Consider the following 57,671-nt stretch of genomic DNA (forward strand, 5'->3'; position numbering starts at 1 on the left):
ACCAAGCGCACAGGGCGTGCATCTGTGAAAGTGTTATGGCAAGGATGGCTTAAGTTACAAGCCATCCTGGAAGGCTACGATTTAGCAAAATCTCTTGAGTCAGACTTGTGATCAAGAGACAGCTAAAATAGCGGCTTTTTTATGTTTGTTAAACTTTAAAGGTTAGTAATAAATCATTCACTCTACGTGAGCCTTCAAGAAGCTCAGCTGCACCTTTTGCCACATTAAAGCTTAAACTTAAGTTGTTATCGCCAAAATCTTTAATTTGCGAAACATTATTACTAATGTCGTTACTAACCATTTGTTGCTCTTCTGCAGCGGATGATATTTGTATTGCCAAGTGAGATATTTCACTGATTTTGATAAAAATATCCTCTAATTCAACTTGGGTTTTATCGGTTGTCAAAACACAGTTATCGGCTTGTGCTTTAGTGCTTTGCATTACTTTGGACCAGCTAAATAAAGTGTCTTGTATTTCTTTAATAGAACTATGGATTTGTGTCGTAGCATTTTGAGTGCGTGACGAAAGAGTCCTTACCTCATCGGCGACTACAGCAAAGCCTCGACCATGTTCTCCCGCTCTAGCTGCTTCAATCGCTGCATTAAGAGCAAGTAAGTTAGTTTGATCGGCAATTCCTTCTATTTCACTCATTACCTTACCAATTTTATCTGCTTCAGAGGCTAAGCTGGTGGCTGTATTTGCAGCTTGTTCTACTTGAGAAGCTAAGTCAGATACCATTTTACTATTATCAGCAATGTGGTCTTTTATCTCTGAGCAACTTTGATGGGTGTTATTCACTTTATCCGCTGTTTGAGCGGTATTTACTGATATTTCACCAATGGTAGAACTCATTTGAGTCATCGCTGATGCAATTTGTTCTAAACGCTCACCTTGAGAAGAAATCCCTTTTTCGGTGAGTGTTGATTGTTTGTCTAAATCAGTCGCGATGCCATTAAAGCTTAATGTTGAGTCTTTCATACGGCCAAGGACGGTGCGCAATTTTGCACTTAGCATTTGCTCTCTATAATCACTTACACTGTGCGGTGTATGGCCGCTGTAAATATAACGAGAGATTGAATCGGCTTTTGCTTTTTGTTCGCGTAATATTTTAGGGGTAACAATGAGTTCGTCATAATTTAGCACAATAACTAAAGCACAAATAAATAGGCTAATTGCAGCAATGGTGATTGATGCCGCAACAGCAATAAAAATCAGCCAAAATAATAGGCTTATAAAAGTAAGGCTTTGTCTTATTGTGGTGTGTTCTCGTAGTTTAAATAATGACTTGTTGGTATTTATTTTGTTGTAAAGTGTTTGTGCACGTTGCTTAAGTTGAGAGTTTGCTTTGGTTCTTACAGATTGATAACCAACAAGTCGGCCATGTTCAAAAATGGGGGTTACAAAGGCATCTACCCAGTAATAGCGGCCATCTTTACAGCGGTTTTTAACCATACCGCGCCACGAGTGTTCTTGTTCTAATGTTGCCCACATTTCTTTAAAGGCTGCTTTTGGCATATCAGGGTGGCGAACAATATTATGATGCTGACCGATAAGCTCTTGTGCGCTATATCCTGCTACAGCACAAAACGCTTGATTGACGTATGTTATTACACCTTTAAGATCAGTAGTGGAAACCAGCTCTTGTGATTCATCAAAGTATACTTCTTCATTTTTTAAGCTTTTATCATTGTGCATTGTATTTATTATCATCCTTTATTGTTGCAGTCATTATATTGCTTACACTCTACAAAGCAAAAAATAGCGTCCTTCCTTCTATGCTCATAAGACTAATAATTGTATTTATTGATCTAGATCAAGTTTAAATACCGGACAGCTAAAGCGAACTGATTTTGCATAAGTTCCGGTCTATTACTTTAAGCTGATATTTTACTTATTTGATTTATAGTTAAATACGTATTTAAAGCATTTGTATAATGCACATAGCAATGGCAATATTACGACTTAATATAATGATGTTGGTCATATTAAGCGCATGTATAAAGTGGGGAAATAATTATTAAATTTGAAAAGTTATATAGTTCTTAGCAATTTATACCAGTTGCATTAAATAAGTGATCTATTATAGCGCTAAGAAAATAGCACAATAGCAAGGCGAAAATTATGGCATATAGTTGTTCTATATGAATAATTTTTAACGCAGTGAGTGCGCTATTTAATGCGATACAATGATCATATTTTCAATAAAAATTGGTATTAATCTTGAGTCTAAGTAATTAGTCCCCATAACCTTATGATTAAGCCACGTGGCCCGAGGAAAGATTTTTTGACAACACATGATTTAGCTAACGCACTCGAAGCGTTATCAGTAAATGAGCACCAACATGCAGTTAAAGGCATTAAACGTGGCATAGAGCGAGAGTCGCTGAGAATACAAGAGAATGGTGCTATATCACCTAAAGGCCACCCAGAAGGGGTGGGCAGTGCATTAACTAATGGCCATATCACAACTGATTTTTCTGAATCTTTACTTGAATTTATTACTCCAGTTAGTGAGTCGTCAACGCAAACTCTTAAGCAATTAAAAGATCTTCAAAAGTTCACTCTAGAAAAGATGGACGATGAACTGCTTTGGCCTATTAGTATGCCATGCTTTATTGAACACCAAGATGATATTGTTTTAGCTCAATTTGGTAGTTCAAATACTGGTCAAATGAAAACACTATACCGTGAAGGATTAAAAAATCGTTACGGAAGTATGATGCAAGCAATTGCAGGTGTTCACTTTAATATTTCATTCCCAGATACGCTTTGGCAATCGCTTCATTCGTTACAAAAAAGCAATGCAAGCCTTCAAGATTTTATTTCAGAAGGTTATTTAGCGCTTATTCGTAACTTTAAACGCGAACTATGGCTAATAAGTTACATGTTTGGTGCATCGCCAGCATTGTGTAACTCATTTTTACAAGGTCGAAAAACCGATTTACCATTTAAAAAACTAGGTAAAGGTACACTTTACTTAGAAGTTGGTACGGCACTGCGTTTAGGCAATTTAGGTTATACGAATAGCGCTCAGTCGTCACTACGCGTAATGTATAACTCGTTAGATGAATATGTAGCAGGCCTTAAAAAAGCAATCAATACACCATCAGAAATTTATGGTGATCTTGATGACTATAAGAGTGAAAACCCTAAGCAGTTAAATAAAAATATTCTGCAGATTGAAAACGAATTTTACTCGCCAATTCGTCCTAAGCGTAATGCTAAAAGTGGCGAAACGCCAACGGATGCACTGCTTCGAGCAGGCATTGAATACGTAGAAATTCGCGCATTAGACGTTAATCCGTTTAGCGAAGTTGGTATTGATATTGAGCAAATTCACTTTTTAGATGTGTTTTTAACGTATTGTTTATTAAAAGATTCAGCTCCAATGGATTGGAAAGAACAAGCACGCAGTACTGAAAACCTCGACACAGTAGTCAATCAAGGTCGAGAAGAAGGGCTAATGCTTAACTTTAATAACACACAGCGTAGTCTTCAGTCGTGGGGCGATGAAATATTTGCACAGCTCACTGATGTCGCTAAATGGATGGATAATGCTTATGGTGTTAATTATTACTCCGATACTATAAAGCGCATGGCAACGTGGGTGCATAATCCAGAGCTTACTTGTTCTGGACGTTACGTGTCGCAATTAAAAGAGTCTGGTTTAGACAACGGTCACTTTGCACTAGCACTGGCTAATAAATACAAACAAAGCCACGCAGACACTGATTACAGTGAGTTTTTAAAGCCTTGGCTGGAACAACAGGTTGTAGAGTCTAACGAAGCACAAACTGCAATTGAGCAAGCAGATACCCAGTCATTTACCGCCTTTTTAGATGCGTATTTTGGCGGTAAATAATCTTAATACTTAGTAAAATTTAAGCAAAAAAAAACGCAGCCTAAGTAGGCTGCGTAAATATATATTCAGGGATGAACTAATGCCGTACTGCTGCATTCATTGAGTCAGACCCACACTTTTTAGAAAAGTTCTGTGAGATCTTAGAAAAATGAAAAAAAATGCAATTATTTTATCTCTTGCCATTACTTTAGCTGGTTGTGCTACAGCCCCTCCAAAACAACCTAACGATCTATGTAAAATCTTTGAAGAAAAACCTGATTGGTATTTTGACGCAAAAGATGCGCAAGAAAAATGGGGTTCTCCTAAGCATGTACTCATGAGTATGATGTACCAGGAAAGCTCATTTAAGCATGATGCTGCTCCGCCTATGGAGTACTTCTTATGGATAATTCCAACCGGTCGCGCAAGTGATGCTTATGGTTACTCACAGGCTAAAACACCAACATGGTCAGATTATATTCGTGAAACAGGCAACAATGGTGCTGATAGAGACGACTTTGACGATGCAATCGACTTTATGGCGTGGTTTGTTTATAAAACGCATAAAGTAAATAAAATCTCTAAATGGGATGCTTACGCACAATACCTTAATTATCATGAAGGTTGGGGTGGCTATAAGCGTGGCACATATAAAAAGAAAAAGTGGTTAATGGGTGTAGCAAATAAAGTTAAACACAGAGCGAGCCGTTATGGTGCGCAATTAAAGCGCTGTGAAGACGAGCTTGATAAAGGTTGGTTTGAACGTCTTATATTTGGCTAGAGAGTTATTAATGGATGTATAAAAGGAGCCAATCGGCTCCTTTTTTTACTTAGCGAGAACGCTTATTAGGCTGAATCTTCACCTGTTTTATCATATTCTCTTTTACTTCAAGTACTTCAATAGGGTAGCCCGCAATACGTAGACTAATATTTGCATCGGGAATATCTTCTAAGTATTCAACAATTAAACCACTCAAAGTTTTTGGGCCGTCTAGTGGGAAATCCCAACCCATCTCTTTATTTAAATCGCGTACGTTAGCGCCGCCATCTACAATACAAGAGCCATCAGTTTGTGTTTCTACTTCTTCGCTTGGCGTACGAGTTTGTGTAGTTGTAAAATCGCCAACAACTTCTTCTAAAATATCTTCAAGCGTTACTAAACCTTGAATATCGCCATACTCGTCTACTACTAAGCCAATACGCTCTTTAGACTGCTGAAACTTTAACAGCTGAGTGTTAAGTGATGTTCCCTCTGGGATAAAGTAAATTTCGCGTACAGCACGCAGCAAAGATGGTTTATCAAATTGCTCTTTTGTAAGTAGACGAAGTGCATCTCGAGAGTGAATAAAGCCTACTGCGTCATCTATACTGTCGCGATACAACAACACGCGAGTATGTTGTGCATGGGTAAGCTGGCGACTAATTAGTTTCCAATCATCATTAATATCAATAGCCACAATTTCGTTACGTGGGATCATGATATCTTCAACGGTTACTTGCTCTAAATCTAAAATTGAGGTCAGCATACTTTGATGGCGAGCAGGGATAAGTGCGCCAGACTCATTGAGCACTGTTTTTAATTCTTCTTTGCTCATGCTGTGCTCGTCGATTTGAGCGGCACTAATACCAAATAATCGCAATATCCCGTTGGTCATCCAGTTAACGATAACAACAAAAGGAAAAAGAATTTTTAGTAACCCTTTAAGTATTATTGAGCTTGGAAAAGCAACTTTTTCAGGATAAAGGGCAGCAAGAGTTTTAGGTGTTACTTCGGCAAATATAAGCACGACTAAAGTTAACACACCCGTAGCGATAGCAATACCAAGGTCACCGTAAAGGCGAATACCTATAATGGTAGCAACTTGAGCTGCAGCTATATTGACAAGATTATTGCCAATTAAGATTAAACCGATGAGCCTATCTGGACGGCTAAGTAATTTACTGACTCGTTTAGCTGCACGATGATCCTCTTTAGCGAGGTGTCGCAGGCGTATACGATTGATTGACATAATTCCGGTTTCTGAACCAGAAAAATAAGCAGAAAAAAGCACCAAAAAACCTAAAATGATAAATAGGGTACTTGTCGATATGTCGTCCAACGATGGATCCTTTTCTTATAAATCAATGCGTATTAAGCTAGAGTGAGCAAGCAGAGTCAAGTTAAAACTTATTTAGTATCACTTCTTGTATGAAACGGCTGCCAAAATATGCGAGTGTGAGGACAAATGCAGCGACCATGATCGTAATAACCACAGGTTTACCGCGCCAACCCTTTTTCATATGCCCGATGGCTACAATGGCAAAAATAGCCCACGCAACTAACGACAATATCGTTTTATGAATGAACTCTTTAGCAAACATCCCATCAAGAAATACAAACCCCGAGAGTAATGCGAACGTGAGTAATATGGTGCCTAAATTAAGGAGTTGGTAAAGCTGGCGCTCAACAACCATCAAAGGCGGAAGGTGACTATGCACAATTGCTAAATCTTTACGTTTTAAACGTTTATCAATAAAGTAGAACTGTACACCATATAAAGTAGCAATAATTAAAATACAGTAGGCCAATAGGGATAAGGAAATGTGTGTTACTAAGCCAACCTCAATATTAATGCTTTGCAGTAAAATATGATGAGGAATAAATAAACTGGCAATTGTAAGTAAAGCACCAAAACCATAAACAACGGGCAATAATAAAGTGGCAGGGAACTTTAGCGACACAGCTGTTACTGAAACTACAATAACCCAGCATGTTAAAAGGGAGACGTTTACAATACTTAAGTCTTGACCGTCGGATCTAAAAACAGAGTTAACTAACAGCAGCATATGCGCCACTATAGCAACCGTGCTCAATATGACGGTTACCTTTTGGCTAGGGCCTTGTTGATGAAACAGGCGTGAGAGCACGTGAGACGTTGCTAACACATAAAATAAACTGGCAATAATAGTTAAACTAATAATCAGCATTGTGCTTGGGCCACTTAATTTGAGACAAAATAATCCTTGTTGTTATATAGCCATTGTATTTTATAGCAAAGCAAATGCATAGACCTTAAAAAAAGAAACTCAACAAGGTGCACTTGAACACTGTATTGTAAGACGCCATATACGGTATACTACTTTTAATTGAAACTTAATAAGTCAATCCTGGTTAATTGAAAATCAAACTAACCGTAAAATTTTAATGGATTGATATAAACGTCTTATCGGAACCGTTACATGTTTGAGAACCTCCAAGAACGATTAGGTAAAACCTTAAAAAATATCAGTGGCCGTGGCCGTCTGACTGAAGACAACATAAAAGACACACTTCGCGAAGTGCGTATGGCATTTTTAGAAGCCGATGTGGCACTGCCTGTTGTTCGCGAGTTTGTAAAACAAGTTAAAGAACGTGCAGTTGGGGTTGAAGTTACAAAAAGCTTAAGCCCAGGCCAAGTATTTATAAAAATAGTGCGTGAAGAACTAGAAAAAGCAATGGGTGAGGCCAATGAAGAGCTAAGCCTAAATGCACAACCGCCAGCCGTTGTTATGGTAGCGGGTCTGCAAGGTGCGGGTAAAACCACCAGTGTAGCTAAGCTTGCTAAGTTTTTAAAAGAACGCAAAAAGAAATCAGTGCTTGTAGTAAGTGCCGATGTTTATCGCCCTGCTGCGATTAAACAGCTAGAAACGCTTGCTACAGAAGTTGACGTTGATTTCTTTCCAAGTGATATTTCGCAAAAGCCAGTGGATATTGCAAACGCTGCAATTTCTCATGCTAAAAAGAAATTTATAGATGTAGTACTTGTTGATACCGCAGGTCGTTTACATGTTGACAGCAACATGATGGACGAGATTAAAGATCTTCACAAAGCAATCAACCCAATTGAAACTTTATTCGTTGTTGATGCAATGACGGGTCAAGATGCGGCAAATACAGCTAAAGCATTTGACGAAGCCCTGCCACTAACCGGTGTAATATTAACAAAAACCGATGGTGATGCACGTGGTGGTGCTGCTTTATCTATTCGTCATATCACAGGCAAACCAATTAAATTTATGGGTGTGGGTGAGCGTACTGACGCACTAGAGCCTTTTCATCCAGACCGTATAGCGTCGCGTATTTTAGGTATGGGTGATGTACTTTCATTAATCGAAGAAGTCGAAATGAAAGTAGATAAAGAGCAAGCTGCCAAAGTTGCTGAAAAAGTATTTAAAGGTGCCGGTTTTACCCTTGACGACTTTGCTGATCAATTAAAGCAAATGAAAAATATGGGTGGCATGATGTCGATGCTTGATAAGCTCCCTGGTATGTCTAACTTACCAGATGCTGTTAAAGGCCAAATGGGTGACAAAACATTTATCCAAATGGAAGCTATTATTAGCTCAATGACTAAAAAAGAGCGCGCACGTCCAGAAATCATCAAAGGTTCGCGTAAAAAACGCATAGCTGCTGGCTCTGGTACACAAGTACAAGAGATTAATAAGTTGCTTAAGCAGTTTACGCAAATGCAAAAAATGATGAAAAAGATGAAAGGTAAAGGCGGCATGACTAAAATGATGCGTGGTATGAAAGGCATGTTACCACCTGGGATGATGGGTGGCGGTGGTCCTAAGTTTTAAAAAATACTTTTGAGTTATTTTTTAAAATAATAGCGAATCATATTTAAAGGAGCAAATAGCTCCTTTTTTGTTGAATAAATTATGCATGTAATACACCTTTAACCCTAATTTGTCGTTGAGATCACGGTTTAACCTACTAAACTGTCTTTTTGCTTCACTTCTTGCTTGCGTTATTGCCAAAAACTCGTACAATTCCCCAGCTCCCCATTCTGGGGAGTAAATCTTATTAATGAAAACAGTCAATCTTTATAGAGGACGGTATGGTAACTATTCGTTTGCAACGTGGTGGCGCTAAAAAACGCCCTTTCTATCAAATTGTGGTTGCGGATAGCCGTTTCTCGCGTGACGGTCGCTTCATCGAGAAAGTAGGCTTTTTTAACCCAATTGCTTCAGGTCAAGAAGAAAAAATTCGTTTAGATTTACCACGTGTTGAACACTGGGTAGGTCAGGGCGCATCTCTTTCAGATCGCGTAGCTAAGTTAGTAAAAGACGCTCGTAAAGCGGCTTAATAGGCGTAAGTGTAACCATGAGTCAAGAGAACACCTCATCAATAATTGTCGTAGGAAAGCTCGGTGCCCCATATGGTATAAAGGGCTGGCTTAAGGTACATTCATTTACTGATGATCCCGTAGGGATCTTCGATTTCAGCCCGTGGTTGATAGGGCAGCAAGGTAAATGGCAGTCCTTAGAAGTGGTCGACTGGCGTCGCCACAACAAAGGCTTTATCGCTAAATTTGCGCAGATAAACGACCGAGACGAAGCAATGGCTTATACCCATGCTGAAATCTCAATGGATGCAGCGCATTTACCAGAACTTCCGCAAGGTGAGTTCTATTGGCGAGATCTCATTGGCATGTCTGTTGTAACCGATAAAGGTTATAGCTTAGGCATTGTTGATGACCTTATGGAGACAGGGTCAAATGACGTACTAGTTGTGAAAGCAAACAGTAAAGACGCATTTGGTCAAGCTGAACGTTTGATTCCCTTTTTAACTGATTCAGTTATTAAAGAAGTTAAATACGACGCAAAAGAAATTACCGTAGATTGGGACCCAGGGTTTTAATGACGCAAACTAGTTCATTATGGGTAGGGGTGATAAGCCTTTTTCCAGACATGTTTGACGCTATTACAGACCAAGGTGTTACCGGTCGCGCAGTAAAAAATGGTTTAATTGATTTTAACTGTTGGAATCCGCGAGACTACGCTTTAGATAAGCATAGAACCGTAGATGACCGTCCTTACGGGGGCGGACCAGGTATGTTAATGATGGTTGAGCCATTAAAAAAAGCGATTGCCGAAGCTAAAAAAGCAGCTGGTGATGGCGCTAAAGTAATTTATATGTCCCCGCAAGGGCGCAAACTTGATCAGCAGGGCGCTAGCGAACTCGCTAACTCTAATAAACTGATTTTGATTGCCGGTCGCTATGAAGGTATAGATGAGAGAATAATAGAATCATATGTTGACGAAGAATGGTCAATTGGTGATTTTATTTTGAGTGGTGGTGAACTACCTGCCATGACATTAATTGACGCAGTAGCGCGATTAGTGCCAGGTGTGTTAGGTCATAACCAGTCAGCAGAACAAGATTCGTTTTCGGATGGCTTGTTAGATTGTCCACACTATACACGACCAGAAACATTGGACGACAAACAGGTTCCTGCTGTATTACTCAGTGGAAACCACCAAGAGATAGCAAAGTGGCGGCTTAAGCAGTCATTAGGTAGAACTTGGTTACGACGTCCTGACTTGTTGCATAACCTAGCTCTGACTGAGGAGCAAGCGGTATTACTCGCAGAATTTCAGCAAGAGTACCAAAAAGCTTGTGGCTAGAAGACAGTTACACCTAGGAAAGTGAGAAACATAATGGCAAAAGTAAACCAAAATATTATTAAAGCGCTTGAAGATGAGCAGCTTAAAACAGACGTACCTGCATTTGGCCCTGGTGATACAGTGGTTGTACAGGTAAAAGTAAAAGAAGGTGCTAAAGAGCGTCTACAGGCCTTTGAAGGTGTTGTAATCGCTAAGCGTAATCGTGGTCTTCACTCAGCATTCACAGTTCGTAAAATTTCGAACGGTGAAGGTGTTGAGCGTGTATTCCAAACGCACAGCCCTCTTATTGATAGCGTAGCAGTTAAGCGTCGCGGTGCAGTTCGCCGTGCTAAGCTTTACTACCTACGTGAGCGTTCTGGTAAATCTGCACGTATTAGAGAAAAACTTAACTAATACGCGCTGTTTATCAACGCAAAAAAACGGGTTGCATCCTTCGGGTTGCAACCCGTTTTGGTTTTAGAATATTATTATCTCAATTCTCAATTCTCAATTCTCAATTCTTATTTCCTTATTAGTAAAATTTAAGCTTTAGCCTTTTATCAATTAGCTGATCCTGTTAGTATTTATCGTATTGATTAGTTTACTTTTATGTAAATTTATATTTACGTTATTTGTTTTTTAAGGTGGTATGAACGTGGCTGACATAAGTGATTTAGCACAGCTGAGAGAAGGTATAGATGAATGCGACGCACAACTTGTTGCCTTACTTGCTAAACGTAATGGTATTACGCAAAAAATTGGTGAGATAAAACAACAAACAGGCGCGCCTTTACATGCACCTAATCGTGAAGCAGAGCTATTAGCGGCAAGAAGACAAGAAGCAATAAACCAAAATGTAAGCCCCGATCTCGTTGAAGATATACTAAGACGCATGATGCGAGAAGCCTATCAAAACCAACAAGCAAAACTTGCATGTGCAGCGCCAGAGCTTTCGCCAATTGTTATTGTAGGTGGTCAAGGTGCTATGGGGCAGCTATTTGCTCAGCAGTTTATTCGCTCAGGTTACGAAGTTAAAGTTTTAGATAAAGATCAGCAAAACGATGCGCAAAATATTTTAAAAGGTGCCAAGCTGGTAATGATTAGCGTACCAATTAATGCATTGGACGCAGTAGTTGCTAAGTTACCTAAACTAGATGATGACTGTTTACTAGTTGATATTACATCGGTAAAGCAATCGCCTATTAAAGCACTAAAAGCTGCGCACAGTGGCCCTGTGGTTGGTTTGCATCCTATGTTTGGCCCTGACATATCACATTGGGTAAAACAAACGGTCGTTGTATGTGAAGGGCGAGAGCACCAAGCGGCAAAAGGTTTGTTACAGCAGTTACAAGTATGGGGTTGTCAGCTTGTTGAGCTTGATGCTAAAAAGCACGACGAAGCAATGCAAATTATTCAGGTAATGCGCCATTTAACAACATTTGTGTACGGACAGTTTTTAGCAAAACAAAGTCATACACTAGAAGAGTTACGTAGTTGCTCGTCACCTATTTATCAATTAGAGCTGATGATGGTAGGGCGTTTATTTGCGCAGTCGCCGGAGTTGTACTCAGATATTATGTTAGCGCAATTCGATGATGTAGAGAGCCTGCTCGCACAGTACCAAGACACTTTTGCAAGTACATTGGAAAAATTAAAAGCAGGAGATAAAGCAGCGCTTATTGATTCTTTTGCACAGGCGAAAGTTTACTTTTCTGACTCAACAGAGCACTTTTTAACACAAAGCCGAAGCTTATTAAATAAAGCGAATGATTCAAAAGTTTTAGACTAATACTTGTCACTTTTTACTAAAAAGGGCCGATATCGGCCCTTTTTAATTATGAAAGTGTGTATTAGGTATTAACGCTTACTGCCTGTAATGACTCGCTTTGATAGCAGCCTAAAATACGCACATATTGGGTGTGTTCTTTAAGCTCTTCTAGCGCTTCTTTTACTTGGCTATCAGCTAAGTTTGCTTCAAGATCTACATAAAATACTTCTTCCCACGGATTGCCCGGAGTTGGGCGCGACTCAAGTTTTACTAAATTAATCTTATGCTGTTTAAAAATCATCAACGCATCGGCTAGTGAGCCCGCTTGCTGTTTTGTCGACATGATTAAACTAGTTTTAGTTGGAATTTGGTTAGACACTTGCAGAGGTTTACGCGCAACAACAATAAAGCGGCTATGGTTTTCGCTTTGATTAGCTAGGTTGGATTTGATGACTTCAAGGCCGACATTTTTTCCTGCTTGTGCAGAGCCAATTGCAGCACTATTTGGTGTGTTTAGAGCTGATTGTAATGCGCTTGATGTAGAGTCACAAGTTTCATGTTGTAAATCACCTAAGCCCTGTAAAAAACGGCTGCACTGTGCAAATGGTTGTGGATGTGCAAATACTTTTGTTAGTTGGCTAAGTTCAGTATCAGGGTTTGCGAGTAAGCAATGCTCTACACTGTGAGTGACTTCTCCAACAATAGAGACTTGTGCGTGCTGTAATAAGTCAAATACTTCGTTAATGCTACCAGAGCTTGTGTTTTCAATCGGTAATAAACCAAAATCAGCTTGGCCGTTTTCTACTTTACCTGTTATTTCGTCAAACGATGTACAGCCAATTTCAATTAATTTACCAGGGCGGCGACTAAAGTATTTATGACATGCAAGCTGGCTATAAGAACCCTGACCACCTAAGTAAGTTACACGGTGTGTTTCACTCAGTGCGTCTGGATTAAGGTTTTTTTGTAACATTGCTTGTTGGTGTAAAACTGAATCTTCCAAAATAGTTTGAAACACATTATTTACGTAGTAAGCATCTAAACCCAGTGACTTACCATAACCAATTAATTTTTCTAGAAGCGCGAGTTCACGTGCTTCATCGCGAATTGGCTTGTTGTTGGCGATTTTATATTCAACCACACCGTGGCTAATGCGACGGCGTTTAGCTAATAACACGAGTAAGTCGGAGTCTATTTCATTTATATCGTGTCTTAGTGCATTTAATACATCATTTGTCATTTTGGTATCCTCATTCCAAAAGTAGGCTGTTATTACACAGCAAAAACAAAAAAGCCTCCCGGTTGGGAGGCTTTACTATTCGATTGATTTTATCTCACAAACAGGGAAGCCTCTTCTATATAAAGAAGCTAAAAAACGAAAAAAAAGTGCGAGAGATAAATATGTTCATACGGTTAATGTATGGAGAGTTGCCAACAATGTCAATAAAGATCTAAATAAGCTTAGGGTACTATTTATTTACCTTAGCTGGTTATTATAGAAACTTTACAAATAATTTATAAATATGAATGCGGATCTGGTATATTTCGTTAACTGGTTCAAATAATAACAATTATTAATAATTAAGGTTGACCCGTGGTTTACAGACGGCCTCCATCTCGTTTTGGATTGAATTCTTTAAGTGTAAAACTTTCACTGCTTATATCTGCTATTTGTTTAATAGCAGGGGTATGTGCGGCTGCCTTAATGCTTAAATCTGAAGAGAAACAACTTGTTTTTGAAGAACATGAGGTGTTAAAAAGCTCTACAGATTTATTAGTGAAGCAGTTTAATGAGCGTATTAAAACAAAAATAAATATTGCTCAGCAAGCTAATAACGTAGTGACAGAGCAGCTTTTTCAATCTAATTCACCAATTAATTTAGGTAATAAATCACAGTTACAGTTTAATAGCGATGGTACGATTCGAAGTGCCTCGGCTGACGGATTATCAGCAGCATTTTTACCACAGCAAAATTACTCTCCTTTTTATAAACGCCTATTTAATGATTCTGAAATGTTATGGCGTATAATTTCTCCGACTCTGGTACACGACTTTTTTAACTTTTATTTAATTACCGATGACGATTTCATTCGTGTTTCTCCTCCAAACTGGGCATTAAATGCACCAGCCGAGTTTAGAGTTACGCAAGGTACAACGTATAAATATATTAAAAGTATGTTGGGGTCAGAGCGAGAGCCTGCATGGTCAAAAGTTTATTACGATACAGTATGGCGAAAGTGGGTTATTAGCTTACTAGTGCCGGTGTATGTTGATAACGAGTTTTTAGGTGTAACTGGAAGCGATATTTCCCTTAATAAACTTATTTCATTTTTACCTGTTGGCGATAAAGAAAAACACTTACTTGTATTTGATAGTAAAGGGCAATTGTTAGCCCATCCCAATCTAAACCCTGCATTATTAGCTGACTACGGTAGTGACAATAAAGCACTCTCTACTAACGAATTTGTAAACCCAGAACTGCAGTCAATTATTGACGATGCAATTGCGGTGAAGTTACCAGAATACGCCAATTCATTTGAACAAAATGATGAAGCTCACATTATTAATATCCGTAAAATTGATGATTTAGATTGGTACATAGGGGTTTATAAAAAACGTTCATCAACGTTATCTGCGTTACAAGATTTAAAACTGAAGTTTTTTGGACTCTTTATTTTATACGCAATATTAGTTGCCTTATTGCTGCATCAGGCGCTTTATCAACTAGTGCTTCGGCGTTTACATACTTTAGTTTATGCAGTAACAAGCTTTGGTAAAGGTCAGCTAACAACAGAGTTTCCGCCAGAAAACAAAGATGAGATTGGTACCCTTAATGGCTCATTTAGAGACATGACGGTAGAAATCCGCAAACTTATTGATGGTTTAAACCAAAGAATTACAGAAAAAGAAATTGCTGAAAAAGCAGCTAATCGTTTATCTAAAGCGGTCGCGTTCTCGGGCACTGGGGTTGTGATCACCGATGAAAATTTTGTCATTGAGTACGTAAACCCCAAAATGCTCGAAATGACAGGCTATCCAGAAAGCCATTTTAATAGAGCACCATTACTTAATATTATTGCCTCAGAAATGTCTATTTTAATTGAAGATATAGACATAGATTTACGCAGCCGTAATTACTGGCGCGGGGACACATTAATAGCTGGTTTAAACAAAGAGCCAATTTGGGTGTCTTTAAGTGTTTCGCCAATTCGTGAAGAGGGCGGTGAAATAACCAGTTATGTAGCATCAGCACAAGATATTTCGTTTGTAAAAGAAAGCCAGCGTAAAATGGAACAATTGGCTTACTTTGACACCCTTACGGGACTTGCCAACAGAACATTTTTTAGAATGCAATTGCGTAAATCAATGGCATTAGCAGAGCGCGGGCATTATGCATTTGCTTTGTTTTACTTTGATTTAGACGAATTTAAGCGTATTAACGACACATTAGGCCACGATGCTGGCGATCAATTATTAATTGAAGTGGCAAACAGACTTAAAAAACGTTTACGAGCCGAGGACACCATAGCGCGCTTAGGTGGTGATGAATTTGCAGTGTTGCTCAGTGGTATAGAAAGCCAAACTCACGCGGCTGATGTTGCCAATACAATTCAAAAAACACTGAATGTGCCTATAAAACTAGGTAGCAATGAAGTTATTGTCAGTGCAAGTATTGGTATAACTATGGCTCCTTACGATAGCTTAGAGGAAGATCAGTTACTCAAACATGCTGATTTGGCAATGTATGAGGCAAAAGCAAAAGGACGTAATACCTTCCACTTTTATAGCCAAGAATTAAATGCGGCCGCAAATGAGCGTTTATTTATTGAAAATGAGTTACGTATAGGGCTCAAAGAAAAGCAATTTGTAGTTTACTACCAACCTCAAGTTGATAGCCGTACTCATCAGGTCGTTGGTTATGAAGCGTTATTAAGATGGTTCCACCCAACTGAAGGCGCAATCCCTCCAGATAAATTTATTCCTATTGCAGAAGCGACAGGCCTTATAGTTGAATTAGGTGAATGGGTGCTTCAAGAGTCTTGTGATTTTGCCGTAAGATTGGCAGAACAAGGTCTAGAAAATAATATATCGATAAACTTATCGGCCCGCCAGTTTAAAGACTCAAGCTTAGTTACAACACTGAGCAAAATGATAATTAAGTCGGGTGTTTCAGCAAAGCGCCTTCATTTAGAGCTGACCGAAAGCATGCTAATGGGTAATGTAGAGGCAGCCATTACGCAATTGCACGAGCTTAAAGCATTAGGTATATCTATTTCTATTGATGACTTTGGTACAGGTTATTCGTCGCTCAGTTACTTAAAACGATTCCCGGTTGATATATTGAAAATTGACCGTTCATTTGTAAAAGATATCCCAGAGGATACAAATGATATGGAAATCACTGCAGCTATTATTGCCATGGCGCAAAAGTTAAAGCTAGACGTGGTCGCAGAAGGGGTTGAGACAATAGAGCAGATGCAGTTTTTACAAAATAATAATTGCTTCATTGTGCAAGGCTATTATTTTAGTAAGCCAATTGCTGAGCACGAACTACCGAATTTGTATGAAAGGTTAAATGAACTCGCAAATAGCGAAGTAACTAGTTAATAAAATTGCGGGTTAACCACCCGCAATTTTAACTTTAAATTTTAACGCTTCTAAAATGCCTTTTAGTTTATCTCGGTCATCACCTTGTACTTCAATAATGCCTTCTTTTACTGCGCCGCCTTGGCCCATTTTGCTTTTTATAGTTTTAGCTAACTTTTTTAAATCGTGATCTTTTGGATCAATGCCAACAACTAGCATTACGCCTTTGCCTTTACGCCCTTTTGTTTGACGCTCAATGCGAATAAAACCATCTTTAAAAAGTTTAGCGTGCAACTCTTTTTCTGGTTTCGGCTGGTCAATGCGACCCGTACTAGTTGAATATACTAAGTGACTATCACTCATACCTTACCTTTGTGGATAAAAATGAATTAAATACTGGTGTAAATGATAGCAAATTTGAAGTTGTGTGTTTTTCTTTTTGCTAAATACTTTTAACAGGTTATATTTAGTTCAAAGGAAATATTATTGGAGTTTAATATGAGTTTAACTAAGAATGAATCAGTCGATGGCACTACATTAACAATACAAATTAAAGGTAAGTTTGATTTTAATTTAGTGCAATCGTTTCGCCAAGCTTATGCTCAAATGAGCGAAAAAACAGTAAAGGTTATTATCGATTTAAGAGAGACTGATTATATGGATAGTTCAGCACTTGGCATGTTACTTAACATGAAAAAAACCATTGATAGCCAAGTAAAAACCATCGAAATAAGTAATTGCCAGCCTCAGCTTAGAAAAATCCTACAAATTTCACGTTTTGATAAAAAGTTTGATATTAGCTAATGATACATGTGTTGATTGTTGACGATCAGGCGCTCAATCGCATTTTACTAAGTAAAATGCTTGAGCAGGAAGGTTACAAAATTTCAGTGGCTTACAATGGGCTAGATGCACTTAATGTACTTAAAAGACAGCAAATAGACATTGTTTTACTCGATGTATTAATGCCCGTAATGGATGGTTTTGAAGCAGCTGAAAAAATAAAGCAGCAGTATAGTGAAGTTTACTTACCGATTATTTTTATAACCTCCTTAGAAGATCAAGCAAGTTTTGAGCGGTGCCTCGCGGTAGGTGGCGATGACTTTATTCATAAACCATTTGAAAAAGTTATTTTGCATGCAAAAATTAAAGCACATAGCCGCACCAGAGAGCTAAGTAAAAAATCAAATCAACAAAAAAAACTGCTTGAATATCATCACAATCAAATTGAACGTGAACACGAAATAATTGAGCATATTTTTAATAACTCATTAGAGAACCAAGGCAAGTTTAAAGAGTACCTCGATTTTAATTTATCGCCGGCGTCTATGTTTAACGGCGATATGTTTTTAGTGGCGCAAAGTCCAATAGGCAATCTGTATTGCATGTTGGGAGACTTTACAGGGCACGGCTTAGCGGCAGCTATTGGTGCATTACCTATCTCTCGTGTTTTTTATACTATGGTACAAAAAGGCATGGCGATTAATGACATTGCCTGTGAGCTAAATACACTGCTTTACAATCTCCTACCTGGACACATGTTTTGTGCTGCAACCATTATAGAGCTTAGTGCATCCGGTAAAAGTATTTCTGCATGGATGGGCGGCCTGCCAGATGCGTACCTAATAGATAAAGACGGTAATGTAAAACAAACATTAGAGTCGCAACATATGGCGCTGGGGATTTTAGACGATCAAGAATTTGAATATGAAGTTATTCACTTTGAAACAAATAGTAATACACGCCTAGTATTAGCAACCGACGGTATTATAGAAACAGCAAACAAAGAAGATACATTTTTTGGGGAAGAGCGTTTTTTACAAACCTTAAAAAGTAAATCGATGATTAGTAGCGAAGATATAGTGGCTGACGTTACTGAGTTTGCAGATGGCACTAAACAGCAAGACGATTTAAGCATTGTTTTACTAAATTGCCTGCCTTTAGTTCCTGAGGAGCAAGAGCGAGAAGCATTCTCAACTTTAGCGTTTAATTTATCTTTGAGTTTAAACTCAGAACAAATAAAAAAAACAGACCCCGTTTACGACGTTGTTAATATTTTAAGCAGTGTTGAGGGGTTAAATGATCATCGTTCTAATATATTTTTACTGCTGTCTGAGGCTTATAACAATGCGCTTGATCATGGCGTACTAGGACTTAACTCAGAGATTAAAAAACAAGAAGACGGCTTTTTTCGATATTACGAACTAAGAGAGGCAGCTCTTGCTAAACTTACAGATGCTATGATTATTATTGATATGCGCTATTGCCCCGATACGCTCAGTTTATATTTCATTATTTGTGATTCAGGCCGAGGGTTTAGTAGTAAGCACGATGAGTTGGCAAAGGTTAATAGTGAATTTGGTAGAGGGGTGTCTTTACTAGAAGAAATAGCCGAAAAAGTAACTTATAACGCCAGCGGTAACCAAGTTGAAATGTGCTACAAGTTGAGCTAGCTCTGCAAAAATATCCATGCTATTATTCCCGAAAATTTAGATGTATGGATGGCCAAATGATTTCTTCTTACCTAAAAAAAGCACAGCTAAGTGCTAATCCAGCTTTGATTTCAACAGAGCTTGAAAAGCTTGAGCTACATTTAGCAAACACAGCTTTGCCTGATGTATGTTGGGAGTATCAAATACCTGAGCTTGGCGAGGGCGGTGCGTGTAGTTTATTTGGTTACCTACAAGATGAGCCATTCAAATTAACTGATTATCTTGAAAATGATGAGCAAACCCAGTTCAAGCTAGCTAATTTACAAAGTATTGTGAGCTACATTGAGCACCAAACAAGTGTTGATTGGTATGGTATTTATCAATCAACTAATACTAGTGAAGGTAAGCAACTATTAAAATTGGCTTATCATGGTGCGCCTAGTCGTCCGTTGTTCCCTTTAACGCAAGCATTTGCGGCAGGTAGTAATAACGTGCAGGTTGCGCTATCTCACAAGGGCCGTATTATTAATAACGTTGAAGAGTACTTATCACAAGGTGGTGAATACTACACATGCGATCCTAAAGTTAAATCAGAAACCTGCTTACCTTTATTTAATACACAAAATGAATGTGTTGGTATTGTAGATGCTGAAGCCTTTAAAAATGATTTTTTTGATGAAAAGACGCTTGCCGTTTTAATTGCATGTTGTATTAAAATTCCTCACTTTCTAGTGTAAATAACGCTAGTCAACATGATGTGCTTTTATGTTAAGCTTAGCTTAACAGCTAACCCCTAAATAACGATAAGAGATAGCCAATGTTCTCAGTATTAAAACCATTACCAACAGATCCTATTCTTGGCCTTATGGCGGCCTATAAACAAGATACAAACCCTAATAAAATTGATTTAGGTGTAGGTGTCTACAAAGATGAGCAAGGCAATACACCGGTTCTTAAAGCGGTTAAAAAAGCTGAAGCGTTTCGTCTTGAAAACGAAATGAGCAAATCTTACATTGGTTTAGCGGGTAACTTAGATTACTGCCAAAAGATGGAGCAGTTACTACTAGGCGAACATCAAGCATTGCTAGCAAATCGCGTACGTACTGCGCAAGCGCCAGGTGGTACGGGTGCACTTCGCGTTGCAGCTGAATTTATTAAGCGTTGCAATGCAGATGCAACAGTATGGGTAACTAATCCAACATGGGCAAACCATATTAGCTTGTTTGAAGCTGCAGGCTTAACAGTAAAAGAATACCCGTATTACGATTACGAAAATAAAGACTTACTGTTTGATGAAATGATCAACACACTTAAACAAGTGCCTAAAGGTGATGTGGTTTTAGTGCATGCATGTTGTCATAACCCAAGCGGTATGGACTTAAACGAAACACAGTGGAACACAGTTGCCGAACTTGCAAAAGAAGTTGGCTTTACACCACTTGTTGATATTGCATACCAAGGCTTTGGTGCTTCACTTGAAGAAGATGCACGTGGCTTACGTATTTTAGCTGATGCAGTAGAAGAGCTAATTATCTGTTCTTCATGTTCTAAAAACTTTGGCTTATACCGCGAGCGTATTGGTGCATGTTCACTAATTGCAAAAGATAGCGCAACAGCAGATATTTCAAACTCTGTAATGCTAAGCGTTGTACGTAGTATTTACTCAATGCCGCCAGCGCATGGTGCTGATATTGTTAATACTATTTTAAGCAGTACAGAGCTTACACAATTATGGCACTCAGAGCTTGATGAAATGCGTAGCCGCATAAATGGCTTACGTAGCTTAATTAAAGAAAGCTTAGCAACTAAAGATATTGCGCAAGACTTCTCATTTATTGAACGCCAAAACGGTATGTTTTCTTTCTTAGGTATTAATAAAGAGCAAATTGCTCGCCTACAAAAAGAATATGGTATTTATATTGTTGGTTCTAGCCGCGTAAATGTTGCAGGTGTTAGCCAGTCAAATATTGAATACTTTTCAAATGCTGTAGCTGACGTTTGTAAATAAACGCAGTTAATATAAAAAAACCGCACATCTAATGATGTGCGGTTTTTTTATATCTAAATTAAAACAAAAAGCTTTAACCGATAGCAGGAATTAGCCCCGCCATTTGCATAAACTGCGCAGCAATAATCGTTATGCCACATATAGCTGCTATGCCAAGCCCAATATTCCCACTTTTAACTTTGTAACCTGTTTTACTTGATGTTGTACGCTGTTTATAAACCATTGCTACAGGCAAAAATATTGCAAGTACGACAAGTGCTATTGCAGCGTAACCTAAAGCCATAATAAAGCCTTGAGGATAAAATAATGCAAAGCCAAGCGGCGGAATAAACGTAATTAAGGCCGTTTTAATTCGGTCTGTTTTATTGTCACCTTTTTTAAATGTATCAGCAAAAAAATCGAATAACCCTAAACTCACCCCTAAAAATGATGTCGCAAGTGCTAAATCAGCAAATAACTTAACGGCCGTTGCTACACTTGGGTTATGCGCAATACTTGCTACGCTTGATACAAAGCCACTAAGGCCTTGGCTGTTGAGTAAGTCAACTTGGCTCATAATACCTTGGCTAAGTAGTTGCCAAAAAATATAAATGACTAAAGGCAGGGCGGCTCCAGCAATCATTACTTTGCGCAGTACTTTTATTTCTACACCAACATATTTAACAATTGAAGGAATAGAGCCATGAAAGCCAAACGAAGTAAATATAACCGGTATAGCCGAAAGGATTAACCCTTGCTCTACAGGCATCTCTAATAAATGCTTACCTTGTACATAAGGGGTTAGCATGTAAAACAAACTAGCTAATACAATAATTTTTATTGTAAATAACACTCTATTTAGTTTATCTACCTTGCTAGTGCCCAGTGTTACCACACTTGCAATAATAACAGCGAGGATCACAGAGCCAAACTGTGGGGCTATATTTACATCAAAGCCTATATTTATACGCGCTTGAAGTTGTGCACCACCACCTGCTATATAAGCAGCGCATAAAGCGTAAAATAAAAAAACCATCGAAAAATTCGCGATGTATTGTCCGCGCTTTCCAAGCCATAATTTAGCCAACGTATTTAACGTTGCATCGCGTGGTGCATATTGGTGTAGCTCTAGCATGAGTAGTGCGGTGTAGGTCATTAGTAACCAGCTAGCAATTATTAATGCAAGTGCAGTACTAAACCCAAGCCCGGCAGATGCAATTGGCAATGCCAACATACCTGCACCAATAGTTGTGCCTGCAACAATTAACATGCTTCCAGTTGTTTTATTTTTAAGCACTTAATTACCTTAATTATTATTAATATACATGCACGATATAACTAGTTACTCAAATCTCAAATAGTTTTGTAATAAAAGAGCGGTATTAAAATGTAACCTACAATTTACAACTGTATTTATTAAGGACTTGTATGCATTTAAAAGTATTAAAATAGGGTGGTGAGGGTATAATTTTATATACGTTGGATTGCGTTATAAAACGCTAAGGATTGGCATGTGCCGGTAAAAGTATCGTATTTTTTTATGGTTCTCATTTGGTCTACTACACCACTGGGGATTGTGTGGAGCAGTGAAACAGTATCGCCAACGCTTGCTGTATTAATGCGTATGCTGGTGGGGTTGTTTTTAGGTGGTTTAATTGTTGCCATAACAAACATTAGAGTACCTTGGAGCAAAAATGCATGCTTACTTTATTTTTATTCGAGTATAGGTATTTTTGGCGGTATGTTGTTGAGCTATATGGCAGCTAAAACAGTCCCTTCGGGTATTATTTCGCTTATGTTTGGCCTTGCACCTATTTTGTCAGGGTTGCTTGCTCAGCAATTACTAAATGAACCTAAATTTAGCCCGATTAAATTAGTGGCGTTAGCGTGCGCCCTAATCGGCTTATATTTTGTTAGTTATAACCAAGTACAAAACTCGCAAACTCAAGGGCTCGGGTTACTTTATGTGTTTATGGCTGTCTGCTTTTTTAGCTTAAGTGGTGTGATGATTAAACGCGTACAAATTGCGATTCACCCTATGGCAACAACATTTGGTGCCTTAGTTTTTGTAACCCCACTCTTTTTTATTGCTTGGTGGTTATTAGATGGTCAGTTGCATATACAAAACTGGAGTGCAAAATCATTGTGGGCAATTGGTTATCTAGGTGTGTTTGGATCTTTAGTTGGGGCTTTGGCGTATTTTCATGTACTGCAAAACCTAAATGCGAGTACGGTATCACTTACTACGCTCATAACTCCTAGCTTTGCGTTAGGCTTAGGAGCTTGGCTAAACAATGAGCCATTAAGCCAAGAGCTAATCATTGGTGCGGTTATTATTTTAATTAGTCTGGGTTTTTTCCAATTTGGTGATAAATTTTTAAAGCAAAAGAGAGTAAGCGCAAATTAGTTTTACTACATTTTTCAATTTGGTGATAAGTTTTTAAAGCTAAAGAAAGTAAACACAATTAGTTTTACTACATTTTCTCTATTTGAATAATTAAACGACGGTTTTTGTCTCGGCCTAAAATGTTATCGTTATTATCAACAAAGCGTTTTTCGCCTAAGCCGGTGGTTTGTACTTTTGCTTCATCAACACCTAAGCTCACCATATAATCTTTTATAGTTTTGGCGCGCTTGCGCGATAAATCTAAGTTATTCCAGCGTCCGCCATAACTATCGGTGTATGAGTCAATGCTAATGGACTCTATGCTTGCATCATTTTTTAAATACTCAGCAATTTTATCAAGGCGTTGTTGCGACGATTTAGTTAATTTACTGCTGTTAGATTGATAGTTCATTACAGTAAACGAAATATCTTCAAAGCTGTAAGGGAGTAGCTCATCACGGCATTGTAAAAAAGCCCAGTAAGCTTGTTTAAAGTTTACACTCGATATACCAACGGCAATTTTATCGGCACTGTTTTGCCAGTCTTGATAATAAAAAGTAGGGTAGTAGCCTTTATCAAGCTCGCTAAGCATCTCCCATGCGGTTTTATTACCCAGCTCACCATCAAACTTTTTAAGTAATTTCATATTTGCAATATCACGGGCCGGTAAGCCTGCTCGCCAAGACGGTGGCACGGCTTTTAAACCAGCTATTGCGTAATTATCTGGGCGTACAACCATATCTAAATTAAACGTTAAGTTTTTATTTTTACTTGCTGAAGCTTTAAAAATAGCTTCCCCATAATAAGGAACTTCATGATTTAATTGGCATTGTAAGCGCGTTGTTTTAACGACTTCCCAGTTGGAGTTGTCTTGGGTTGCTGTATATTGGCGCATAGCAGCTTGCGAGTGAGTACTGCAAAGCACTGCACTTATACTAAGGCTAATAAATAACAACTTATACTTCATGGTGCTCTCCAGCTATCCGGGAATGCCAATAATTTGGCAAATTAACGACTGCAATGATTAGTTTGTTCTCTACGTAACTAACTTATAAGTTAAAGCAAGTTATGTGCCTACAATTTTAAAGCAATAAATACTTAAATCCCCTAGCCTAGGGGGCATCAATTTTGACATAATAGTCAGCTTACACGTATAAACAAAGAAGACTATGGCAAATACTGAGCAAACACCTTTCGCAAAACGCTTTCGTGGATTTTTTCCTGTTGTTATTGATGTTGAAACTGCTGGTTTTAACAAAGAGACAGATGCCTTGTTAGAAATAGCAGCTTCTGTTTTAAAAATGGATGACGAAGGACTGCTCAGCATAGACCATACTGTTCATTTTCATGTTCAGCCATTCGAAGGCGCTAATATAGAACAAGCAGCCATCGACTTTAACGGTATAGACCCGTTTTCACCATTACGTGGTGCAGTACCTGAAGACGAAGTAATTAAAGAAATATGTAAAGTAGTACGCAAAGCACAAAAGGCCGCTGGGTGCCAACGTTCAGTTATTGTGGCGCATAATGCCGCATTCGATCATGGCTTTTTAAATGCAGCAATAGAGCGTAATAACATTAAGCGTACGCCATTTCATCCGTTTGTAAGCTTTGATACAACATCTTTAGCGGGTTTAGCGTTAGGGCAAACTGTATTAGCAAAAGCATGTAGAGCGGCAGGTATCGAGTTTGATAACAGCCAAGCACACTCAGCGCTTTACGACACAGAACGTACAGCTGAGCTTTATTGTTTAATAGTAAATCGCTGGCAGCAATTAGGTGGTTGGCCATTAGCGCCAACCGACGATTGCGACGCTAATGCCGAAGTTGAAACTGAGACACAAAATAACGAAGAAACTAAAACGTCTGAGTAATTTTACCCTCAGTTAGCTTAACTAGGTGGGGCGGGTAAATACGCGAAAATTGTTTAGAATCTTTCGCTATTTTAAGCTCCACACCAGGGTGCATTAATTCATTTACTTTTAAACGACTACTGGCAAGTAATTGCACTATTTTTTGCTTAATAAGTAGTTTTTGACGATGAATATGCGCAGAGCGTATTTTTATATGCATTTCATTTTCAGTTATCTTATTCATGAATTGCTGGCGCTGAGCAGCCCCCGCAATTTTACTCGCTTTTTCACGAGCCTGTTGCAAAGCGGTTACTTTAGTCGCAAGTACTTTTTCAAAATCGGTTATTTGTGTTTGCTTTTGGCGAAGCTCAAACCAGAGTTGCGCTAAAAATACGCGCGTTTTAGTACCGGCTGGCGCGCCTAGCTCACCTGTTTCAATGCGCATAGCATCTAAAATATTACCGCCAATAATTTTACCTCGCGGATCGTTTGCTTTGCCTACACGTATTAACCGCCTAGCACTTAAATCACAATGTAGAGCTTGGCGTTCAATAAATAAATCTTGTTCGGATTTAATATTGCAGTACTGAGCATAACCAATCGAAATGGTTCGTTGAGCGGTTATAGAGCATGTAAATGCTTCCTCGCCTTCACGTTTTCTACCAATTGCGCCAAGCATAATGGTTACCGCACTTTTACTTTCAACAGCTCCTGATTCTACAAAACCCAGTACCGTAATATCACCATTGGCTTTTACACGCATGCCGTCTTTAATATCGCCAGTAATAATTACGCTACCATCAAAATCAACGTGGCCTGTACTTACATCTACGTTATCAAAGCATAAAACGTCATCTACACGCATACCTCGGGGTAGGGCAACGGGCACACCTTTGCAGTCGGCAATAAGCATATTAGGATTATTAGGATCTACTTTTGTACCTTCGAAAGGCTGGAGTTGGTGATCTGTACCTGGTTTTGCACTAATTGAATCGCCAAATACCGTATAGCCATCTTCTCCAGGAGTAGCGGCAATACGCTGCATTAAGGGAGTACCAGGTTTTACGGTGATAATAGCGCCAAGATTTTTCATATCAACCTTACCACCTTCCTTAGCTTGTGGGCTAAGCACACGGTCTTGGGCTGTTGAGCATAAGCGCACAAATTTAGCATCGCTGCCTTTTTTAGGATTACGCCCATGTGCAATTATGGCGCTATAAGAGCTTCCTGCTGGTTTTTCAAACTGCTGGCCTAAAAAGGTATCAAGCGCGCGTGGGCTTATTCCTTTTTTAACACCTGCATCAGCAAGCGCTTTTTGCGCACCTTCCATAGACAAAAGCGCACCACCTTTAGCGGTAGTTAATGTTGCTTCTGCGACCATGTTTTTTTCATCAATATTAATGACAAGCGACGCATCTACCGCTTTAGCAACGACAAGTGATACTTCCTGATAGTTTTTAGTTGGCGCAAAAAGCTTTCCAATATTGGCAATGACAGCTTCGTACTCACTAAACTCAGATTGTTCGAGCATTTGCGTAAGCTGAGTACTCGTAACAGGAAAGCCACTATCAATAGGGTGACTAACTAAAGAGACAAACCCTGTATTTTGATCAAATGAAAAAACCGACATTTATTAATTCCCTACTCTATGCCTGTTATTATTTTTGTTTTTTACAACTAAAGGTTTAGAAATGACAAAAACCTTAACTCCTTATTTGAACACAGGTTAAACACATTGTTAAGCAAATGTTTATATGGGCTTGCATAAACTAAATTTTGGTTACTTAATGCTCGGTTAGTGCACGCAATTAAAATAAAGCGTTACTAGGCCTTGAGTATCAGTACTTTACTCAGTTATACTGTTTGCACGCTCTGAATTGAGTTACTAATTCAGGGGCTGATTAGGATTCGACGGAATTCAAGAAGCCCAAGGTGCATGTCGAGGTGCGGTTTGCCTCGTTAAACAGCCGCAACCTAAAGTAATCGCAAACGACGATAACTACTCTCTAGCAGCTTAGGCTGGCTAGCGCTCCTTCCATGTATTCTTGTGGACTGGATTTTGGAGTGTCACCCTAACACCTGATCGCGACGGAAACCCTGGCCGGGGTTGAAGCGTTAAAACTAAGCGGCCTCGCCTTTATTTACCGTGTTTGTCCGGGACTTAAAGGTTAATTAAATGACAATACTAAACATGTAGTACCGACGGTCGAGGCTTTTCGGACGGGGGTTCAAATCCCCCCAGCTCCACCAATAAAGGTTTTTGAACTCGTTATTCGAAAACCATAAGAAACCCGCAAATTTGTTAATCCAAATTTGCGGGTTTTTTTATGGAATTTATAAAGTAAAAATAGAGTTTAAGAATGTCTTATTGCGCGTAGCTTCATTTTTATTGCAATCACAAGCAGGCTAAATAACGACAGCATACTTATTAACAACGTTAGATTAAGTATGGAGTTACTTGGCTCGTAGGTAGTGACAGGAGAGTTGTTTGTAGTTTGCGAGTTTTGCTGTTGCCTAATATAGCTTTGGCTGATCCAATCTACCGCGTTTATCCATTGTACTTTGGCGGGATCAGTATTGTTTAGCTTCCCTATTGCATGTTTATCGTTATCTAAGCCTTTTGAAAGTTGTACCAGTTGCTGCCAAAATTCATTTTTAGGGCCTAGGTCATCTATTTCTTGCAGGTGCTGTTGTAATTTATCGCCCCCCATCGTTTTTATATCAGCTTGTCCTGTACTTTGCGCGTAGCTATTTATTAGCGATGAAAAGCGACTAAAGTACTCATTACTTTTTTGCTGTGTAGGGTTAGCTGCTTGCTCGTTTGTTACTTTTTGTGTTGGTTGATTTAGGCTGTTTTGATCAATCAAATATTGTTTATAGTTTTGGTAACTTAAGCTGTTTGTAGTTGTGTTATTTGTGGTTCCATTATTTAGAGTGCCCAAATTGTTTTTAAGTGCATTAACACTGATCCCTACGCCTATTATGGTAATAATACAAAGTGCGCAATAGCAAAAGTACAATCCGCTTTTTAAAGTGTTACGCAGTAATTTATATTTATTATAACTTTGCTTAATAGCTGCAGCTGTATTTGGGGCTTCGTTTGTATCTAGGCGTTCGTTTTGTATTGAAATACTTTTGCCGTCAGTACTTTCACTAATGTGTTTATCTGTATTTTTGTTGTGCTCAGTGAGTGCTATTTGATTATTTTTAGATTGAGAGGTTACAGTAGAGAGTTGCGGTTCTACTTTAGTAATTAATCCTAGCTTTTTTAGTGAGGATTCTGTTTTAACAGCATCAATACTCGATAAGTCTTTTTTTAAAGCGTAAGCTTTCCCATCAAATAACTGAACAACAATATTATGAGGAATATTTAGAAGTTGGCTAAGTTTTTCTTGGGCAGAGGTAAGGTCAGTATTTTGATATAACTGACCATTAAAAACAATTTTAAATGTAGCGCTCACGTTAGTACCTTGCTTGTGTAATTCCATTTTTGGAATTTTATTTTTATTATTTGATACACAAAGCTAATTTAACAGATAAAGGGTATGCTTTCTAATGATTTGTGATTAAAAAAAGCCTTAACAAACAGCGTTAAGACTTTGGCGTGTAGCTGTTACTTTACTTTATCGTTTTGCGAGTGATTTTACAGATTGCTTTTGATCACTGGCAGGTTGAGTTGCTTTGTCTATTAATGTTTCAAGTGGTTTATTTCGAACGCACATAAGTACTTTGTTCATTGCTTGGCATGTGCCTGTCGCTTTTTTATCATGGCTTGTGTAGCTACAACCTTCATTAATGGCTTTTTCTTCACATGCTTCCCAAGGCGCGTTTGAGCCGTGGCCTGCATGACTTAGCGCTGAGCATGAGGTAGCAAGTAAAAAGCCAGTGGTTAGTGCTTTTATTACGTTAAATATTTTCATTAGTATCTCAGTTAATTATTTGGCCAGAATGCGAGTTATCTTGCGGTAGCACCTTTAAAACAACCAATAAACATGTTTTCAGATACATCGGCTGCATGGTAGTGGTATCCGCGTGTATCGTCGGTGTGGCCTCTACATTCGTCTAAATCAGTGGGTTCTAATCCATCTTCGTTAAGCATGCCAAATATACCAAATCCATCGAGTGCATAACCCATCATGGCGGCATGACCGTCTGATTGGATTTGTGTTTGGCTACAGCCTGCTTCACCGTGGTAGTGATAACCTGCTACTAAGTTAATATGCCCAGCGCAATCATCAAAGGCTGCAATAGTATATGCGCCTAAAATAGCCTCAACAGGGGCGGGTGCAGCAAGTACAACACCATTGAGAGCAACACCTACATTAGCGTTACCAATACTGCTATTTTGAGTGGTTGCAACAGGCGTTATTGGAATTAAAAATGATTCTGATATACCGCCATCAACATAATCAATAGAGCATTCTACGCAGTGGTTTTGGTATTGCTCCTCTACGTTTGGACGTGCAGCACCATCACACGATTCTTGTGTGTCTGTTACATTTACAAGGCCAGTACCTTCGTCGTATAGCTGCCAATGGCTATCGTTATATAATGTTGGTAGATTTAAAATAAAGTCGCCAGTTATATCGTAAACCTCACCGGTGCCGTCAAACCAAATACCGGCTTCGTCTGCTGTTGATGTGATATTTCTAGGGCAAAATACACCAATCTCGTAATTTGAAGGCGCACCGGCAATATCAATTTTGTAGCATGAAGCTTCATCGCCATTACTTAGCGTACATGTTTGAGTGGTAATTGATGAAATGAGCGCATCGCTTTCAAAGTTAAAAGGGTCAACTTCAACAACGAAATCGGTTGAAGTATCTGTTGTAGTGCCCTCATCGGTGGTTGTTTCAGTTACGACGCTACTTTGAGCATCGCTACCGTTACAGGCAGCTAAGCCCAGTGCAAGTATGCACACTGTAAGCCGTGCTAAAATTGGTGCGTTAAGTTTTCTCATCAGAAATATCCGGTAATGAAGTTGAATGTATAATATTTGTTAAATGTGCAAACAAAGTGCAAAAACAACGCAACATAATACATTGCCTGAAATAGAGGCTTATAACGCTTGCTATAGGTGTATGTTGTACATTTTATTGTTTAAAATACTGCGACTTTAAAGTACCTAAATAGGCAGTGGAGTTTTATGGACTTTTTATTTCCCGACAGTATGTCTTTATTTTTGTTTCTATTAATGATGATCACCGCTGGCTTTACTTCTTTTATATCTGCTGCATTTGGTGCGGGTGGCGGGCTAATGTTGCTTGTTGTTATGGCGTCGTTTATGCCTATGGCAGTTGTTGTGCCTGTGCATGGTTTAGTACAGCTTGGCTCTAATGCAAATAGGTTATTACTCAGCTTTAAGCATATTGATAAAAACATGTTTGTATATTTTGCGTTAGGCGGCTTAGTAGGGGCGGGGTTATCAAGTTTTGTTATTGATGATATATCGCTTGATGCTATGAAGTTAGTGGTCGCTATTTTTGTTATTTATTTACTATGGGGTAAAACACCGCCAGTAAAATTAACCTCTAAGTTATGGCGTATGGTCGCCGGTGGCATAACAACTTTTGTTTCTATGTTTGTGGGGGCGAGCGGGCCATTAGTTGGTAGCTGTTTATATATAAATAATTACGAAAAGTTAAAGTTTACGGCAACGTTTTCGAGCATTATGAGTGTGCAACATTTATTAAAAGCGGTAATTTATGGTGCTGTTGGCTTTAGTTTTTGGCAATGGATGCCGCTTGTAATTGCTATGATAATAAGTGGTGCTGTAGGTACTTGGTTTGGAATTAAATTACTTAAAAGTATGTCTGGGGATAAATTTAAGTGTATTTTTAGAGTCGTTTTAACGTTATTAACGCTACAACTCGGTTGGCAAGGTATTAAAATATTACTCCACTAATTTACTTAGTGGAGTAAATTTAATTTTATTAAACATAAATCACTTAAGCGAATTAAACAATTCATTGCCTAAAAACTACCAATGCAGAGCGACTACACTGTAATTTTTTGGCTTATCGATGAACTATACTAATCTGCAATAATTGTTTATACGTTTAAATAAATTAGTATTAAAGCTTATTTAACAGCGGCTTTAATTGGTTTGTCGCCATCAAATAACTCAAAAATGCGGTTACTAATAAATGAGTTAGTCGCAATATGTAATAATGCATTGGCTACGTTTTCGCGGCTAATTTTAGCCTCAGAACGATCACTTGGTCGCTGCGTCGTTACTTGCATTGAAGCGCTATCATCAGTCAGTGTACCAGGGCGAACAATGGTGTAATTTAAACCACTATTGATTAAGTGCTCGTCAGCCATGTGCTTAGCAACTAAGTAAGGTTTTAAATCACCTTGAATCGAATCTGGGTCGTCTGCACCGATTGAGCTGACCATAATAAAGTGTTTAACGCCATGCTCTTTTGCAAAGGTAGCTGCTTTAGTTGCAGCCCATAAATCAATAAGTACAGTTTTATCATCGCCCGTATTTCCGCCAGAACCTGCAGCAAAAATCACTTGGTCACAGCCTTTTATTGCTTCGCCAAAATCGCCTTCAAGATCTTGCTCAACAATAGTTAAAAAAGAGCTGTTTAAATCGCTTAGCTTGTTTTTGTCACGCACTAATGCCACAACATTTTGCTCATTTTTTAAAAGTAGCTCAGTTGCCATTTTACCTATTTGTCCGCTTGCGCCAATAATTAGGGTCTTACTCATAATTAACTCCTTCCAATAAATAGTAAAAGTAATGTGCTTACAAACAGACCTTGGGGTAGGGGATAATTTTTAAAGGGTAAAAAAGAGTTTAAATGAGCTAATTTCAAAAAATACTTTAATTAAAATTCAATACTTAACTGAGCATTAAAATTAGCTGCTTTTGGCGTGTTTTTTTAGAACTTTTTATTCAACCATTATACTCACTTCGGTCACATAACTACGGCGATATAGACTAATACGAACTTTATGTTCTTGGTAATTATAAAACAAAGTGCGATATGTATTATTGCCGTTTGTTTTTAACGGCTCTCCTAATTTTTGCTGATAAAAGCGAGCGATATCAGAAATTGAATCTGTCAAATAACCGGTGCGAACCATTGGATATTTGCCGGCTACATCCATTGTTGTAACAAACTCTTCAGGAAGTGGGATTTCAGTGACGTTTTGGCTAAGCACATTAAACGATAGAGTGCATAGCAGTATTATTAAAAATGCTAAAGTTTTCATTAAAGTCCTTTAAATAATAAATTCCATTTATTGGGGCTCATTTTACCTCAATAAGCACCTTTGTCATTTAAATTTTATTACGAATTAAATCTCGTACTATAAACCGAGCAGGGTGAATAGCTTGGCTTACACGTTCGCTTAATGGGCGAGGCTCGTTATTTAAACAGCTTACGAGATGTTCTGCGCTTAGCGGTGCGCTACATAAAGCGCGGGCGCCAAAGCCGGTAAAAATATGTAGGCCTTGTTGTGGCTTATTAAGTTGCTCATACTGATAGCGTTTACCTAAACGTAGGTTAGCAAAAGCCATAGTGTAATCACTTTGTTCGCACCATTGCCCTGCCATTGGTAGGTGATCTATAAATGTGCATCGTACAGCTGCTTTTGCCGAGGTAATGTTGCCAAGGGTTGAGGCAAATTCACTTTGCTGATAAAAGCTAAGTAGTTGCTCTTGGTTTAACTGATTGTCGAGCGCTGTAACTTGACGGCTTTTGGTATTTTTTTCAAACGTTGCACCCATACAGTGATGATCTAAATAGGCTGGGGTAAAATACCCTTTATGGCATAGCACTGTTTTAAGTTTGCGTGATTGCTCACTTGCCTCAATATGTGAAACTTGCCCGCGTACGCCTACTATTGGTAGCGCTTTTGTTTGCTCAAATGCATCGCTGTGCTCGCCCGCACAAATAATTACATCACTAAAAGGACCTAACTGCTCATCATTCGTTAATAAAAACCAACCGCTATCAGTTTTTTTAAGCTGTTTTATATTGCAGTTAAATACGCTTTTAAATGGGTTTATGCTATTTGCAGCGCTTAACATGGCGTTTACTAATTGCGGTGGGTTAACCCAGCCGCCTTGCTCAAAAAACACGCCCGAATAACCTGTTTCTACGCCGGCTATTTCGTCGCCTTGCTCTGCGGTTACGTTGTGCATTAGCTGGGTTGGCCACAGTTGTTTTTGAGCTAAGTTTTCATGTTTATCGGCCAGAGGTTTTTTTACTGCGTGTTGTAATACGCCGCACCAATCGTAATCAAAATTAAAACTACTGCTAAGTAAGTTGTTATATAGGCGTTTAGCGTATAAAAAGCTATGTGCAAACAATTCACTGTGCGGCGAGTTTTTTGCTTGAAGGTGAGGGTAAATAGCACCTTGCACATTGTGCGATGCCCCCATAGCTGGTTTTTCATCTTGGCAAAACAATTGGCTTGCTATGCCTCGTTTAGCCAAACTATATAAAATGCAGCTACTGGCTATACCGCCGCCAATGACCGCTACATTTTTTAAAGCGCTGCTATCTTGATGAAAATATGCAGGAGCTGATTGAGCATCATTAACGCACTCTAGTTGGCCAACAAGCATATCTCTTTTTTGGCCAAAGCCTTTGGCTTTTTTAGTATTAAAGCCTGCATCAATTAATCCACGACGAACAAAACCTGCTGAAGTAAATGTTGATAAGGTTGCACTTGCCCTTGATATATTGGCCATAGAATTAAATAAACTTTGCTGCCACATTTCGGGGTTTTTACTTGGCGCAAAACCATCTAAATACCAAGCGTCAACAATTCCTGTTTGCGGATAGCTCATTGCTTGTATTGATTCAAGTGCATCACCAAAGTATAAATCGAGAACAACAAGTCCATTGTCAAATTCGAGTCTGTGGCATCCTTCTAAATTAATTGGGTATTGTTTAGATAATTTGTTACTAAAGGCGCTTAATGATGGCCATGCCTGTAGTGCTTTGTTTAAATCGTCTATGTGCAGTGGATATTTTTCAAATGAAATAAAGTGTAAGCGTTTAACACCATTATCTAATTGATTTTGAACTTGTTGACGTGCAAGGTGGTCAGTAAAGCGTTGCCATGTATTTAAAAAGTTTAAACCTGTACCAAAGCCGGTTTCAGCAATAACAAAATGTGGCTGGTCATGATTTTGTAATCGTGCATCTATATTATTTTGCTCATAATACACATAATGCGATTCAGCTAAGCCATCGTCATTAGAAAAATAAATATCACCGAAGTCATTAGCGAAAGGTGTACCTAAATTATTAAAGTGTATATGTGCATTTTTGATCATGATTTTTTAATTTTATAGATATATTTTTTAATTATTTTACGGGTTTTCTTTGAAATAGTCTGGCGTTATTTATAAGCTAGCAGTTCAGAGTACAAGTGTACGCTAGAAAGCTGACCACTTAGGTGATTAAATTCGCGTAAAATAGAATGCAATTAAGTATTAAGCTAAGGGAATTACCCATGAGAAGAGCTGTAATTACAGGTATCGGTGTTGTATCAAGTATAGGTAACAACAAAGAAGAAGTATTAGAATCGTTAAAAACGGGCAAAAGCGGCATCGCTTTTAATCAAGAATTTGCCGATTATAAGTTACGTAGTAACGTATCGGGTAAAATTGATATTGACGTTAAAGCACACGTTGACCGCAAAGCAATGCGCTTTATGGGAGATGCTGCTGCTTACTCTTATATTTCAATGACGCAAGCAATTGAAGACTCAGGTTTGTCTGACGACCAAGTATCAAATGAGCGCACGGGTATTATTGTTGGCTCTGGCGGTGGTTCGTCTAAATGGCAAGTAGAAGCTGCTGATATTTTACGTGAAAAAGGCGTAAAACGTGTAGGGCCTTATATGGTGCCACGCACTATGGCGAGCACTACATCTGCTTGCTTAGCAACACCATTTAAAATTAAAGGTGTTAACTATTCAATTAGCTCTGCATGTGCAACATCTGCGCATTGTATTGGTAATGCAGTAGAGCAAATCCAGCTTGGCAAGCAAGACGTTGTGTTTGCTGGTGGTGGTGAAGAGCTACACTGGACATTGGCAATGGAATTTGACGCTATGGGCGCACTTTCTACTAAATACAACGAAACACCTGAAAAAGCATCTCGTACATACGATGCTAATCGCGATGGTTTTGTTATTTCTGGCGGCGGCGGTATTGTTGTAGTTGAAGAACTTGAACATGCACTTGCACGTGGCGCGCACATTTACGCTGAAATTGTTGGCTACGGTGCAACATCAGATGGCTACGACATGGTTGCTCCATCTGGCGAAGGTGCAGCACGTTGTATGCGCCAAGCTATGCAAGATGTAGATAGTATTGATTACCTAAACACGCATGGTACATCTACACCAGTAGGTGACGTTAAAGAGCTAGGTGCGATACAAGAAGTATTTGGTGGTAAATCACCAATGATCAGCGCAACTAAAGCAATGACGGGTCATGCCCTAGGTGCTGCAGGTGTTCACGAAGCTATCTTCTCATTATTAATGCTAGAGCACAGCTTTGTAGCACCTTCAATTAATATTGATGAGCTAGATGAGCAAGCGACAGGTTTAGATATTATTACTGAGCGTCGTGATGTTGAGTTAAATACTGTAATGTCTAATAGCTTTGGCTTTGGTGGCACAAACGCGACTTTAGTGATGAGTAAGTACAAAGGTTAATTTGAGCTTATAAGCCCTATATGCAAACGCATAACTGGGCTAAATAGTCCAAAACAAAAAAGGAAAGCCGAGGCTTTCCTTTTTTATTATCGAAAGTTTAATTAACCTTCGTTATGTTCTTGACGCGCTTGCTCAATTTCGTCTGCAATTTCTTGCGCTTTTTGCTTAGTTTTTTCAGTTAACTCGCCAGCAGCTTCTTTGCTTTTAATCCATGCGTCAACCGCAATCTCTTTGCCGTCGTCGTACATGTCTAAGCCCATTGCTTTACTTTGCTCTAATAGCTCGTTTAAAGACTCGTCATTTTTAAGATCGTTAGTTGTCTCTTTAACGTCGTTCCATGCATCACCAAGCTTTTCTTGCATTTGTGCGCTTTTATCTTTTGCATCTTCTTTAACTTCGTTGGCATCTTCACAACCAGTTAATGTAATTAAAGTGCCTAATAAAGCTAAACCTGCTAATTTATTCATGTGCTATCTCCTTTAGAGACTGATAATTAATTCGAGGCAGACTATACAACAATGAAAATGAACGCCCCCGTAACAAAACGATTAAATTTTAAATTAATGAATGAGCATGATTGGCCTCAATTATTTGAACTCGACCAAGACCCAGCTGTAATGCAGTATTTAACACGAGGTGAACCTACCTCTTTAGAGCATATAAAAAATGAGGGTGTGCCTCGTATGCTCGCATATCGAAATGATCTAAAAGGCTGGGGGCTGTGGAGTATCACTATAAAGCAAACCAATACATTTATAGGTTGGGTATTAATAAGGCCTATGTGCTTTTTTACTGATGCACCAAACTACAGTGATATTGAAATAGGCTGGCGCTTTAAGCAAGCAAGTTGGGGGCATGGTTATGCAACCGAGGCGGCTTTAGCATTATGTGATGAACTTATAAAGCAAGATGACGTTAAGGCGATAAGTGCAACGGCACTAAAAGATAATACGGCTTCTATAAATATAATGAAAAAGCTAGGTCTGCAATTTATAAAAAATTATACACATACAGACGAGCAAGGCGACTTACCTGCGGTGCTTTATTCAAAAAGTGTTTAAAGATGATTAAATATCAACAGTATAAAGATTGACCTGTCCTTAAGTGACGTGCATTAATAAGAATGCGTAACTAAAAAATAATAAATTAAGGATGTTGTATGGGATTGCTTTTTTCACCAAGTAAATTAATCGTCAAAAGTGTGCTGGTTTTACAGTTCGCTGCTTTTAGTGTTTTAGCGCAGCCTTTATCGCAAAGCGCGGTAGCAATGCCTGACTGGTTCAGTGCCAATGCTGCTAAAAGTATATTAGAGCAAGGCGGTAATGCTGTTGATGCGGCTATTACGGCACAATTTGTACTTGCAGTAACGCTTCCTGAAGCCGGCAATATTGGTGGCGGGGGATTTATGCTTATTCAAAAAGATGGCAAGGGTGATTTTATAGATTATCGCGAAACAGCGCCAACAGCAGCTCATCGTGATATGTATTTAGATGAGCAAGGTAATGTTATTGCAAACAAATCAATATATGGCATTCACGCAAGCGGTGTACCTGGCAGTGTAGCGGGCATGTGGCTTGCTCATCAAAAACATGGCACTTTAAAGTGGGAAGAATTAGTACAACCAGCGGTAACGTTGGCTGAGCAAGGGTTTGTAGTTCCGCCTAAGTTAGCAAAAGGTGTGAGCAATTATATAGCCCACCTAAAAGAGCAAAAAATAAATGTAAACTTCGAAAAATACTTTGCTGATGTAAAAGCTAATAAAGTATTTAAGCAACCCGAGTTAGCGGCGACGCTAAAGCGTATCCGTGATAACGGCCAAGATGGGTTTTATAAAGGCGAAACTGCAAATATTATTGCTAAATTTATGCACCAACATGGCGGTATAATTAATCAAGATGATTTAAAAGGTTACACCGCTAAATCACGTACACCTATTAAAGCGAGTTGGAATGGTTATGAAGTACTTACTTCTCCACCGCCGAGTTCAGGTGGTATTGCTATTTTACAGTGGCTTAAAATGTATGAGTTACAAAAACCAGATGCGGGCTTAGCGCATAACTCTACTCAGTATGTACACTTACTTTCTGAAATAGGTAAACGTGTATTTGCAGATAGGGCGGAGTATTTGGGCGATCCTGATTTTTTTGATGTACCAGTCAACGCATTAACTAATATTAACTACCTCAAAGAGCGCAGTAATGGCATTTCGTTAACCGCTATCTCGACTACCGAAAATATTAAACCGGGCCTTAAAGAAAGTGAGCAAACTACACACTTTTCAATCGTTGATAAAATGGGTAACGCTGTCGCAAATACCACCACAATAAACTTAGGGTTTGGTAGCGGTGTAGTTGTTGAAGGTGCAGGGTTTATTTTAAATGATGAAATGGACGATTTTAGTGCCAAACCAGGCGTTATGAATGTGTTTGGTGCAATAGGCGGCAAAGCTAACGAAATACAGCCGCACAAGCGTATGCTTAGCTCTATGACGCCTACAATACTCCTTAAAGACAACACCGTTAAAATGGTGACAGGCTCGCCCGGTGGCACAACAATTATTAGCTCTGTGTACGAGTCTATTTTAAATGCGGTAGAGTTTGATATGACTGCAGAGCAGGTTGTAAATAGCCCTCGTTTTCATCATCAACTGTGGCCTAAAAATATAATTAGAACACACATAGGTTTAACCGATAGCGTAAAAGCAGAGCTTACAAAAATGGGCTACACCATAGATGAGAATCACTTTGGTGACTTACACGTTATTATTAATAAAGAGGGCCAATTAGATGCCGCTTCTGAAGCATCAGGACGTGGTAAATCAATTGTTTTTTAAATAAAAAAACACCGCGCTAAAAGCGCGGTGCTTTAAACAATACAAAATTATTGAGTATCAATTAAATCTTCAACACCCACTATTAGCCATGGAGCGTCGTCTGAAATTAGACGCTCTAAGTGCCAGATTTCTAAAATAGGCTCTTCTTTTTTATCGCCTAAATCACGGTACTTACCTTTAAAGCGAACACTAACCTGCCACGATTGCGCGTTTGTATCTGCGCGCACAAGTTCGGCATCAATAAACATCACTTCTGTTTCTACGCTTTGTATAGCTTCACGTTCAGCTTTAAACTCGGCAACAAGTGCAGGGCTTAAGTATTCAGCCATTGTGGTGTAATCGGCATTGTTCCATGCAGTTTGTAGCGTATGGTAATGACTACGGGCACCTTGCAAAAAGCCATTAACGTCAAAGTTAGGTGGTAAATTAAAAGGCACACTTTCACCTTGTGGGGCGCTGCTTGCAAAGGCTGTACTTGTTGGTTGCTCGATAGGTGCTTGTTTAAAAGCATTTTGCTGAGCACTTGTACTTGCACTGGCAAGTTGTGGGGCACGATTAGCACGTAAAAAGCCCGTTACTAGCTTAAATAAAATAAAGAGTCCGCCAGCTAATAAAATCATTTCTAATAGCTGAAAACCTTCAAAATCGTCGCCTAGCATTGCTGCAATTAAGCCACCCGCTAAAAGTCCCCCAAAAACGCCTGCCATAATGCCTTTTTTATTCGATGTGGCTTTAGGTGCAGCTGTAGGTGTTGTTGTATCTGTTTGTTGTTTTTGCGCTGTTTGTTGTGTTGCAGGTGTCTGTCCGCGTTTACTGCTGCCAAACTTTTTACGTGCATGTGCATCAAAACTGGCTGTACATAACAATGCCAATAATGAAAAAATAACGATGATGTTCTTCATGAAATTCCCTAATTAAAATCGAGCCGCGATTATAATTTACTTTCTTTAGGAATTTAATTAATTACTTTAAAAATCAGAGGTTTTGGGGAGTGAAGAAACGCTTTGTTGGTGAGTATATAATCAAAAAACCGCTCAGTAGAAACTAAGCGGTAAATTTGTCTATTTTAAAGCCAACGAATTGCGCCAGTAACGCGTTCGTTATATGTATCTAGAGGTGCTCCAAGACTTGCCACTAAAATAGTATCAGCTTGTGAGCCACGATTAATGTGACCTTCAAAGCGCTCATCGCGGAAGTTGTCATCCCCAAAACCAAATGATTTATTTTCAGAAGGCACTATAAATACCGTCATAGGACCAAAGTCAGACTCAAATATTAAATGCAGTCCTTTTTCGCCTTTAAAATCACAAAACATCGCATAAGTTACAGCGCCAGGAAGTTCATCAAGATGACCACCTAATACTGCAAGCTTGTCGTTGACGCTTTGTAGGCTAATGGGCTCTTTTTTATCAAGCGCATTAATTTCGTAGTACACATGGGCAAGCGCATGCTCACCTGCTTCATGTGCAATATTTTGCTCTGTACTAAAAAAGAAGGCACTAATCGCCACTACAAAAGACGCTGCTAACGCAAGATGTACACGATCAAACTTAAAACGCGATCGAGCATCAACCACGTTTTTACCAGTTGCTTGTTCTTCTTGGAGTGCTTTTTCTTTTAACGATGTGTTTAAAAGAATGCGGTCTGCAAGATTTTCAGGCACAGGTATATCTAAAGAATCTTGAATGAATTTATCAAAATCTTTCATATCGTTAATAAAACTTTGTCGCTCTGGGTTATTGTCAGCAAACTCCATAAGCTCCTTGTCAATGTCGTTTGGCTGCGCAATAGTGCGGCGACGAAACTCAAGTTCATCCATTATTTTGATGCCCCTTTAAGTTGTTCATCATCACGGCTTAAAGCCTCTTTAAGTTGATTTCTGGCACGGTATAAACGAGTCATTACCGTGTTTTTATTTAAATTAAGTATGCTTGCAATCTCTTCACCAGAGCAGCCCATTACAACTTGCAGTAATAATGGCTCTCGGTATTCATCAGATAGCAGTGCAATCTGGCGTTGAATTACCGTTTGTTCCATTTCATCGTCTAATGAATGGCTGGTTTCATCAACAAGCGTATCGTTTTCTACGTCGCTGTAATCAAACTGTTTACGTTCAAATCGGCGTGCGTTTTCTCTTCGCAATATAGTAAGCAGCCAAGGTTTAGCTGCCTTTTGATCAAGTAAAGAGTCGAGTGAACGCCATGCGCGTAAAAACGTTTCCTGTACTAAATCATCTGCTATGTGCGGATCACGGCATAACCAATAAGCAAAGCGATAAAGCTCTTTATTGTAAACGTGGACCAAGGCTTCATAACGCTTTTGTTTCTCTGCCATATCGATTAAGACCTGATTGTTTGATTTTTTCTTTCCAAGCATAAGCACTTTTTTAATTAAAAATTATTAGTTATTGCAAAAAAAGACCTGAGGTTCGTAGTTATTAATCATAAAGGTCTTTTAATACAGTTTGTTGCGACTTTGATGCCTGAGTTTGATAGATCTCAAGAATTTTAATAATAGCATTAAGATCCGTGTTTGCGCCTTTATTACTATAAAGTTGTGCCTGCAATTGGCTAATGAGACCATTAAGCTCGCTGCTGTTTACGTGGATGCAGAGCTCATCAATCGCGCCAACATTTTTATGGGTCACCTTTACAGAAAAGTTATTTAATGCGGTGTAAAAGGCTTTCACATCGTGTGTTTTGGCTAATGCTTTAAGCTCGTTTAAGCTTGGCTGAGAAGTACCACGGGTGTTTAGCTGTAATTTTTCAGTCGTATTTTTAGTAGAACGGCTTATTAAGTAAAAAATTACAGTACCAATCCATAAAATATACCCTAAAGCGGCAACAACTATTAACCAAAGAGGAGTATCACTTTTAGTTTCAATAGGTTGTGTGCCAGTTGCTTGATTCGAAATATTTTCAAGAGTAGGTGAATTATTTGTGCTGGGTTGTGGGTTTGCTATGGCTGTATTAGGCGCGGTAGTACTTGGCGTTACTGTAATAGTACGCTTTGGTAATGTAGCTACACTAATACGGTTCATTTTGGTATTAAACCAAGGCAGCTTTATTTCAGGCAAAGTATAAGTACCTGGTTTTTGCGGCAGTAAGGCATATGATGCCGTTTGTTGCGATACAACGCGTCCGTCTCGCACTGCATTGTTATTTTCTTTTTTATCAGGATAGCTGCGTATGCCATCAATAGTAGGCATAGAGATTTCAGGTAATTGCTCTTTTGTAACTCCAAGCGCGGTAAGCGTAATAGTACGTGTTATAGGCGTACCTACTTCTACTGTGTTGTCGTTAGGTTGCCATTCTTCATCAAGGTTAACCAATTCGCTTGGTAACCATGCACCTTTATAGTCACTCGGGATTGGTTTTATTTCTACTTGCTGATCATCGCCAAGAGCAGATACCTCCAGTTGGCGGTAATTTTGCTGTACTCGCCCTTGAAACGCAGGGCCTGCAATCGTGTAGGCACCACTTTTTTGTGGCTGAATCAAATACTCACGAGTAATAACAAGGTAGCGTTTGCCATCAACTAGCTCATAACTCTCAGTTTGTTTACCTAATTGGGTTAGCTGAGCATCCTCCATACTTGGTGTGCTTAAGCTGCCATCAAGCAGTTCTTTGGCAAGGTAGAGCTTAACAGTGTATACACCGGCTTCTTGCACAAATAATGAATTACTCGAGAGCGACGTTTTTAAAAATATTTCGTTATTTTTATCTGCATCAACTGAGCGTTTTGCCACTTTTAACTTAATAGGTTGTGAGGTTAACCCTGCAACGCTAAATGCTGGTATCGTGTAATCACCCTCTGTACGGGTCATTAGTTTAACTGACCACGTAGTTTGTTTATTAATGCTGCCATTAATAATGTTGGTACGAGAGCTTAAGCTTGTTGGGCCTACAACAAAGTCTTTTAACAGCGATGAGGTGTCTGGTTGCTCGCCTTTAACTGTATCGTCTACCGATATATTAAGCATAAAAAATTCACCCGCTAATACAGGGTTTTTATCTACGCTGGCTTCTAATTTGGTGGCAGCCCACGAAGGCATCGCACTTAATAGCAATAAACAGCAAAATAATCGCATTACCATGATTTTTCGACTCCTGTAGGGCGACGTTTGTATTGTCTTTTTTGGGCTTCTAATTGCATTTTATTCCGTAATAAAATAGCCGGATCGTCCGGGACTTTTCTAAGTAGTTGATTAAGCTGTTGTGCTTTTTCTTTTTCTTCATTAGTGAGCTCACTTGCTTGGGCTTGCATCGCTTGTTGCTGAGCATTTTGTTTTTGCTCATCAGTGGCAGGTTGCTCACTTATTGCTTGTGGCTTACTTTGTTGCTGCTCATCCTCTTTAGGCTGGTCAGCGTCTTTATTTTGCCCTTGTTCGCTTTGTGGCTGGGCTTGCATATCAGGCTCATTTTGCTTATCTGATTGCTCGCCAGGCTCACCTTGTTGATCTTTGGGTTGTTCAGACTCTTTATCTGATTTTTCATCGCTTGAGCTTTGACTTTCGTTTTCGCCTTTTTCAGAATTGCTTTTATCACCATTTTGTTGCTGATCCTGTTTTGACTGTTCTGAATTTTGCCCTTGGTTTTGCTCATCTTTTTTCTGACTATCATCTTGGTCTTGAGAGTCGTCGCCGTCGCTTTGCTGATCTTGCTGGTTTTGTTGCTCTTGTTGATTTAGTAATTGCTCAACTAAGGCTTGGTTATCGGCTGCTTGCGTAAAGTCATCTTGTAAGGTTTGGGCTTGTTTGTACGCTTCAATTGCGTCCTCAAGTTTACCAGCTTTGGCAAGGGCATTACCGTAGTTGTATAAACCGGTAGCCGACTTATCATTACTAAACTCATTAAGTGCAGCATCAAAATTACCTTGCTGGTAAAGCGCAGCGCCTTTTAACTCACTCGATTGCGCCTGTGTTGCTGCATCGTATTCTTTATTATTGTAAGCCTCTAATGCACGTTGATCTGCATTTTTCAAAAGAGTAGGGAGCTCTACGGCATACGCATTTTGCTGCGGTAAAAAACCAAAAGCTAAAAATGCGCCTAGCAAGGCAGCGCGTCTAAATAAATACAAACCAAATGGCAGTAATAACAAGAGTCCGTAAATACCTGCATCTATTCGCCAAAGCGCATGGCTTTGTTTTTCGTCTTTCAATAATTCACTCTGCGCATTTGGGGCAAACGTATTTATGTCGTTATTGCTAGGTTGGTAACTAGCAAATTTACCACCGCTGCTTGATGCTAAATTTTTAAGCTGAGAGGCATTAATTGTAGGTACTACAATTTGGCCGTATCTGTCTTTCAAAAAGCCGCCTTCAGGTAACTTAATTGGTGCGCCTTGAGCGGTACCTACACCATATATATTTAATCTATATTGGGTGTTACTGGTAAAGCTACTAACGTCGCTTTGTTCTTGTTGGTCAATACCGTCGGTCACTAAAATAATGTCGCCATCAATATAACCCGCTTGTGTTAATAGCTCTTTGGCCATATCAAGACCCGCTAAAACGTTTGAGCCTTTGTCTGGCATTATTTCAGGGCTTAAGCTTGGAATTAAATTACTGAGTGTTGTGGCATCGTTTGTTAGTGGTGAAATTACATAGGCCGTGCCTGCGTAAGCTACAAGCGCGGTATCACCTTCTTTAAATAGCTCAATCATATCAAGCGCTTTAAAGCGTGATTGCATTAAACGATTTGGTAAAATATCGGTGCTGTACATTGAATACGACATATCCATAACAATTACACGGGCACTTTTACTTTGAAATACAGGAACTTGTTTTTTCTCAAAACTAGGCCCAGCACTAAATAAAATACCAAGGCTGCAAAACAAAGCAACTAACCAAAGTGGCTGGCTGGCTTTAGTGTTTGCTTCGCTCATTATAAATTGTGCTAAATGAGGTGCAATTAGCTGCTCACTAGTCGTTTTTTTATGCTTAATTAAGGCAACAAAAAATAATGCCACAGCAGGTATGAGTAACCATAAAAGAGCGGGGCGAATAAATTCAAAATCCATTAGTTTGGCTCCTTTAATGCACGCAGTGTACTAAGCATTACTTTTAAGCTAATAAGTAAAATAGCGATAAGTAACGGGTAGTAAAATAATGAGCTTTGTGGGCGAAAAGTTTGTTCATCAGCGCTAATAGGTTCAAGCTTATCAAGCTCTGCGTAAATTTGTTGAAGGCCAGCTACATCTTTAGCTCTAAAGTATAATCCGCCAGTTTGCTCGGCAATCTTTTTAAGTAAGCTTTCATCTAAATTACTGCCACTAGAGCCTCCCACATTAAAGAGACTAAAGCCGCGCGGATTATCTGAGCCAACACCAATGGTGTACACTTTAATACCTTCTTCGCGAGCTAGCAGTAGGGCATCTTCTGGGTTTAGATTGCCCGCGGTGTTTTGTCCGTCGGTTAATAGCACCACAATTCGGTTACTTTCATCTTTATTGGCAAAGCGTTTTACCGAAAGACCCAATGCATCACCAATGGCTGTTGCGCGCCCCACTAAACCAATTTGCGCTTCGCTGAGCATTTTACTTACTGTTTTAACGTCGCGGGTGAGCGGGGTTTGTAAAAACGCGGTGTCGCCAAATAATATTAGCCCAAGCCTGTCGCCTTGACGTTGCTCTATAAAATCACTGAGTACAGCTTTTACCATGGTGAGGCGGTCAACATATTGGCCATTATAAGCCATGTCTTGTTCGGTCATCGAGCCTGATAAGTCAACTGCTAACATTATATCGCGTCCTTCATTTGGTAATGAAATTGGCTCATCTAACCATGTTGGATTGGCAGCAGCAGTAACAAGTAATAACCAAATTACCCACTCGAAAGGGTTTAAACGTCGTGCGTGTGGCTCGATGCTTTGGCTGGTTAAATTGTGCTTTGCAAAACTGGGTATACGTAAACGCGTACTGGCATTACTTGCTGCGGGTTTTAATAGTAAAAGTAATAAAGGCAAGGGTAGTAATAAAAATAACCATGGCCAGCTAAATTCAAACATTTACTGACTCCTTTATTTTAAATTGCTTAATACCTTGGCGAAATTTTTCGCACAGTGTTGTATCTTTTTGGCTAGGGTTATACAAGCTTAGTATTTCTTGTTCTGTAAAGCTTAAACCGGTGAGTGTATTAAGTGTTGTGCACCATTTAGAGGTAGATTGCGCAGCAAGTCGCTTGTCGTAATATTCAATCACTAAACGTTTTAAAATAATATGCAGTTGCTGAGGGTTTTGCTCACTTTGACTCAATTGTATTGCGTAGCGTTTAGGCTTTTTAAATTTATGTTTTTTATAAAATATATAAATAGCTGCGCACAGTGCTAAAAACAGCAGTGCAATAATAACCCACCAAGCAGGGGCGAGTGGCCACCAATTAACTTGGCTTGGCGCTATTATATCGTGCAGGCCATCGAGTGGATTGGTTTGCATGGTTATTTTCTCACTAATTGCAGCTCAAGCGGTGTTGCTGCATTGAATGATATTAAATTAAGACCCGATTTAGTTAGGCGATTAAAGCGTGCGCTAAATGCTTGCTCAGCATTTTTAGCAAAACGTTCTCTAAAGCTGTTATCCATTAATGGTAGGGCAAAGTCTTGACCATTTGCATTAACAGTAACGGCTTGCTTAAACGCAGGTAACTGATGCTCAAACGGATCGCTTATGTGGCAACCAATCAGCTCGCAGTGGCGGCTTAATATTTCAAGTTGCTTAAAGCTGGCATCATCCAGAGCATTAAAATCAGACACTAAATACACTAAGCTGCCTGGTTTTGCTAAATGGTTAAGGCGCTTTAGGTTATCGCTAAAGTTGTTAGTGGCTGTTTTATCAATATTGTTAAGCGCTTGCTGGTGGTTGTCGCATAAATTATGACAAAGCTTAAGCACGGCTTTTTCACGGGCGCTGGGTTTTAGCTCTAAATGTGAGTGCTGATTAAACACAATACCGCCAATTCTATCGCCGCGCTGACACGCCGACCATGCAACAAGAGCGCTTATATGCGCAGCTTGCACCGACTTTAACAGTAACTTTGAGCCAAACAGCATTGAGTTAGAAAAATCAGTGAACACAAACACAGGGCGCTCTTTTTCTTCTTGAAAGAGCTTTGTGTGAGTCTCGCCGGTACGCGCAGTAACTCGCCAATCAATAGAGCGAATATCGTCACCTTGCTGATAATGTCGCACTTCGGCAAATTCCATTCCTCGGCCTTTGTGCGGTGCAAGGTATTGCCCTGTTAAGGTGTTTTTTATTTTTACCTTAGGGGCAAGTTCAAGCAATTGCGCTTTGGCTTTGTAATACATCAGCTCTTTGAGTGCTAAATTAACACCGTGGCTATGGCTCTGTTTGAGCCATGCTTGGGTTTCTAATTGTTTTTGCATAACTTATGGTACGGCTACAAGTTCAACTATACGGCTTATTACTTGATCTTTAGTAATGCCATCGGCTTGGGCTTCGTAACTTAAAATAATGCGATGACGCAGTACGTTATGCACAACAGCTTGAATATCATCAGGTGCTACAAAGTCACGGCCTTGAAGCCATGCATGAGCACGAGCACATTTATCAAGTGCTATTGTTGCACGCGGACTTGCACCAAACTCAATCCAGCTACCTAGTTGCGCGTCTAATTTAGCGCCTTCACGGGTGGCTATAATAAGTTGTACTAAATATTGCTCAAGTGGCTCTGCTAAATAAAGGCCTAATATTTCTTTACGCGCTGCAAATAAATCGCTTTGACTAATTTTTTGCATTACTGGTTGTTGCTCGTTAAGCGCTTCGCCGCGTGTTAAACGCAGTATATCAAGCTCATGCTCTGCGCCAGGGTAGTCAATACTTAGGTGCAGTAAAAAGCGATCCAGCTGGGCTTCTGGTAACGGGTAAGTCCCTTCTTGCTCTAGCGGGTTTTGCGTTGCCATAACTAAAAACAGTTCGCTAAGCGGATAGGTATTTTTACCCACGGTAACTTGTCGCTCTGCCATGGCTTCTAATAGTGCTGATTGTACTTTGGCTGGTGCACGATTAATTTCGTCAGCTAAAATTAGGTTGTGAAAAAGAGGGCCTTTTTCAAATACAAACTCGCTAGTTTGTTGGCGGTAAATATCGGTACCTGTTACATCAGCTGGTAATAAATCTGGCGTAAACTGTACGCGCTGAAATGAGCCTTCAATGCCTTTAGCAAGTGCATTAACTGCACGTGTTTTTGCAAGCCCAGGAGGGCCTTCTACTAATAAGTGACCATCAGCTAAAATAGCAATAAGTAGCGCTTGAGTAAGCTCTGGCTGGCCAATGATTTGTGTATCTAAGTACGTTTTTAATTGTGAAAATGCGTTAGCTGCCATAATAAGTGGACTGTCCTCGTCAGCTGGGTTTGTACCTAATAGTGTTAGGTGATAAATACTGACCTATTTATAAGGTTTATAATTGGGTAACTCAAGAGTTAGACTGTATTTTTTAAAATAGTTCGTTATTTTTTAACGAATTTTAGCGTACCACAAAACTTTGTAAATGCGTCTAAAAAAGCCTATTGTGATAGTCGTAATTAAACACTGTTTATATAAATTTGTGTTTATCTATTGGCTTTAGGGCACGGGTTGTTTAGAATCGAGGAAAACAAACAGGTCAGACCTGTCAGCGGGAGAGCATAAATGTCTGAGCAAAACATACTAAAAACACCAAAGGGCGACCGTATTGCCATCGTTAGCGGCTTACGTACACCTTTTGCAAAACAAGCAACAGCGTTTCACCATGTACCTGCACTTGATATGGGGAAATTGGTGGTTAACGAAATGCTTGAACGATTAAATTTCAATAAGTCAGAAATTGATCAACTTGTATTTGGTCAAGTAGTACAAATGCCAGAAGCGCCAAATATTGCACGTGAAATTGTATTGGGCACAGGTATGCCTGTATCGGTTGATGCATATTCTGTATCGCGCGCATGTGCTACCAGCTTTCAGGCTATTGCTAATGTAGCTGAGTCTATTATGGCGGGATCTGTAAGTGTAGGTATTGCAGGTGGCGCAGATTCGTCATCAGTATTGCCAATTGGTGTAAGTAAAAAGCTAGCAGGCAGCTTAGTTGATTTAAATAAAGCGCGTACGCTTGGTCAACGTTTAAAAATATTTTCAAAACTGCGTTTAAAAGACTTATTACCAGTGCCTCCTGCAGTTGCAGAGTACTCAACAGGCCTTTCAATGGGGCAAACTGCTGAGCAAATGGCTAAAACACACAACATTAGCCGTGAAGATCAAGATGCGTTAGCGCATCGTTCTCACTCACTTGCAACGCAAGCATGGGCTGATGGTAAGTTAAAAGATGAAGTAATGACGGCGCATTTACCGCCATATAAAAGCTTTATTTCAGAAGACAACAACATTCGTAAAAACTCAACGGTTGAAGGCTACGCCAAGCTTAAACCTGTTTTTGACCGTCAGCACGGTACTGTTACCGCTGCAAATGCAACACCATTAACTGATGGTGCAGCGGCCGTACTTATGATGAGCGAAAGCAAAGCAAAAGCACTTGGCTATGAAATACTAGGTTACGTACGTAGCTTTGCATTTTCGGCAATTGGCGTAGAAAAAGACATGTTAATGGGCCCAGCTCATTCAACGCCTATTGCACTAGATAGAGCGGGTATTACGCTTGCTGATTTAGATTTAATTGAAATGCACGAAGCGTTTGCATCGCAAACACTTGCCAATATGAAAATGTTTGCCTCAGACAAATTTGCACAAGAGCATTTAGGTCGCAGCAAAGCAATTGGCGAAATTAACATGGATAAGTTTAACGTTAACGGCGGCTCTTTAGCATATGGTCACCCATTTGCAGCAACAGGTGCACGCTTAATTACGCAAAGCTTACACGAGCTTAAACGTCGTGGTGGCGGTTTGGCATTAACAACAGCGTGTGCTGCTGGTGGTTTAGGTGCAGCCTTTGTATTGGAGAGCGCGTAATGACTGATTCAGTATTTAATTTAGCGGTAGATGAAAACAAAATTGCCGTAGTAACGATTGATGTGCCAGGGGAGAAAATGAATACCCTGCGCAGTAGTTTTGCCGATGACTTAAAAGCATTATTAGAAGACGCTAAGTCGCAAAATGTAAAAGGCATGGTATTTATAAGCGGAAAAACCGATAACTTTATCGCGGGCGCCGATGTAAAAATGCTTGATAGCGTTCAAAAGCGTGATGATGCTTTAGCTATTAGCGAACTATGCCATCAAGCATTTTTTGATATGACAAAACTGCCATACACAACAGTAAGTGCGATTCATGGCGCTGCATTAGGTGGTGGTTTAGAGTTTGCTTTAGCGTGTGACTACCGTGTTGGTACCGACAGCGATTTAACAAAAATTGGCTTACCAGAAGTGCAACTTGGTTTACTACCAGGTGGCGGCGGTACGCAGCGCTTAACTAAAATTGTTGGTATTCAAAAAGCACTTGAGTGGATGCTAACAGGTAAACAAATTCGCCCTAAGCAAGCTAAAAAAGCAGGCGTGCTTGATGACTGTGTACCACACAGTGTGCTGCTAAAAGTTGCAAAAGAATTTGCGACTAAGAAAAAGCCACAAGCAAAAGAGCCAAAGCTCGACAATATTAGTAAATTACTAGAGTCAAACCCGTTTGGCCGTAACTTTATCTTTAAAAAAGCTAAAGAAAACGTACTTAAAAAAACGGGCGGGCACTACCCAGCACCACTCGCTATTATTAAAGCTGTGCGTGCTAGTGTAGAGCTTGATGAGCTAAAAGCGTATAAAACAGAAGCTGAAAGCTTTGCAACACTTGTAATGAGTGACGAATCGAAAGCGCTTCGCGGTATTTTCTTTGCAACCACTGAAATGAAAAAAGAGTGGCGCAATGATGACGCACCCGCAATTAGCAAAACTGCTGTTTTAGGTGGTGGACTAATGGGCGCAGGTATTGCGCACGTAAGTGCTGTTAAAGCTAAAGTACCGGTACGTATTAAAGATGTAGCAGAGCAGGGCATTAGTAATGCAATGAGCTACACCTACAAAATTTTAGACAAGCGCCTTAAGCGCCGTATTATGTCTAAAGCTGATATGCAGTTAACAATGAACCGTATTACAGGTACAACAGACTACAGCGGCTTTAAACACATTGATTTAGTAATAGAAGCTGTGTTTGAAGATCTTGCGCTTAAGCAAGGTATGGTTGCCGACGTAGAGCAGCAATGCCAAGAAAATACAATTTTTGCTAGTAACACGTCATCATTACCAATTTCGCAAATTGCAGCGCAGGCGGCACGTCCTGAAAATGTAATTGGCTTACATTACTTTTCACCAGTAGAAAAAATGCCATTAGTGGAAATTATTCCACACGAAGGTACATCTAAAGAGACTATTGCTCGCGTTGTTAACTTTGCACGTAAGCAAGGTAAAACGCCAATTGTTGTAAAAGACATGGCCGGTTTTTACGTAAATCGTATTTTAGCGCCTTACTTAAACGAAGCTGCTAATTTAATGCTTGCGGGTGAGCCAATTGAAAAGATTGATGCAGCCCTAGTTGAGTTTGGCTTTCCGGTAGGACCGCTGGCTCTACTTGATGAAGTAGGGATTGATATTGGCTCTAAAATTGCTCCAATTCTTGAAAAAGAATTAGGTGAGCGTTTTAAAGGCCCTGATGCATTTATGCGTATGATTGATTCAAAACGCCTTGGCCGTAAGTCCGGTCGTGGTTTTTATGAATACGACAAAAAAGGCAAAAAGGTTGATGAGTCAGTTTACGAACTATTGGGTTTTACCCCAGCTCCACGTTTAAACAAAAGCGAAATTGCTAAGCGATGTGTATCGAAAATGCTTAACGAAGCAGTACGCTGTTTAGATGATGGCATTATTGCAAGCCCTCGTGATGGCGACATTGGTGCAATATTTGGTATTGGTTTCCCACCATTTTTAGGTGGCCCCTTTAGCTATATGGATAAATTAGGCGCAAGTAAAATAAGCTCTGATATGTCTACATTAGCTAACAGCGATGCTAACTTTGCTCCATGTGAGTCACTGGTAACAATGGCAAGCTCTGGTACTACTTTTTATAATGCAGCAACTGTTGAGGTTGTAGCTCCTGAAGTACAAAGCACTGAGCCACAAGAGCAAAGTGTCACTGAGCCTGAAGTTACTAAAGAGATTGAAACAAAAGAATAAAGTTTCTACTATTTATAAAAACCGCATTTAGATGCGGTTTTTTTATGATTTTTAATATTTAAATGAGGAGCTTAATGACATTATTTACACAAAGATTGAGCATGTACCAAATGGAAGAATCTGATTGGCCTCTTTTTCTAGCGCTTCATCGCGATCCTCAAGTCCTTAAGTATTGTTTTGATATGCCAATGGAGTCACTGATAAGAAACCGCTTTGAGATACGCTTACCTAAGTGGAATACTAAATCACGCCACCCACTGTGCTTACTCATTATTAATAATAAAACAAAACAACCAGTGGGTGTTACAGGCTTTGCCTATGACGGAGAAACCGCAGAGCTTGGTTATTTATTATTGCCAGAGTATTTTAATAAAGGCTACGCGACAGAGTCTTTAAGAGCTGTGATTGATTGGGCTTGGAAAGAATGTGGTATTAGGCAGTTTAAAGCTGTCGTAACGCGTGGCAATGTTGGTTCTGAAAAGGTGCTTAGTAAGTGCGGCTTAACCCATACCGATACACTTTTTAAAGTGCATACAATAGGCGAAAAGTTATATGACGATTTAATTTATACGCTTAAGGTTTAAGGTTTTAATGGGCTAGTAGCCTAGCCCAAAAAGTGCTACAAGTGAAGTGCGATAGCTTTGCGGTCTTTTTCTGGCATGTTTTCTACGACTAAATTAAATGAGTTATCAATCATTCTCTCAATTTCACTTTGTGCAATTGTGCCGTCTAAAATTACTGTGTTCCATAAGCGTTTATTCATATGGTAACCAGGGATCACTGCCGGGAAAGTATCACGCAATGATATTGCTTCATCAGGATCGCATTTTAAGTTAAGCCACCAAATAACCTCACCATCATCATTAGTTTGACCGTCATTGCCAATAGCAAGAGTCGCAAACATTTTATGATTCACTTTATATACATCAACCTCTTGCGCAAATGGTTTTGTAACCTGAACAAGTGGTTTTTTAACTAAATACTCATGTACTTTTTTCTGGTCCATGATCCATTCCTTGAAGTCATACTCGGTAAAGCTACCATAGCAGTTTTTTTCACATTTGATTATATGTATTTTAGTATAAATTAAAATTTTACAAGCTAATACAACATGTAGCGTAAAACCAACGTAATTTTAGTTGAACAAAATCCAGTTCGTGGTATGTTTCTGCCAATCAAAAAAATAATAGGAATTCACACATGCCAAAGGCGAGTGATGTTAAAAAAGGTACTGCTATTGACTTCAATGGCCGCGTTTTAGTTGTAAAAGATATTGTGCGCTCTGTGCCGCAAGGTCGTGCTGGTGGTAGTTTATACCGTATGCGTTTATACGATGTGGTAACCGGTGGTAAAGTTGACGAAACATTTAAAGACAGTGACATGCTAACGCTGGCTGATTTAACACGCCGTGAAGTAATGCTATCTTACATTGATGGCGACGAGTATGTGTTCATGGATAATGAAGATTACACGCCTTACAACTTAAACAAAGATGCTATTAGCGAAGAAATTTTATTTGTTAATGAAGAAACGCAAGGCGTACACGTCATTGTTATTGATGGCGCGCCAGTAGGACTTGATTTACCATCAAGTGTTGAACTTGTTGTTGAAGAAACAGACCCATCTATTAAAGGTGCATCTGCAAGTGCTCGTTCAAAACCTGCACGTATGTCTACTGGCTTAAATATTTCTGTGCCAGAGCATATTTCAACAGGTGACCGTATCCGTATTAATACTGTTGAACACAAATTTATGGGTCGTGCTGAAAAGTAACGCGTAAATTATAATTTTAAAAGCCGAATCTGTGTTTAACAGGTTCGGCTTTTTTGTGCGCGGGGATTTGTTGCTTTAAATTTAATCACGTTAGCGTTAGAATAAGCGCCGTATTTTTGAGCAACTTTAAGGGGTAGCTTTGTTTATAGTTTTACTAAGCAGTGCATTTATAGCTTTAATGTATTTAGAAACCATTAAAAAAGGCATGCCAATTAAACGATGGCTGATTTTAGGCGGTTTATTTGGACCAGTAGCCTGGTGCTTGTTTAATCTACATTATCGTCGTGCTTTAGTTAGAAATGTAGGAATAAATGCGTGTATATGGCGCCCTTAATTTATCGATGCCACATTTTTATTTTTTCTAATTAAGCTTGGGGCTGCTTTAGTTTGTTGTTGCTTTAAAAATTCAGTAAATTCACTTTTTGATAGAGGCTTAGAATAGTAATAACCTTGTACTGTTTCGCAATTAAGCTTTTTGAGTATATCAATTTGATGGGCTTGTTCTACACCTTCAGCCACTACATGTAAATCAAGGTTATGTGCAATAGTGACTATTGAGTCGACCATATTACGGCCACGTTCGTTGGTCATGTCATCTATAAATGCTTTATCTACTTTAAGTGTATTAAGCGGAAATTGCTTTAAATACGCTAATGATGAATAACCAGTACCAAAATCATCCATTGCTAAATGAATACCTCGGGCACTTAACGAACGCATAATTGCAATGGCTTCTTTAGGGTCATCCATTACAGTACCTTCTGTTATTTCAAGCTCTAAAAAGTATGAAGGTAATTCATTTTTTTGCAAAATAACGTCAATACGAGAGGTTAAATCGGGGAGGCTAAATTGCTTTGCTGATAAGTTGACAGCTACTCGGCCGCTAAATAAACCGCTATCTAGCCATTCTTTTACGTCTCTGCAGGCTTTGTTTAATACCACCTCACCAATTTCAATTATTTGGCCCGTTTCCTCGGCTATAGGTATAAAAACTCCCGGACTAATAATGCCTTTTTTTGGTGTAATAAAGCGCACTAATGCTTCCATTCCGGTTAGCTTGCCTGTGCGAATATTCATTTTTGGTTGGTAGTACACTTCAAAATGGTCTTCTTTTAAACCAAAGCGCATGAGGTTTTCAATTTGCAGTCGTTTAACGGCTTGACGGTTCATCGTGTCGTTAAAAAATAGGTAGCTATTACCTTTCTTTTTAGCATGATACATCGCGGTATCTGCATTTTTTAAAAGCAGTTCAGGTGTATTACCGTCTTCAGGGAATAATACAATACCTACACTTGAGGTGATTGCCAGTTCGTGGCCTGCCATTTTAAATGGTGTAGCAATGGCTGCTAAAAACTGTTTAGCCATGCGTGTAATTACATGTATGTCGTTAGTGTCAGACATTACCAGAGCAAACTCATCGCCGCCTAAACGATAAAATACATCATTTTCACGGGTTAGTTTATTTAAGCGCATTGCTAGTTTAGCTAATAAGCTGTCACCTAGCTGATGTCCTAACGAGTCATTTATTTTTTTAAAGTTATCTAAATCGAACACAAGTAAGGCGTGATGCGAATTGAGCTTTACTAGCTTTTGCAAATCAGTAAAAAATAAATTTCGGTTAGGCAGACTGGTTGTGCGATCTCGATTCGATAAGTTATGTAATTGCGATTCTGCTTTTTTACGCTCTGTTAAATCTGAATAAACAACGACATAATTAGTTATTTGATTTTGATCGTTTTTAATTTCATCTATCGATATTTCTATCGGTAATAAAATGCGCTCACTATTACGAAGCTTCACTTCTTGTTGAATATGTTCGCGCTCTTTTACTATTTCAATAATTCTGTTTGTGTAGCTTGGCTCATACCCAGATAGGCTAAAATCTTTTCCTAAGTATTGTTCGCGTACGCCACCAAACAAGGTTAAAAAGCTAGGGTTTATATCAACCAGTTTAAAGTTTTTATCGTAAATTGCTAAGGCGTCAGTAAGCGACTCAACACATTTTGCAAAAAGGTTTAAGCGCTCTTCAGTTGATTTTAACTGTGATATATCGCGAACGGTACCTGTCATTCTAAGGGGTGATAAGTTTGCGTCTTTTTCAATTATTTTTCCGCGATCGAGCACCCAGTGCCAACGACCAAAAGTATCTTTGATTCGGTAGGTGGCTTCAAAAAAAGCAGACTGCTCTGCAAAGTGCACTTTTAGCAAGTGCTCAACGTTATTAATATCGTGAGGATGGATAAGGCCTTTATTTGGTGGAAACCCCATTAACGTAGTTGAGTCCATTAAATACTTATCGTTAATACGAATAACTTCGCCTGTTTTTATGTTCCAGTCCCAAAGTGTATCGCCGCTACCTTCTACGGTACTTTTAAGGCGTTTTTCCGAAAGTCGAAGTTGGCGGCGTGAACGTCTAAGTTTATGGATTACAAATAACAGGTAGGGCAAAGCAAGCGATATAATGGCGCTTGCTAGTATAAGTATATTGTCTGAGTTGTAATTAAGTGATGACTCAAAGGCAAAAAGCTCAAATGAGTAAGCAAGTACTACAAGCATGCTTAGTTTTATTATTGTTTTTATCATTTTTTGATTACTTCTAATTTACAAATGATAATTTAAAACAAGCTAAACCTAGAGTCAAAGAGATTGAGAGTAAACGGGCATATTTTGAGATTTACTGACTTTCGCCGAGCTTAAAAGCTCATATCTTGGTCTATTATCATCAAATAGGCTTAGTGCATAAACTTTTACTTCTCTTAGTGTTAGTGCGTTTAGGGCATCTAAAAGTCGCTGCTGCATATGAAATTCGTGATCTCTGTTACCAATAGCAAGCCATAACCGTTGTGAGCGCAGACGCAAGTTTTTATCTTTTTCTGCAATATGAGTACTAAGGCCATGTTTTTGCTGTTGCCAATCGTTTTCATCAAGTGCATCAATGTTATCAAGGTATTTTTTAATAAAGCTGTTATGACGATGCAATAATGTTTTTGCATCAAACTTAGGTGACTGCACATAAAATGCTATTCCAGCACGAGTATTAAAAGGTGCATAACCTGCGCCCACTAAATAACCTAGCTGTTGTGTTGTTCGTAACTCGTTAAAGTAATCTTGATTAATTAAATGATTTAACGCCATCATTTTTACTTTTTCGGCCACGCAATCCGTTTGCGCCTGATAGTAAACTACCATGGCATGGTCGCTACAAGGAAGTTCTAACTCGTAGCGAGTTACTTTTTTAATTTCAAAAAGGGGGCGTCTTAAATCTTCAATTATGGCTGCGTTTTTTAGGTGTTCGGCGACCTTTTTTTGAAAGGCTAATGCATCACTTTGCTGCCAGTTACCATGTAAAAATGATTCAACATGTAGTGCTTTAAAAAAGTCTGTTCTGAACTCATTAAACTGCTGAAAACAGGTGTTTTTTAATGCCGATGCAAGCTCCCCAGGTTGAGGGTTCCAAGGCATTATTTTTGCACCTAAAATACTAAATAACTCACTGACTGGTTTGTTTTGGTTGCTATTGCGCCAATGCCTTACAAGTTGTTTTTTATATTCAGCAAAGCGTTTTGCACAAATTTCTACATTAAATAAAGCATCTATTAATTGATCAACAAGCTCTAACTGACTGGATGAAAGCCCAGCGGTATGTAGAGTTAATCCACCTTGATGCGAGGTTAAGTGGTAGCTAAGTCCTGCAAGTTCTGCAGGATAAAATTGCTCGCCTACGCTATCCATAAATAAATCTGTAAATAAGCGGGTGAGTGCCATATGCTTTACATCTTTTACGGCAAAATCAGAATCCATGGCCAAATAAAAATGACCTTTAGCAACACGAAATGTGTTGTCTTGTTTAAACCAAAAGTCAAAACCGGGTTCTTTTACTAATAACTCGGGTTTTGTTTGTGGTTTTATGACATCAAATAACACCACTTCTTTTGTCAAATAAG

General features: G+C 39.1%; 51 protein-coding genes, 1 other RNA gene and 1 other annotated feature (1 of these 53 running past the window's edge). Of the genes, 25 read left to right on the top strand and 27 right to left on the bottom strand.

What is annotated here, in order from left to right; genetic code table 11:
- Positions 1-148: 148 nt before the first annotated feature.
- The gene (locus H5088_RS15465; RefSeq protein ID WP_182753578.1) at positions 149-1,696 is read right to left on the bottom strand and encodes a methyl-accepting chemotaxis protein; all 1,548 of its coding nucleotides are present in this window, start codon (positions 1,694-1,696) and stop codon (positions 149-151) included.
- Positions 1,697-2,285: 589 nt separating this feature from the next.
- Here H5088_RS15465 and gshA point away from each other — a divergent pair.
- Complete coding sequence (gene gshA / locus H5088_RS15470) at positions 2,286-3,863, top strand: glutamate--cysteine ligase (RefSeq protein WP_182753581.1); 1,578 nt, start codon at positions 2,286-2,288, stop codon at positions 3,861-3,863.
- Between the two features lie 148 nt (positions 3,864-4,011).
- Positions 4,012-4,623, top strand: a complete 612-nt coding sequence (locus H5088_RS15475; RefSeq protein ID WP_002962200.1) for a transglycosylase SLT domain-containing protein — start codon at positions 4,012-4,014, stop codon at positions 4,621-4,623.
- Between the two features lie 49 nt (positions 4,624-4,672).
- Here H5088_RS15475 and H5088_RS15480 read toward each other — a convergent pair whose 3' ends face one another.
- Together H5088_RS15480 and H5088_RS15485 are read right to left on the bottom strand one after the other, a co-directional pair.
- A complete protein-coding gene (locus H5088_RS15480; RefSeq protein ID WP_182753583.1) occupies positions 4,673-5,941 on the bottom strand; it encodes an HlyC/CorC family transporter in 1,269 nt (422 codons plus the stop codon).
- A 61-nt stretch (positions 5,942-6,002) separates the two neighbouring features.
- Positions 6,003-6,809 carry an inner membrane protein YpjD gene (locus H5088_RS15485; RefSeq protein WP_002962197.1) on the bottom strand — a complete coding sequence of 269 codons (807 nt, stop codon included), beginning with the start codon at positions 6,807-6,809 and terminating at the stop codon, positions 6,003-6,005.
- 252 nt (positions 6,810-7,061) lie between these two features.
- Between H5088_RS15485 and ffh the strand changes: the two genes are divergently transcribed.
- The 6 genes from ffh to tyrA all read left to right on the top strand — a co-directional run bounded on the left by ffh (position 7,062) and on the right by tyrA (position 12,039).
- Positions 7,062-8,441: a signal recognition particle protein gene (gene ffh / locus H5088_RS15490; protein ID WP_002962194.1), complete on the top strand. Its 1,380-nt coding sequence runs from the start codon at positions 7,062-7,064 to the stop codon at positions 8,439-8,441.
- Positions 8,442-8,701: 260 nt separating this feature from the next.
- Positions 8,702-8,950 (top strand): 30S ribosomal protein S16, encoded by a 249-nt coding sequence (gene rpsP / locus H5088_RS15495; protein WP_002962192.1) that lies wholly within the window; start codon positions 8,702-8,704, stop codon positions 8,948-8,950.
- A gap of 17 nt (positions 8,951-8,967) precedes the next feature.
- Positions 8,968-9,504 carry a ribosome maturation factor RimM gene (gene rimM / locus H5088_RS15500; RefSeq protein WP_024604448.1) on the top strand — a complete coding sequence of 179 codons (537 nt, stop codon included), beginning with the start codon at positions 8,968-8,970 and terminating at the stop codon, positions 9,502-9,504.
- A complete protein-coding gene (trmD, locus tag H5088_RS15505) occupies positions 9,504-10,271 on the top strand; it encodes a tRNA (guanosine(37)-N1)-methyltransferase TrmD (RefSeq protein ID WP_002962190.1) in 768 nt (255 codons plus the stop codon). Before rimM ends, trmD begins: the two co-directional genes overlap by 1 nt.
- A gap of 33 nt (positions 10,272-10,304) precedes the next feature.
- Complete coding sequence (rplS, locus tag H5088_RS15510) at positions 10,305-10,664, top strand: 50S ribosomal protein L19 (RefSeq protein ID WP_002962189.1); 360 nt, start codon at positions 10,305-10,307, stop codon at positions 10,662-10,664.
- Between the two features lie 241 nt (positions 10,665-10,905).
- Entirely contained in the window at positions 10,906-12,039 is a 1,134-nt protein-coding gene (gene tyrA / locus H5088_RS15515) for a bifunctional chorismate mutase/prephenate dehydrogenase (RefSeq protein ID WP_002962944.1), read from the top strand.
- A 61-nt stretch (positions 12,040-12,100) separates the two neighbouring features.
- Here the strand turns inward: tyrA and H5088_RS15520 are convergent, their stop codons facing one another.
- Positions 12,101-13,258 (bottom strand): chorismate mutase, encoded by a 1,158-nt coding sequence (locus H5088_RS15520; protein ID WP_002962945.1) that lies wholly within the window; start codon positions 13,256-13,258, stop codon positions 12,101-12,103.
- A gap of 44 nt (positions 13,259-13,302) precedes the next feature.
- Positions 13,303-13,420, bottom strand: a sequence feature (Phe leader region).
- A 192-nt stretch (positions 13,421-13,612) separates the two neighbouring features.
- Between H5088_RS15520 and H5088_RS15525 the strand changes: the two genes are divergently transcribed.
- On the top strand, positions 13,613-16,627 hold the full coding sequence (locus H5088_RS15525; protein WP_182753585.1) for an EAL domain-containing protein: 3,015 nt from the start codon (positions 13,613-13,615) through the stop codon (positions 16,625-16,627).
- Between the two features lie 12 nt (positions 16,628-16,639).
- Here H5088_RS15525 and H5088_RS15530 read toward each other — a convergent pair whose 3' ends face one another.
- Positions 16,640-16,969 (bottom strand): translation initiation factor, encoded by a 330-nt coding sequence (locus tag H5088_RS15530; RefSeq protein ID WP_002962947.1) that lies wholly within the window; start codon positions 16,967-16,969, stop codon positions 16,640-16,642.
- 135 nt (positions 16,970-17,104) lie between these two features.
- On the opposite strand from H5088_RS15530, the gene H5088_RS15535 reads away from it, so the two are divergent.
- The 4 genes from H5088_RS15535 (at position 17,105) to H5088_RS15550 (ending at position 21,046) form a co-directional block, all read left to right on the top strand.
- Entirely contained in the window at positions 17,105-17,410 is a 306-nt protein-coding gene (locus H5088_RS15535) for an STAS domain-containing protein (protein ID WP_002962948.1), read from the top strand.
- Entirely contained in the window at positions 17,410-19,059 is a 1,650-nt protein-coding gene (locus tag H5088_RS15540; RefSeq protein WP_182753587.1) for a SpoIIE family protein phosphatase, read from the top strand. The genes H5088_RS15535 and H5088_RS15540 overlap by 1 nt, the downstream gene beginning before the upstream one ends.
- A gap of 56 nt (positions 19,060-19,115) precedes the next feature.
- A complete protein-coding gene (locus H5088_RS15545) occupies positions 19,116-19,775 on the top strand; it encodes a GAF domain-containing protein (protein WP_182724556.1) in 660 nt (219 codons plus the stop codon).
- 80 nt (positions 19,776-19,855) lie between these two features.
- The gene (locus H5088_RS15550) at positions 19,856-21,046 is read left to right on the top strand and encodes an amino acid aminotransferase (RefSeq protein ID WP_002962951.1); all 1,191 of its coding nucleotides are present in this window, start codon (positions 19,856-19,858) and stop codon (positions 21,044-21,046) included.
- A 73-nt stretch (positions 21,047-21,119) separates the two neighbouring features.
- On the opposite strand, the gene H5088_RS15555 is transcribed toward H5088_RS15550, so the two are convergent.
- On the bottom strand, positions 21,120-22,322 hold the full coding sequence (locus tag H5088_RS15555) for an aromatic amino acid transport family protein (protein ID WP_182753589.1): 1,203 nt from the start codon (positions 22,320-22,322) through the stop codon (positions 21,120-21,122).
- 216 nt (positions 22,323-22,538) lie between these two features.
- Between H5088_RS15555 and H5088_RS15560 the strand changes: the two genes are divergently transcribed.
- A complete protein-coding gene (locus H5088_RS15560; RefSeq protein WP_182721329.1) occupies positions 22,539-23,432 on the top strand; it encodes a DMT family transporter in 894 nt (297 codons plus the stop codon).
- Between the two features lie 67 nt (positions 23,433-23,499).
- Here the strand turns inward: H5088_RS15560 and H5088_RS15565 are convergent, their stop codons facing one another.
- Positions 23,500-24,378: an OmpA family protein gene (locus tag H5088_RS15565; RefSeq protein WP_182753591.1), complete on the bottom strand. Its 879-nt coding sequence runs from the start codon at positions 24,376-24,378 to the stop codon at positions 23,500-23,502.
- Between the two features lie 202 nt (positions 24,379-24,580).
- On the opposite strand from H5088_RS15565, the gene rnt reads away from it, so the two are divergent.
- Positions 24,581-25,285 carry a ribonuclease T gene (gene rnt, locus H5088_RS15570; RefSeq protein WP_165744211.1) on the top strand — a complete coding sequence of 235 codons (705 nt, stop codon included), beginning with the start codon at positions 24,581-24,583 and terminating at the stop codon, positions 25,283-25,285.
- On the opposite strand, the gene H5088_RS15575 is transcribed toward rnt, so the two are convergent.
- Positions 25,269-26,894 carry a DUF342 domain-containing protein gene (locus tag H5088_RS15575; protein WP_182753593.1) on the bottom strand — a complete coding sequence of 542 codons (1,626 nt, stop codon included), beginning with the start codon at positions 26,892-26,894 and terminating at the stop codon, positions 25,269-25,271. The genes rnt and H5088_RS15575 overlap by 17 nt on opposite strands.
- Before the next feature lie 263 nt (positions 26,895-27,157).
- On the opposite strand from H5088_RS15575, the gene ssrA reads away from it, so the two are divergent.
- Positions 27,158-27,514: a transfer-messenger RNA gene (gene ssrA, locus H5088_RS15580) on the top strand.
- A 104-nt stretch (positions 27,515-27,618) separates the two neighbouring features.
- On the opposite strand, the gene H5088_RS15585 is transcribed toward ssrA, so the two are convergent.
- From H5088_RS15585 to H5088_RS15595, 3 genes are all read right to left on the bottom strand, one after another.
- Positions 27,619-28,725: a hypothetical protein gene (locus tag H5088_RS15585; protein ID WP_310737274.1), complete on the bottom strand. Its 1,107-nt coding sequence runs from the start codon at positions 28,723-28,725 to the stop codon at positions 27,619-27,621.
- Between the two features lie 162 nt (positions 28,726-28,887).
- On the bottom strand, positions 28,888-29,184 hold the full coding sequence (locus H5088_RS15590; protein ID WP_024596756.1) for a hypothetical protein: 297 nt from the start codon (positions 29,182-29,184) through the stop codon (positions 28,888-28,890).
- A 35-nt stretch (positions 29,185-29,219) separates the two neighbouring features.
- The gene (locus H5088_RS15595) at positions 29,220-30,224 is read right to left on the bottom strand and encodes a YHYH protein (RefSeq protein ID WP_182753597.1); all 1,005 of its coding nucleotides are present in this window, start codon (positions 30,222-30,224) and stop codon (positions 29,220-29,222) included.
- Positions 30,225-30,410: 186 nt separating this feature from the next.
- On the opposite strand from H5088_RS15595, the gene H5088_RS15600 reads away from it, so the two are divergent.
- Positions 30,411-31,169 carry a sulfite exporter TauE/SafE family protein gene (locus H5088_RS15600; protein ID WP_182753599.1) on the top strand — a complete coding sequence of 253 codons (759 nt, stop codon included), beginning with the start codon at positions 30,411-30,413 and terminating at the stop codon, positions 31,167-31,169.
- A 176-nt stretch (positions 31,170-31,345) separates the two neighbouring features.
- On the opposite strand, the gene H5088_RS15605 is transcribed toward H5088_RS15600, so the two are convergent.
- The 3 genes from H5088_RS15605 to mnmC all read right to left on the bottom strand — a co-directional run bounded on the left by H5088_RS15605 (position 31,346) and on the right by mnmC (position 34,565).
- A complete protein-coding gene (locus H5088_RS15605) occupies positions 31,346-31,981 on the bottom strand; it encodes an NAD(P)-binding oxidoreductase (RefSeq protein WP_165743642.1) in 636 nt (211 codons plus the stop codon).
- Between the two features lie 183 nt (positions 31,982-32,164).
- A complete protein-coding gene (locus H5088_RS15610; RefSeq protein WP_182753601.1) occupies positions 32,165-32,488 on the bottom strand; it encodes a hypothetical protein in 324 nt (107 codons plus the stop codon).
- A 67-nt stretch (positions 32,489-32,555) separates the two neighbouring features.
- Positions 32,556-34,565, bottom strand: coding sequence for a bifunctional tRNA (5-methylaminomethyl-2-thiouridine)(34)-methyltransferase MnmD/FAD-dependent 5-carboxymethylaminomethyl-2-thiouridine(34) oxidoreductase MnmC (gene mnmC, locus H5088_RS15615; RefSeq protein WP_182753603.1), 2,010 nt, complete (start codon positions 34,563-34,565; stop codon positions 32,556-32,558).
- Between the two features lie 179 nt (positions 34,566-34,744).
- On the opposite strand from mnmC, the gene fabB reads away from it, so the two are divergent.
- Positions 34,745-35,956, top strand: coding sequence for a beta-ketoacyl-ACP synthase I (gene fabB / locus H5088_RS15620; RefSeq protein ID WP_004335606.1), 1,212 nt, complete (start codon positions 34,745-34,747; stop codon positions 35,954-35,956).
- 101 nt (positions 35,957-36,057) lie between these two features.
- Here the strand turns inward: fabB and H5088_RS15625 are convergent, their stop codons facing one another.
- On the bottom strand, positions 36,058-36,423 hold the full coding sequence (locus H5088_RS15625; RefSeq protein WP_024596750.1) for a hypothetical protein: 366 nt from the start codon (positions 36,421-36,423) through the stop codon (positions 36,058-36,060).
- 51 nt (positions 36,424-36,474) lie between these two features.
- Between H5088_RS15625 and H5088_RS15630 the strand changes: the two genes are divergently transcribed.
- The gene (locus H5088_RS15630; RefSeq protein WP_182695811.1) at positions 36,475-37,017 is read left to right on the top strand and encodes a GNAT family N-acetyltransferase; all 543 of its coding nucleotides are present in this window, start codon (positions 36,475-36,477) and stop codon (positions 37,015-37,017) included.
- A gap of 98 nt (positions 37,018-37,115) precedes the next feature.
- Complete coding sequence (gene ggt / locus H5088_RS15635; protein WP_182753605.1) at positions 37,116-38,789, top strand: gamma-glutamyltransferase; 1,674 nt, start codon at positions 37,116-37,118, stop codon at positions 38,787-38,789.
- A gap of 47 nt (positions 38,790-38,836) precedes the next feature.
- Here the strand turns inward: ggt and H5088_RS15640 are convergent, their stop codons facing one another.
- From H5088_RS15640 to H5088_RS15680, 9 genes are all read right to left on the bottom strand, one after another.
- The gene (locus H5088_RS15640) at positions 38,837-39,691 is read right to left on the bottom strand and encodes a Tim44 domain-containing protein (RefSeq protein WP_182753608.1); all 855 of its coding nucleotides are present in this window, start codon (positions 39,689-39,691) and stop codon (positions 38,837-38,839) included.
- A 164-nt stretch (positions 39,692-39,855) separates the two neighbouring features.
- Positions 39,856-40,608: a DUF3379 family protein gene (locus tag H5088_RS15645; RefSeq protein WP_138489429.1), complete on the bottom strand. Its 753-nt coding sequence runs from the start codon at positions 40,606-40,608 to the stop codon at positions 39,856-39,858.
- Positions 40,608-41,165: a sigma-70 family RNA polymerase sigma factor gene (locus H5088_RS15650; RefSeq protein ID WP_182753610.1), complete on the bottom strand. Its 558-nt coding sequence runs from the start codon at positions 41,163-41,165 to the stop codon at positions 40,608-40,610. Before H5088_RS15650 ends, H5088_RS15645 begins: the two co-directional genes overlap by 1 nt.
- Positions 41,166-41,226: 61 nt before the next feature.
- The gene (locus H5088_RS15655) at positions 41,227-42,885 is read right to left on the bottom strand and encodes a BatD family protein (RefSeq protein ID WP_182753612.1); all 1,659 of its coding nucleotides are present in this window, start codon (positions 42,883-42,885) and stop codon (positions 41,227-41,229) included.
- Positions 42,879-44,810, bottom strand: a complete 1,932-nt coding sequence (locus H5088_RS15660; protein ID WP_182753614.1) for a VWA domain-containing protein — start codon at positions 44,808-44,810, stop codon at positions 42,879-42,881. Before H5088_RS15660 ends, H5088_RS15655 begins: the two co-directional genes overlap by 7 nt.
- On the bottom strand, positions 44,810-45,796 hold the full coding sequence (locus H5088_RS15665; RefSeq protein WP_096792684.1) for a VWA domain-containing protein: 987 nt from the start codon (positions 45,794-45,796) through the stop codon (positions 44,810-44,812). The genes H5088_RS15660 and H5088_RS15665 overlap by 1 nt, the downstream gene beginning before the upstream one ends.
- A complete protein-coding gene (locus tag H5088_RS15670) occupies positions 45,789-46,223 on the bottom strand; it encodes a DUF4381 domain-containing protein (protein WP_004335624.1) in 435 nt (144 codons plus the stop codon). Before H5088_RS15670 ends, H5088_RS15665 begins: the two co-directional genes overlap by 8 nt.
- A 2-nt stretch (positions 46,224-46,225) precedes the next feature.
- Positions 46,226-47,170, bottom strand: coding sequence for a DUF58 domain-containing protein (locus tag H5088_RS15675; protein WP_004335626.1), 945 nt, complete (start codon positions 47,168-47,170; stop codon positions 46,226-46,228).
- Between the two features lie 3 nt (positions 47,171-47,173).
- Entirely contained in the window at positions 47,174-48,130 is a 957-nt protein-coding gene (locus H5088_RS15680; protein WP_007377762.1) for a MoxR family ATPase, read from the bottom strand.
- 306 nt (positions 48,131-48,436) lie between these two features.
- Between H5088_RS15680 and fadI the strand changes: the two genes are divergently transcribed.
- The 3 genes from fadI (at position 48,437) to H5088_RS15695 (ending at position 52,538) form a co-directional block, all read left to right on the top strand.
- Positions 48,437-49,747 (top strand): acetyl-CoA C-acyltransferase FadI, encoded by a 1,311-nt coding sequence (gene fadI / locus H5088_RS15685; RefSeq protein WP_004335629.1) that lies wholly within the window; start codon positions 48,437-48,439, stop codon positions 49,745-49,747.
- A complete protein-coding gene (fadJ, locus tag H5088_RS15690) occupies positions 49,747-51,954 on the top strand; it encodes a fatty acid oxidation complex subunit alpha FadJ (RefSeq protein ID WP_182753616.1) in 2,208 nt (735 codons plus the stop codon). Before fadI ends, fadJ begins: the two co-directional genes overlap by 1 nt.
- 74 nt (positions 51,955-52,028) lie before the next feature.
- A complete protein-coding gene (locus tag H5088_RS15695) occupies positions 52,029-52,538 on the top strand; it encodes a GNAT family N-acetyltransferase (protein WP_182753618.1) in 510 nt (169 codons plus the stop codon).
- Positions 52,539-52,573: 35 nt separating this feature from the next.
- On the opposite strand, the gene H5088_RS15700 is transcribed toward H5088_RS15695, so the two are convergent.
- A complete protein-coding gene (locus tag H5088_RS15700) occupies positions 52,574-52,960 on the bottom strand; it encodes an MmcQ/YjbR family DNA-binding protein (RefSeq protein ID WP_024596739.1) in 387 nt (128 codons plus the stop codon).
- A gap of 194 nt (positions 52,961-53,154) precedes the next feature.
- Between H5088_RS15700 and yeiP the strand changes: the two genes are divergently transcribed.
- A complete protein-coding gene (yeiP, locus tag H5088_RS15705) occupies positions 53,155-53,727 on the top strand; it encodes an elongation factor P-like protein YeiP (protein WP_002962153.1) in 573 nt (190 codons plus the stop codon).
- Between the two features lie 139 nt (positions 53,728-53,866).
- On the top strand, positions 53,867-54,061 hold the full coding sequence (locus tag H5088_RS15710; RefSeq protein ID WP_182695843.1) for a hypothetical protein: 195 nt from the start codon (positions 53,867-53,869) through the stop codon (positions 54,059-54,061).
- Here H5088_RS15710 and H5088_RS15715 read toward each other — a convergent pair.
- Entirely contained in the window at positions 54,058-56,310 is a 2,253-nt protein-coding gene (locus H5088_RS15715) for an EAL domain-containing protein (protein ID WP_024604474.1), read from the bottom strand. The genes H5088_RS15710 and H5088_RS15715 overlap by 4 nt on opposite strands.
- Before the next feature lie 54 nt (positions 56,311-56,364).
- Positions 56,365-57,671 carry the 3' end of an insulinase family protein gene (locus H5088_RS15720; RefSeq protein ID WP_182753620.1) on the bottom strand. The gene runs 1,417 nt beyond the window's last position, so 1,307 of the gene's 2,724 nt are visible here — the last part of the coding sequence; its start codon lies off the right edge, out of view — the gene reads right to left on this strand; it ends in the stop codon at positions 56,365-56,367.

This window comes from Pseudoalteromonas sp. SR43-3, assembly GCF_014163875.1.
Taxonomy (GTDB): Bacteria; Pseudomonadota; Gammaproteobacteria; order Enterobacterales; family Alteromonadaceae; genus Pseudoalteromonas; species Pseudoalteromonas distincta.

What these genes read in the sequence shown, in the direction of transcription:
- H5088_RS15535 (WP_002962948.1), top strand. Translation starts at nt 17,105, where the DNA reads ATGAGTTTAACTAAGAATGAATCAGTCGATGGCACTACATTAACAATA.
- mnmC (WP_182753603.1), bottom strand. Translation starts at nt 34,565, where the DNA reads ATGATCAAAAATGCACATATACACTTTAATAATTTAGGTACACCTTTC.
- fabB (WP_004335606.1), top strand. Translation starts at nt 34,745, where the DNA reads ATGAGAAGAGCTGTAATTACAGGTATCGGTGTTGTATCAAGTATAGGT.
- H5088_RS15640 (WP_182753608.1), bottom strand. Translation starts at nt 39,691, where the DNA reads ATGAAGAACATCATCGTTATTTTTTCATTATTGGCATTGTTATGTACA.
- H5088_RS15670 (WP_004335624.1), bottom strand. Translation starts at nt 46,223, where the DNA reads ATGCAAACCAATCCACTCGATGGCCTGCACGATATAATAGCGCCAAGC.
- H5088_RS15655 (WP_182753612.1), bottom strand. Translation starts at nt 42,885, where the DNA reads ATGGTAATGCGATTATTTTGCTGTTTATTGCTATTAAGTGCGATGCCT.
- H5088_RS15600 (WP_182753599.1), top strand. Translation starts at nt 30,411, where the DNA reads ATGGACTTTTTATTTCCCGACAGTATGTCTTTATTTTTGTTTCTATTA.
- rpsP (WP_002962192.1), top strand. Translation starts at nt 8,702, where the DNA reads ATGGTAACTATTCGTTTGCAACGTGGTGGCGCTAAAAAACGCCCTTTC.
- H5088_RS15695 (WP_182753618.1), top strand. Translation starts at nt 52,029, where the DNA reads ATGACATTATTTACACAAAGATTGAGCATGTACCAAATGGAAGAATCT.
- H5088_RS15645 (WP_138489429.1), bottom strand. Translation starts at nt 40,608, where the DNA reads ATGGATGAACTTGAGTTTCGTCGCCGCACTATTGCGCAGCCAAACGAC.
- H5088_RS15485 (WP_002962197.1), bottom strand. Translation starts at nt 6,809, where the DNA reads ATGCTGATTATTAGTTTAACTATTATTGCCAGTTTATTTTATGTGTTA.
- H5088_RS15530 (WP_002962947.1), bottom strand. Translation starts at nt 16,969, where the DNA reads ATGAGTGATAGTCACTTAGTATATTCAACTAGTACGGGTCGCATTGAC.
- H5088_RS15610 (WP_182753601.1), bottom strand. Translation starts at nt 32,488, where the DNA reads ATGAAAACTTTAGCATTTTTAATAATACTGCTATGCACTCTATCGTTT.
- H5088_RS15465 (WP_182753578.1), bottom strand. Translation starts at nt 1,696, where the DNA reads ATGCACAATGATAAAAGCTTAAAAAATGAAGAAGTATACTTTGATGAA.
- H5088_RS15665 (WP_096792684.1), bottom strand. Translation starts at nt 45,796, where the DNA reads ATGTTTGAATTTAGCTGGCCATGGTTATTTTTATTACTACCCTTGCCT.
- H5088_RS15625 (WP_024596750.1), bottom strand. Translation starts at nt 36,423, where the DNA reads ATGAATAAATTAGCAGGTTTAGCTTTATTAGGCACTTTAATTACATTA.
- H5088_RS15630 (WP_182695811.1), top strand. Translation starts at nt 36,475, where the DNA reads ATGAAAATGAACGCCCCCGTAACAAAACGATTAAATTTTAAATTAATG.
- H5088_RS15700 (WP_024596739.1), bottom strand. Translation starts at nt 52,960, where the DNA reads ATGGACCAGAAAAAAGTACATGAGTATTTAGTTAAAAAACCACTTGTT.
- H5088_RS15680 (WP_007377762.1), bottom strand. Translation starts at nt 48,130, where the DNA reads ATGGCAGCTAACGCATTTTCACAATTAAAAACGTACTTAGATACACAA.
- fadJ (WP_182753616.1), top strand. Translation starts at nt 49,747, where the DNA reads ATGACTGATTCAGTATTTAATTTAGCGGTAGATGAAAACAAAATTGCC.
- H5088_RS15675 (WP_004335626.1), bottom strand. Translation starts at nt 47,170, where the DNA reads ATGCAAAAACAATTAGAAACCCAAGCATGGCTCAAACAGAGCCATAGC.
- H5088_RS15545 (WP_182724556.1), top strand. Translation starts at nt 19,116, where the DNA reads ATGATTTCTTCTTACCTAAAAAAAGCACAGCTAAGTGCTAATCCAGCT.
- yeiP (WP_002962153.1), top strand. Translation starts at nt 53,155, where the DNA reads ATGCCAAAGGCGAGTGATGTTAAAAAAGGTACTGCTATTGACTTCAAT.
- H5088_RS15605 (WP_165743642.1), bottom strand. Translation starts at nt 31,981, where the DNA reads ATGAGTAAGACCCTAATTATTGGCGCAAGCGGACAAATAGGTAAAATG.
- rplS (WP_002962189.1), top strand. Translation starts at nt 10,305, where the DNA reads ATGGCAAAAGTAAACCAAAATATTATTAAAGCGCTTGAAGATGAGCAG.
- trmD (WP_002962190.1), top strand. Translation starts at nt 9,504, where the DNA reads ATGACGCAAACTAGTTCATTATGGGTAGGGGTGATAAGCCTTTTTCCA.
- H5088_RS15565 (WP_182753591.1), bottom strand. Translation starts at nt 24,378, where the DNA reads ATGAAGTATAAGTTGTTATTTATTAGCCTTAGTATAAGTGCAGTGCTT.
- ggt (WP_182753605.1), top strand. Translation starts at nt 37,116, where the DNA reads ATGGGATTGCTTTTTTCACCAAGTAAATTAATCGTCAAAAGTGTGCTG.
- ffh (WP_002962194.1), top strand. Translation starts at nt 7,062, where the DNA reads ATGTTTGAGAACCTCCAAGAACGATTAGGTAAAACCTTAAAAAATATC.
- rimM (WP_024604448.1), top strand. Translation starts at nt 8,968, where the DNA reads ATGAGTCAAGAGAACACCTCATCAATAATTGTCGTAGGAAAGCTCGGT.
- H5088_RS15660 (WP_182753614.1), bottom strand. Translation starts at nt 44,810, where the DNA reads ATGGATTTTGAATTTATTCGCCCCGCTCTTTTATGGTTACTCATACCT.
- H5088_RS15595 (WP_182753597.1), bottom strand. Translation starts at nt 30,224, where the DNA reads ATGAGAAAACTTAACGCACCAATTTTAGCACGGCTTACAGTGTGCATA.
- H5088_RS15475 (WP_002962200.1), top strand. Translation starts at nt 4,012, where the DNA reads ATGAAAAAAAATGCAATTATTTTATCTCTTGCCATTACTTTAGCTGGT.
- H5088_RS15650 (WP_182753610.1), bottom strand. Translation starts at nt 41,165, where the DNA reads ATGCTTGGAAAGAAAAAATCAAACAATCAGGTCTTAATCGATATGGCA.
- H5088_RS15715 (WP_024604474.1), bottom strand. Translation starts at nt 56,310, where the DNA reads ATGATAAAAACAATAATAAAACTAAGCATGCTTGTAGTACTTGCTTAC.
- H5088_RS15520 (WP_002962945.1), bottom strand. Translation starts at nt 13,258, where the DNA reads ATGACAAATGATGTATTAAATGCACTAAGACACGATATAAATGAAATA.
- rnt (WP_165744211.1), top strand. Translation starts at nt 24,581, where the DNA reads ATGGCAAATACTGAGCAAACACCTTTCGCAAAACGCTTTCGTGGATTT.
- H5088_RS15590 (WP_024596756.1), bottom strand. Translation starts at nt 29,184, where the DNA reads ATGAAAATATTTAACGTAATAAAAGCACTAACCACTGGCTTTTTACTT.
- H5088_RS15550 (WP_002962951.1), top strand. Translation starts at nt 19,856, where the DNA reads ATGTTCTCAGTATTAAAACCATTACCAACAGATCCTATTCTTGGCCTT.
- H5088_RS15540 (WP_182753587.1), top strand. Translation starts at nt 17,410, where the DNA reads ATGATACATGTGTTGATTGTTGACGATCAGGCGCTCAATCGCATTTTA.
- H5088_RS15575 (WP_182753593.1), bottom strand. Translation starts at nt 26,894, where the DNA reads ATGTCGGTTTTTTCATTTGATCAAAATACAGGGTTTGTCTCTTTAGTT.
- fadI (WP_004335629.1), top strand. Translation starts at nt 48,437, where the DNA reads ATGTCTGAGCAAAACATACTAAAAACACCAAAGGGCGACCGTATTGCC.